This is a genomic window from Candidatus Eisenbacteria bacterium, assembly GCA_035712145.1.
In the GTDB taxonomy this organism is placed as follows: domain Bacteria; phylum Eisenbacteria; class RBG-16-71-46; order RBG-16-71-46; family RBG-16-71-46; genus DASTBI01.
The window spans coordinates 57,672-99,174 of the sequence record DASTBI010000221.1 but is presented as its reverse complement, the minus strand read 5'-3'; the positions used below and the strand labels follow the sequence as shown (position 1 = coordinate 99,174).

Sequence of the window (41,503 nt, the reverse complement as noted above, 5' to 3'; positions counted from 1 at the left end):
TTGATGCGGATCATCTTGCCCTCGAGCCGCCCGAGTTGCTGCGGATAGTCGGTGGCCAGGCCGTTCTCGCCGTCGGTGGCGTAGAGGTAGCCATCCGGGGACGCCCGGAGACCCCCGGCGACGTGGTACCCGTTCCCGCAGGGCAAGGTCGAGTGGAGCACCAGCTCGCTGCCGAGCGTGTTGTTGGCAAGGTTGAACGTGAAGCGGGAGATGCGCTGGAAGCCGCCCCTCTGTGGATTGCTGCCCGGCGTGTAGAGCACGTACACGTAGGGCTGCGTGGGAAAGTTGGGATGGAGCGCCAGCCCCAGCAAGCCCTGCTCTTCGAAGTTCTGCACCGACAGCGTGAGCGCGGTGGTCAGCGGCAGCGCGCCCGTCCAGACCTTGATCCGTCCGCCGATCTCGCCAATGAAGAGCCGGCTGCCATCCCTGGACCAGGCCAGCGCGACCGGACTCGAGAGAACGCCGGTGCCACCGATGAACTGCGTGTCGGTGAAGTTCGCGGGATAGGCGCGGGCCTTCGCCGGGAATCCTGCGAGCGGGGCGCCGAGGGTGAGGATGAGGATCAGGAGCTTGGTGGTGTTCGCGACGGCAGCCAGGCGGGGAGTCATACGTCGCTTCCTCTTCGGGTCCGTGTAATCGACTTTTGCTCTCGGGAGTGCGTGACCGACGTGAGGGAGCTGCGGCAGGAGCCGCAGGGAACGGGTCTCGCTTCAAGCAAGCTACACCCCGGCCGATCAGCGGGTCACGGGGTTTCCGCTCGAATCACTGCGCAGGTGTTCAACAATCCGAGACGTTCAAGCCTCGACCCACGGCGATTCCCGATCAGGACCAGCCTTCGTCGGCGGTGGGTCCGTAGATCGACGGCAGCGGAACGTCCACCAGCCGCAGGTACACGCTGAGCTGGCCGCGATGATGGACGAGGTGATTGATGGTCTGGCGAACCACCACACCTCGCGGCAGCGTGAAGAACACGCGATCGCCCGAAGCCAGCGACCACGTCACCGAGTAATCCTCTTCACTCGCTCGCTCGAGCGCCATGCGCGCCTCGCGCACGTGACGATCGAATTCCGCCAGCAGCGTGGGGGTGCTCTCGAGGCTGTAGGGCGCCGCCGCGATCAAGTCGAGCCGGGTCTCCTTCATGATCTGCGTGATCCATCCCGGCATGCGTGAGATGAGCTGCGCGAGGTGGCCCATGGAGAACGACTTGGGGTGCGGCTTCCACGTTCCTCGATCCGACGGCACGCGCTCGAGAAGGCGGCGAGTGGTCGACATCTCCTGATCGAACTCGGGAAGCAGCGCGGCGGACAGGTTCATGGGAGCCTTTCGCGGGACCGCCTCCGGCGTCGCCGCAATGGACAGGTCGGAAGGAACGGCGAGCACCCTACGAGCGTTTCAAATGTTCGTCAACGATCACGGCTTCCTTGTAGCTTCTTCACTGTCTCGGCACCTCCTACCTGCATGGATCGCGGCCTCCAGACCCGCGCGGCGCTCCAACTTCCTTTCTGGATTGGCCATAGAACGTCCCCCAATTCCTGGCACCGGTCTCGCATTGGAAGCGCCGTGATGCGCGGCGGCCGCTGAACCCGATTCCGCGCGCACGTCCGGAGTGTTTCAGGAGGTTTTTCACATGGCCAGGAAGCGGCAATCGAAGAACGTCATGGCGGAAGCCAGACAGAACGTCGTCGGCGCGCTGGAGGGCGCGGGAGACGTGGCCGGCGCGGTGGTGGAAGGCGTGAGCGGAACGCTGGCGCAGACGCTCAGGACCGCGCGTGCGGCGCAGGAGGAAGTCTCGGGTCTCGTGGTCGAGACCGTGGCCGGAGCCGTGCACGGCGTCGCGGAAGTGGGCGTGGAAGTCGGGGACGCGGCGAAGTCGATCATGATGGGCGCCATTCGCGGCTCGCAGCAGGTGGGCCAGGCGACACTGGACACCGTGACCGGCAGCGCCGGCGCCGTGGTGCGCGGCGTGCACGATCTCGGCGGCGACATCGGCTATGCCGCCAAGGGGACGGTCGAGGGCGCGATCGAAGCGGCGCGCGACCTCGGCATGGAAGTCGAGGAGACGGCCTCGGCGGCGGCCTCGGGCGCGATCCGCGCCGCGGGTGAAGTCGGCGCCGAAGCGGTCGAGCAGGTCCAGAGAGTCGTCACCGGAACGATCGACGGCGTGAACGTGGTGCTGAAGGACCCCAAGCGCAAGGAACCGCGCGAGCGCGTCCAACGAGCGAGGCATTGACCGCCTCTCGAACGAAGGGAGCGATCATGATCAAGACTCGAATGGTGAAGCGCTGGACGGCCATCGCGCTGATGCTGGGCTTTGCGGTCGCCATGGCGCCGCAGGCTGGCGCGGCGACGTATTACGGATTCACGGTGGGCGTGAACAACGCGCCGCCTGCGCCCCGCGTCGTGCTGGGCACGCGGCCGGATCTCGTCGCGATTCCCGGGACGCTGGTCTACGCGGTCGACAACACGGACTACGACGTCTTCCGCTACAACGGCAGGTACTACCTGTACAACGACGGCTACTGGTACCGCTCGTCGAGGACCAGCGGGCCGTACATGGTGGTCGACGTGCGCTCGGTCCCGCAGCCGATCCTGCGCGTGCCGTCGAAGTCGTGGAAGAGCCACCCGCACGGCGGGCCTCCGGGACAGATGAAGAAGAAGGGCCGCCACTAGAGAAACTCGAAGGCGGTCCGGGCGGCCGGGGAGAACAATCCCCGGCCGTTGCTGTTGTATGCTCCTGCCATGTTCCGCGCCTCGATCCTGCTGACCGTCCTGCTCCTCCCCGCGGCGCTTCACGCCGCGAATGCGCCGGCGAAAGCTCCGTCCACCTCGCCGAGGATGAAGGTGATCTCGACCGCGACCGAGCATGCCTATTTCGCCATGGGCTGCTTCTGGTGCGGGGAGAACGACTTCGAGGGAAGGCCCGGGATCAAATCCGTCGTTTCCGGCTATACCGGTGGCCGCGAGAAGCATCCGACCTACGAGCAGGTCTCGTCGCACAGGACGGGACATTTCGAGGCCATCGACATCGCCTACGATCCCGCCCAGATCTCGTACGCGAAGCTGCTCGACATCTTCTGGCACAGCATCGATCCCACCCAGGGCGACGGCCAGTTCTGCGACATCGGAAAGCACTACCGCTCCGCGATCTTCTATCGTGACTCCACCGAGGCCAACGCCGCGTACGCGTCGAAGCGGGCGCTCGAGAAGTCCGGCGTGCTCAAGAAACCGATCGTCACGATCATCCAGCCGGCCGGCGTCTTCTGGCCCGCCGAGGACTATCACCAGAACTACTGCCAGGTGAATCCCGAGCGCTACAAGAGCTATCGCGAGGGATGCGGCCGCGACCGGCGGCTCGCGGAGATCTGGGGAAAGTCGGCGGCCAAGCCGACTGCCCATTAGCGTCGGGTCTGCCTCGTCGCGCTTCGCGGATGACGCCAGCGCCCGCCCGCGGCGAGAGGCTCGCCATCCCGACCCGGAATGACGGCCCCGCCGCGGGCGTCGCGTCTACAGCGGACAGATCACGAAGATACAGTTGTTGTTGACGATGCTCTTGCAGCCTTTGACGCCGGTCCCGGTCCCGCAGAACTTGACGCCGTTCGCGCTCAGGCAAGCGCGCTGGCACGCCGGATCGGGTCTCGGCTTCGGCGGAATCACTTCGTCGTCCTGTGCGAAGGCGACGCTGGTCCCGAGCGCGGTGCCATAACGCGAAGGTTGCGACGTCGGAGCCATGGTCAGACCGAGGGCCACGACCGTGGCCACCAGCGCCAGGAGAATGAACGTACGCATGGAGGTTTCCTCCTCCGGCCCGAAGCTTTCGCGGAGCGAAGGGCCGGGCTCGCGCCGCGCACGTGGAGGAGTTCCCCACGCGTCATTCTCTCGTCAGCGCCGCGCGCCCTGAGTTTCCTCCGCAGCGCGCGATGCCGTGATCCCTCTCTTCCCGTGCGCCACGAGCGGAAGCCGGTCCTGGTAGACGAACGCGTCCGAGTGCTCGGGCGTGTGACAGGACACGCAAACCCGTTCCGGGACCTCGCGGGCGATCCGGCCGCGAATCGGGTCGCGCGCGTGCGCCGCCCCCGGTCCATGGCAGGCCTCGCACTGCACGTCCGCCAGCTCTCGCGAATCGGAGCGATAGCCGTCGGGGGTCCCGAACCCAACGACGTGGCAGGCCACGCACCGCGGCTGGTAGTGGCGGTGCGCGTCGAGCAGCGTCTTGAAGGCGTCCGCGTGCGCCGTGGTCTCCCACTGGGCGGTCTCCGACGGATGACAGGACGCGCAGGCCTGCCTCCCGGCGTACCCGCCCCGTCGCTCGGGATCGGCCGCGTCCGGAATCTCGACATGGGCGGTCGTCATGGTCCGGGTGACGGTGGTGTAGAAGCGATCCAGCCTCGCGCGCACCACGGGGTCTTCGCGCACGTCGTCACCGAGATCGAACGGCTCGACCCGCGCGTCGACGACGCGACCGTCCATGCCGAGACCGAGATCGAGGGTCTCGATCCCGTACTCGCCGAGGTCCGCGTAGAGGACGAACGCGCGATCGAGAAAACCCGATGACGGGCTCAGGCTCGAGCCCGCGCCGTTCGCCGTCAGCTCGCCACGGATGCGGTCGGGGCTGGTGACGATGACATCCACCTCGGGGCAGGTCCGGGCGATCTCGCGGACCGCGCGATAGGAAAGCTCCCCGAGAACAATGCAGAGATCGGACGAGGGCGCGCCGGCCAGCGCGGCCCGCACAGCCGCCACCGGGTCCTCGATCTCCAGCGAGTCGAGGCTCGCGTCGAGGCGCGAAGGCCGCTGCAGCGGGAGGGCGGGCTCGAAGACGCCGACGATCCGCGCGCGCACACCGTCGCGCTCGACGACGCGCGCGGGAGGAGCGAGGGACTTGCGCGAGTGACGAAGGTTGGCGGTGGTATAGGGAAGAGCCGACCCGGTTCCGAGCGTCGCGAACAAGGAAGGGCCACGAGCGAGATCGGACCATCCCGGCGCGAGCGCGTCGTAGCCCATCGACCGCATCGTGCCGAGATAGAGGTGGAGCTCCGCGCGCGCGAGCTCGTCGAGCATCGGCATCTGGCCCGGATCGCCGAACGACGATCCCGCGTCGACCAGTAACAGTCCCGGAAAGCGCGCGCGCAGCTCGGCGACGCGGCGGGCGCGCTTGGCGACGCCGCCGGCCTGGTTGACGCGGCACCCGCATGGCTCGAGATAGCCGAGCGTATGGCCCGTCGCCGCGAGGCGCACGCGTTGCACCGGCACACCCGTGATCGGGGAGACCGTCTGCATCTCGGCAGGATCCCGGTCGGCGGAGACGTCGAGCAGCTCGCGGCCTCTCACGTACCGGGCTCGAAATGCCGCGACGCGCTCGCGGTCTTCGGGATCGAACGCGGACCAGAAGGAGCGGACGTGATCGTGGCGAGCGGCGCGCGCCAGCGCCGCGGCGAGCCGCGAGCGCCCAGGATCGTCTCCGGCCAGATCTCGATCGAGACGCGCGAGCACGTAGGGGCCGGCCTCCTCGACCGCCGCGACCTGGCCCTCGGCCGTCGGGAACGGAGTGCGAACCCGCTCGAGGTCGAGATCCTCGCGCATCGTCTCGGGAAGCATCGCGTAGCGATAGGCGAGCACGCGATCGAGGTCGGCCCGCGACACGCCGCGGGCGCGGGCCACGGCTCTCTCGGCCAAGAGATTGCGAAGGGCAGGCGCGAGCCAGCTCTCGTCCAACGCGTCGAGCTCGAATCGATGCGGCCGTGACAGGACGTAGGCATCCGCCAGAGAGAGCGCGATCCCTCGGAGCCGCGTGGTCGTGAGCGGCGAGGCGCCGCCGCCCTGGCCACTCCCCCAGGCCGCGCCGGTCGGCGTTCCGAGGTCGTCGAGCGTGGGGGTCGCGATCACCGTGTAGGTCGCGCCCAGAGGCCGCCGCACCTGGTCCGCGAGGTCGGTGGCCACGGCGCGGGCCTGTGCGACGATTCGCGTCCTTTCCGAGCCCGGGATCGACGCCTCGCTCCACACTCGGTAGCGCGTGGCGCCGACCGCGAAGGAGTCCAAGGCGAAGCGGCCGAATGCGAGCGGCGTAGCCAGCAGCTCCTCGAGTCCTCCGGCGACACGCTGGGGAGCCGTGCCTCGCCCGGGCTCGAGCCACGGTGCGATCGCGCGTTGCTCAGCGGGCGCGTCGAGGCGGATCATGACGGCCTTCACCCGCTCGAAGGACGACGGCACCAGGAACAGGTCGCGGCCCGCCAGGAGCGACCACGACGGTCCTATCGCCGAGCTCTGCGCCTCGGGTTTCATCGAGCCTTCGGCCCGCGGCGCGGCGGTCACGCGGTACCGCACGCGCGCGACGCCGGAAGCGGGGGCCACGACGCGCCAGCGAGGTGATGAGCCGGCCGGCATCTCCTGGACGACGGAAAGGCTTCGGCCTTGCCGATCGAGAGCGCTGACCTCGTCGATGCCTGGCCCCCCCGCGAGACGCAGTCTCGAAAACGTGGGGGTGTCGCCGGGGCCGGCGCCGCGCCACCGCATCTCGACCTCCATCCCGGTGGGCGAATGCGTCACCGTGTACTCGAGCCGCGTTCCAGGGCGCGAGGCTTTCCACGCGAGAGTCGATGGAAGGATCAGGAGCAGTGCGCCGAGGAGGAATCGCGCGGGACGTTTCGAGCGGGACAAAGCCATGGCGTGAAGAAGACGGGCCGGAGCCTCGTCGAGATACCAGTCGTGTCGAACACGAGGCGCGCGTTCCCGCTAAGATGGGCGGCCATGACGGAACGTGAGGGGCTCCTGGCGCGCGCCGTGGCGGGCGAAGAGTCCGCATGGCGCGATCTGGTCGCCCGTTATCAGGCCCTGGTCCATTCGGTGATCCGCGCGCACCGGATCGCGGCCAGCGACGGAGAGGACCTCTTCCAGGAGACCTTTCTCAGGCTCCATCGCCACGCGGGCCGCATCGAGGATCCGCGCGCGCTCACGCGCTGGCTCATGGTGACCGCGCGGCACCTGTGTCTCGACCATCTCGCGCGACGGCGGCGGGAATCCCTCACGGCCGAGCCTCCTGACCTTCCGGATCCCGGTCCTGAGCTGGAAGCCGTGCTCGAGCGCATGGAACGGGCCCAGGAAGTGCGCGAAGCGCTCGCGACCCTCTCACCACGTTGCCGGGAATTGCTGCGGGCGCTCTACTACGAGCGTGAAGAGCCGGACTACCGGCAGGTCGCCGGCCAGCTCGGGATGCCGGTGGGAAGCGTCGGACCGACGCGCATGCGATGCCTCGAGCGGCTGCTCGAAGCGCTCGACTCCAGGCGGCGGAAGGGGCGCTCGGCATGACGCGTGTATCCGGCAAGGCGCTCTCGTCGTCCGTATCCAGGAGCGGTGACCGATGACCGACCGTGATCACCTGACCTGGGGCGAGCTTCTGGACATGCTCGACGATGCGGATTCCAAGGGCCGACCTCGGAGCCATCTCGAGGATTGCGAGCCATGCCGCGGGCGGCTCGAGAAGCTGCGCGGTTGGATGGAGGCGCTGCCGGAAGCCCTCGATCCCGGAGCGCCGGACGTGTGGCGTCACCGGGCGGAGCAGCGCGCGGTGCCCCGCGGTTTCCTGCGCCCGATGTCCGGCACCTATGTGGCTCACGTCGTGTTCGACAGCGCGGAGGACGTGCGCTCGGGAATCCGCTCGACGGGCTCGGGGCCAAGGCAGTGGCTGCTGGCCACCGAGCGGCTGGAGATCGAGGTCGCGCTGAGCCACGAAAGCGAGCCGGCCCCCTTCGGCGTCAGCGGCCAGATCTTCTCGGTGGCCGGTGAGCCGCCGCCGCTCGGCGGCTGCCTGGTTCGACTCGAGGTCAGTGGCCGGACGCGGGACGAGACTCGGAGCGAGCCCCACGGGGAGTTCAATCTTCGCGAGCGTCCAAGCTCGCCCTTTCACCTCGTCGTGGTCGGGGATGGCTGGGAAGTGTCGACTCCGGAATTGACGCCATGACTCTTTCCGTTGCCTCATGGCGCCATGGGCCACGCGGAATCGCCCCCCGACGCGCCGCCACTTGACGCGCACCACGCCGCCGATTTCTCCAAGCCTCTCGACCTCGCGCAGGCGCTGGCCCTCGGCGACAGGCTGAGCGAGATCGGCCGCGCCGACCGGAAACGGGCGCTGCGGCTGGCGCGACGCTTCGCGGCCGCCGCGGGGCGCTTCCGCGATGATGCGGTTCTGGGTGTGGCGCGCCGGGCCCGAGCCCACGCGCTGCGCGGACTCCATCGCTATGGGCCGGCCCTGCGCGATTACCAGGCGGCCCTGAGCGCCTTCGAGCGAGCGCGCAAGCCGCTGGAGCGCGCGCGCACGGCGATCGGAATGATCGACGTGCTCACCCACCTGGGACGAGACGAGGAAGCCATCGGACTGGCCGCGGACGCTCGGCGCGTGTTCCTGCGGATGGGTGAGGAGCGGCGCGCGTCACGCCTCGACGTGAACCTCGCGAACCTGCACCTGAGACGCGACCGCCCGGTGCGCGCCATGGCGCGCTACCGCGCCGCCGAGCGCGTATTCGCCCGCCGCGGGGACACGATGGATCTGGCGCTCACCCGATTCAACATGGCGAACCTCCTCACGGAGATCGGGCGCCTGCGAGACGCCCTGCCGCACTTCGAATCGAGCGCCGCGCTATGGGCGACGCGGGGATCGGAGAGCGCCAAGGCGCAGTGCCGGCTCGCGCACGGCGCCGCGCTGGCGCGGCTCGGCCGCTACGACGAGGCGAGCCGGCTGCTCGAAGCGGCGCAGCGTGAGGCGGACGCGCTCGAGGAGCCCATGCTCCAGGGGATGGCCGCGGTCGCACGCGGCCGGATCGCGCTCGACCTCGGACGGTGGGTCGCCGCGGGCCCCCTGTTCGACCGGGCGATCGAGCGCTTCGAGCGCGCGGCCCCGCTGTGGGAGCAAGCCGAGGCGCACGTTCTGCGCGCGCGCTGGCACGGCCGCGCCGCTCGGACCGACGCGGCCATGGCGGACCTCGAAGAGGCGGCGCGGCGCTTCGAGCGGATCGGCCAGCGGTCACTCGCGGCGTGGACGCGTCTCGAGAGACTCCGCCTGCTGCACCTCCCGCCGCTGGCCACGGACGTGCGCGCCCGAGCGCGCGCCGCGGTGCGCCACTTCGACAAGGCGGGGCAGAGAGTGTTCGAGGCCGAGGCCCGCCTGTGGCTGGCCGAGGACGCGGCGGCTCGCGGCGACGCGAGCGTCTCTCGGCAGCTGGATCGGGTGCGGGCGATCCTGAGGCGTCACCCCGATCCCTGGCTCGAGCAGCGCTGGGCGCTGGTCTCCGCACGCGCCGCACGAGACGAGCAAGTGGCGATGGAGCGTCTCGAGCGGGCGGCGGCGATCGCCGACCTGTTGCGCGCGCGCATCCCGACCGAGACCTTGCGGGCCAGCTTCTCGGTCGACCAGGCCGAAGTCGCCGAACAGGCGATCGAGCGGCTCTCCGCCTCGGACGCTTCGGCGGAGCGCGCGTTCCTGTGGTCGGAGCGCGCGCACGTGCCGCGCCTGCGGGTCGCCGCCGCACCCGACCCGCGCGTGGCACGTCTCGAGTCCGCCCTCGAGCTGAGGGTGGAGCTCGACCGGCTCGACGCCCGGCCGGCGCGCGATCCCGGGCGGCGCTCGGCGGTGGTGGCGCGGCTCCAGCAGATCTACGAGCGCCTGCAGATCGAGACGTCGCGGCAGGCGAGGCAATCGCGGCTGGGGCCGGCCGAGGTCGCGAGACTCAGGCGCGCGCTCGCCGCGGACGAAACCCTGATCGAATACTTCGTGGGGCGGCGCGCGATCCACGTTTTCGTGATGGGTGGAAAGCGGCTCTCCCACCGGCGCCTCGACGCCGCTCCCGAGACGCTCCACCAATGCGTGTTCAGGCTCCGGCGCCTCTGGGACCGCTACGCCCTCGAAGGCGAAGCTGGCACCGAGCGCCGCGACGCGCTGCGCGCCACCGAGGACGAGCTGCTCGCCACGCTCTCACGCGCGCTGCTCGAGCCGGCCCTCGCGCTCCACCCCTCGGAAGGTCCGCTGACCGTGGTCCCTCACGGCTGGCTGCGCGACCTTCCGTTCCACGCCCTGCCGGCCTCCGGCCGGCCGCTCGGCGAGCGGCGAGAAACGACGTATCTGCTGAGCGCCCGCGACCGTCTCTACGGGGAGATGGTCCAGCCTCCCGCATCCGGTGCGGCTTTGGTGGCCGGCATTGCCTCGGCGGAGGCGCCGACCGCCGAGCGCGAGGCCCGCGAGGTGGCCGAGTGCCTCCCGCATGCGTGGCTCTTGTGCGGGGCAGAGGCGAGACGGAAGGTCTTCCGGGACCGGTGGGGTGGCGCGCGACTGATCCACGTGGCGTCGCACGGAGTGCGGGACGTCGAAGAGCCGAGGCTCTCCGGCATCGGCCTCTCCGACGGGCGATGGACGGCGTTCGATGTCCTCGAAGCCGGAACTCGGGCGCGTCTGGTGGTGTTGAGCGGTTGCCGGACCGGGGACGCCGTGGTTTGGGGAGGAGACGAGGCGTTCGGTCTCCTGCCCGCGTTGGTGCAATCGGGCGCACGCGCGGTGCTCGTCAGCCTGTGGTCGGTGGGGGACGAAGCGGCGCGCTCATGGATGCGATTGTTCTACGAAGCGCTGGCTTCGGGTCGCTCCCCGATGCGAGCATGGATGCACGCGTCAGGACGGATCCGGGCCGAGCGAGGTTCGGCCTACACCTGGGCTCCGTTCGCCCTCTATGGGCGGCCCTCTCCGAGCGAGGCACTCTCATGATTGGCCAGGCTCCTCTTCGCGTCGCGGCGGCCGTGTGTGCGGTCGCCGTTCTCTCGTCCTGCGGCTCCATGCAGCGTCCGACGGATCCTTCGGGCACGTCATCCTTCGCCCGTGGGATGGCCTCGCTCCACCGCATCCAGCCGGGAGGCGTGGTCGAGGGTCAGGCGATCGTGACCCTGAAGTTGGGGGCGATGTTCTCGGACTTCCTGGCCCGGCACGACCTGGTCGAGGTCGAGCGCGTGGACCTCGAGGGAACCCTCTATTACCTCGTCGCAAGCACCAGCCAGCCGGCCGTCGAATTGGTCGAGGCTCTCCAGAACGACAAGGACGTCGAAGAGGCGGACTTCAACCGTTACCTCCAGGCGCCCGAATACGAAGGCACTCCGATGTCCTTCGACGACGAGGATGGCAAGCTCACCGAGGCTCACTACGCCTCTCAACCCCAGCTCACACGCATCCATTTGCAGGAGGCGCTGGCGACCTCGCAGGGCGACGGCGCCCACGTGGCGGTGCTCGACACCGGCATCGACAGGTTCCACCCCGCTTGGGGAGCCACTCCGATCGTCATGGGAAAGGACTGGTCGGTGCATCCGCATGGTCCTTCCGCGGACGAGACCGCTGACGACAAGGATTTCGACGATGACGGCGATCCGCACGAGGCGTACGGCCACGGCACGCACGTGACCGGGATCGTCCACCTCACTGCGCCGCACGCGACGCTGATCGCCGTGCGCGTCCTGAACGACGACGGCTGGGGCACGGCGTTCGGCCTTGCCGCCGGGATCAATGACGCGCTGGAGCTGGACGCGCAGGTCATCAACATGAGCCTCGGCCTCACCCACGACGTCGGGGTCGTGCGTCGCGCGGTCCAGGTCGCCACCAACCAGGGCGTGGCGCTCATCGCCTCCGCCGGCAACCAGTCGTCGAGCGATGGCCAGTACCCTGCGGCCTATCCGGACGTGTACGCGGTGGCCGCGGTCGATCCCGGCGACAAGCTGGCCACGTTCTCGAACTACGGCACGCACATCGACGTGTCGGCGCCGGGCGTGGGCATCGTGAGCCTCTATGCGCGGGCTCCTGGTCGCGGGCTCTACGCCTCCGGCGGCGGCACCTCGATGGCGGCGCCCTTCCTGGCCGGCGCGGCGGCGCTGCTCATCGCGGCCGACCCCGGAGCGGATGGCCGCCACGCGACCGAAGCCGTGAAGATGAACGCTCCTTCGGTCGACGGATTGAACCCCCTGTTCGCGGGCATCATGGGGCGCGGCCGCGTCGATCTGTACGCGGCGCTTCCGCACAACGAGATCTCGCCGCCGCCCGGGGACGAGCCCACGCCGGTCGCGCCCGCGCCGGGGGGGCCGGTCAAGCCCGCCTTGCAACCCCGCTCGCGTTAGGTGATCGCCGCGCTTGTCGCGGGAGTCCCGGCGTTGTAGGACTCCCGCGTGAGCGATCTCCCTGAAACCGCCGAGCACGTGCGCCGGACGCTGCGCGAGCGCGGTCTCGATCTCGACGACGTGGCGGAGCCGATCGCGCCCGGGGTCGACAGCCTGCGCGCCAGGATACGCGCCGTGGCCGACCGGCTCGGCGTGGACGACGCGCCGCGCCCGCCCCGCGCGCGCGCGCGGCGGTCTTGAGCGCCGCCTTCCTCCCGGCGGCCGAGCTGGCCGACCGCTATGCGCGCCGCTCGCTCTCGCCGGTCGAGGTGACTCGCGAGCTGCTCGAGCGAATCGATCGACTCGATCCGCAGCTGCGCGCGTGGATCACCCTCACGCCCGAGCGAGCGATGGACCAGGCCCGCGCCGCCGAGGCCGCGATCGGTCGGGGCGAAGCGCCGAGCCCCTTGTGCGGCGTCCCGGTCGGGATCAAGGACTTGATCGACGTCGCGGGAGTGCGCTGCACGTCCGGCTCCCGGGTGCGCGCCGATCACGTGCCGAAGCGCGACGCGTTCGTCGTCGAGCGACTCGCCCGGGCGGGCGCCGTGTGCCTGGGAAAGCAGAACCTCCACGAGTTCGCGTACGGGGTCACGAGCACGAACGAGGCGTTCGGCGTCTGTCGCAATCCCTGGAGCATGGACCGCGTGCCGGGCGGGTCCAGCGGTGGCGCGGGCGTCGCGCTCGCCGCCGGCATGACGCCGCTGGCGATCGGCACCGACACCGGCGGCTCGATCCGCATCCCGGCCGCGGCGTGCGGCGTGGTGGGGCTCAAGCCGACCTTCGGCCTCGTCAGCCGTCGTGGGGTGTTCCCGCTCGCGTGGTCGCTGGATCACGTCGGACCCATGGCGCGCACCGTGGCCGACGCGGCGGCCCTGCTCGCCGCGATCGCCGTGCACGATCCTGAAGACCCGTGGTGCGCGGAGGCGCCGACCGAGGGATTCGCCGGCGCGACCGATCTGCGCGGGCGTCGATTCGGACTGCTCGGCGCCCCGCTCTTCGCGGATGCGGAGCCCGTCGTGGCGTCCGCGGTCGAAGAGGCGGCGGGAACGCTCGAGAGCCTCGGCGCGCTTCGGGTCGACCTCGACACCGCATCGCTTCAGCATGCGTACACGGCCTTCCACGCCATGCTCGCCACGGAGGCGAGCGCGATCCACGAGCGCACGCTTCGAGAGAGGCCTCGAGAGTACTCGGCGCTCACTCGCCAGGCGTTGGCGCGCGGCTTCATGGTCTCCGCCGTGGATTACGTTCACGCGCGCCGCGAGCAAGCCCGTGTCCAACGCTCGCTCGAGCGGATGCTCGAAGAGGCCGAGGTGCTGATCGCTCCCAGCCTGCCCCGCACGGCGCCGCCCATCGGCGAGCCGATGTCGCGCGAGCCGGCGGAGGCATGGAACCGATGGATGCCGCCCTTCAACCTCTCGGGGCATCCGGCGTTGTCGCTGCCCTGCGGCTTCGATCGCGAGGGCCTCCCGATCGGACTGCAGATCGTTGGCCGGGCCTTCGAGGACGGCCGTGTGCTCGGCTGGGGAGCCGCCTACGAGCGTGAGACGGACTGGAACCAGCGGCGGCCTGCGGGGTTCGAGAGAGAGCAGACGCGAGCGGTTGACCTTTGATGCACCCCGTCTTAGCTTGCGCGCACATGCATTCCATCCTTCCTCGGCTCTCGCTGTGCGCTCTCCTCCTCGTCGGAACCGGCTGCTCGCTCAAGCGCATGGCGGTGAATGGCGTCGCCAACTCGCTCTCCGAAGGAGGCGACGTCTTCGCGCGTGACGACGATCCCGAGCTGGTGCGTGACGCGCTTCCCTTCGGCCTGAAGACCATGGAGTCGCTGCTCGAGACGGTGCCGAAGCACCGCGGCCTCCTGCTCAGCGCGTGTCAGGGCTACACGCAGTACGCCTACGGCTTCATCCAGCTCGAGGCGGAGCGCATCGAGCCCACCCATTATGAAGAAGCCCAGCGGCTCCAGGGTCGCGCGCTCCGTCTGTTCCTGCGCGCGCGGGACTTCGGCGTGCGCGGCCTCGAGGTTCCGCACAAAGGCCTCGCGAGCCGGCTCTCGGTGCGCCCGGACTCGGTGGTCCGCGTGCTGAAGAAGCAGGACGTGCCATGGATCTACTGGACCGCCGCCTCCTGGGGATCGGCCATCAACCTGGGCAAGGACCGGCCGGAGCTGACCGCCGACATCGAAGTCGTGAAGGCGCTCATCCAGCGCGGGCTCGAGCTGGACGAGACGTACGAGGAGGGGGCGCTCCACGAGGCGATGATCCTGATGGAAGCGCTGCCGCCGGCGATGGGAGGCTCTCCCGAGCGCGCACAGCGGCACTTCGTGCGCGCGGTGGACCTCTCGCGCGGCCAGCGCTCGAGCCCGTACGTGACGTTCGCGCAGAGCGTGTCCGTGGCCTCACAGAACCGCAAGGAATTCCGTCAGCTTCTCGAGAAGGCGCTGGACATCGATCCGGACAAGAACCCGAAGCGCCGGCTCGAGACGCTGATCCTCCAAAGCAAGGCTCGTACTCTGCTGGCGCGCCAGGACGAGCTCTTCCTCGAATCCGACACCACCTCCGCGGAGGAATCCCGATGAGACTCGTCGCCGCGCTGTTTGTCGTGGCCCTCGCTGTGCTGCCGGCGCAGGCCGATGCGCAGGCTTCCGGAAACGTCGTGAAGCTCGCGACTCTGGTTCCCGACGGCTCGGTGTGGGACAAGGCGCTGAAGAGCATGGGCGCCGAATGGACGTCCGCCACTCAGGGCCGGGTCTCGCTACGCATCTATCCCGGCGGGGTCACCGGAGACGAGCCCGACGTGGTGCGCAAGATGCGCATCGGCCAGATCCAGGCGGCCGCGCTCACGCTCACCGGACTCACGGACATCGACGAGTCGTTCCGCGTGTTCGGGATCCCGATGTTCTTCCAGAGCTATCCCGAGCTGTTCCAGGTCATCGATCGCATGGAGCCGGAGTTCAAGAAGCGCCTCGAGGCGAAGGGCTTCGTGCTGCTCAATTGGGGCCATGGCGGATGGGTGCACTTCTTCACGCGCACGCCGGTCAAGACCATCGAGCAGCTCAAGAAGCTCAAGATCTTCGTGTGGGCCGGCGACGATCTCTCGGTGCAGATGTGGAAGGCGAATGGGTTCAACCCCGTGGCGCTGGCGGCGACCGACATCCTGCCCGCGCTCCAGACCGGGATGATCGACGCGCTGCCTTCGCCTCCCCTGGCCGCCAATCTGCTCCAGTGGTATCGCAAGGCGCCCTACATGGCCGACATCGGGCTCGGTCCGCTCGCCGGTGCCTTGGTCATCACCAAGTCGGCATGGAACAAGATCTCTCCCGCGGATCGCGCGGCGATCCTCGCGGCCTGCGAGAAGACGGAGACGCGCCTCGAGCGCGAGATTCCAGGCCAGGACTCGACCTCGGTGGTCGAGATGGGCAAGCGCGGCCTCACCGTCGTCCGCATCGCTCCGGCCGAGGCCAAGGTGTGGCGCGCCACCGCCGAGTCGTTCGCCACCCAGCTCCGCGAGAAAGCGGTGCCCAAGGACATCCTCGACCTCGCCGTGCGCGAGCGGGACATCGTGCGCAAGGCCGGACGCTAGACGCGTCGTGAGCGAAGCCGCCCACCAGGCTCTCCACGCCGAAGATCGGCCTCGGCCTGGCCGGCTTTCGTCCGCGCTCCACACGATCGAGAGCGGCGCGCTCATCGTCGCGTTCCTCGTCTCGATGCTGCTGCCGCTCATCGACGCCATCGGGCGTCCGCTCGGCAACTTCGCGATCCCGGGCTCCCAGTCCTACCGAGGCCAGCTCGTGCTGTGGCTCGCCTTCGTGGGCGGTCTTCTGGCGACTCGCCACGGGAGCCACCTCACGCTCTCGAGCGCCGAGGCGATCGGCAAGTGGCACCTGCGCAACGCCGCTCGCCAATTCTCCTACTCGGTGGCGGCGGCGGTGTGCGCGGTGCTGGCCTTCTCCGCCTGGGGCGTGGTGAATGCCGACCGCCAACAGGGGCAGAAGCTGACGATCGGCCTTCCCGTCTGGGTGAGCGAGTGCGTGATGCCGGTGTGTCTGGGTCTCATCGCGCTTCGCCTGGCCTGGAACGCGTCGAATCGCTGGCCCGGGCGCCTCCTGGCGTTCGGCAGCATCGCCGCGGCATTCGGGCTCGGTCTGGTCCCCGCGGCGGGACCTTCCGTGTACGTGCCGCTGCTCGCGGTCATTCTGCTGGCCGCGCTGGTCGGAGCTCCCGTCTTCGTCGCGATGGGAGGCATCGCCCTGCTGCTGTTCTTCAAGGATGCCGTGCCGGTCTCGGCCGTGGTCGCCGACGTCTATCGCCTCATGGTGTCTCCCACGCTTCCGGCGATTCCTCTGCTGACGGTGTGCGGCTACGTGCTGGCCGAGTCGAAAGCCGCCGATCGGCTGGTGCGGTTCTTCCGCGCGTTCTTCGGGTGGATGCCCGGCGGCGTGGCGGTCCTGGTCGCGGCGGTGTGCGCTTTGTTCACGACGTTCACCGGCGGCTCCGGCGTCACGATCATGGCGCTGGGCGGGCTCCTCTATCAGATCCTGCGCAGCGCCGGGTACTCGGAGCGGTTCACGCTCGGCATCGTGACCGCGGCCGGCAGCCTGGGGCTGCTGTTCCCGCCGAGCCTGCCCGTCATCCTCTACTCGGTCGTGGCCAACGTCCCGCCCGATTCCCTGTACATCGCCGGGTTCGTCCCCGGATTTCTCCTGGTGGTGATCGTGGCGCTGTACGGGATCCAGGTGGGCTGGAAGGTCGAGACGAATCGTCAGCCGTTCTCGCTGCGGGAGGCGTGGCAGGCCACCTGGGGCGCCAAGTGGGAGCTGTCGGTGCCGGTCGTGGTGACCGCGCTCTTCGCCACCGGGCTCGCCACCATGGTCGAGGCGGCGGCGGTCGCCTTCGCCTACGCCGTCGCGATCGAGTGCTTCATCACCCGGGACATCCATCCGCTGCGCGATCTGCCGAGGGTGCTGGTCCACGCCGGCATCCTGTGCGGATCCGTGCTCATCCTGCTCGCCAGCGCCCTCGGCCTCACCGGGTGGCTGGTCGATGCCCAGATCCCCGATGCGCTGCTGGCGACGGTGCAGGCGCACATCACCTCACCCCACGTCTTCCTGCTCGTTCTCAATATCGTGCTGCTCGTCCTGGGCAGCGTGCTGGAGATCTACTCGGCGATCATCATCCTGGCGCCGCTGGTGGCGCCGATCGGGGCCGCCTTCGGAATCCACCCCGTCCATCTGGGCGTGGTCTTCCTCGCCAACCTCGAGCTGGGCTTCCTGTTCCCGCCGGCGGGGCTCAACCTCTTCCTTGCCTCTTCACGCTTCAACAAGCCGCTGCCTCAGCTCTATCGTGACGTGCTGCCGTTCCTGCTCATCCTCGGGATCGGAGTGCTGGTGATCACGTACGTGCCGCAGATGACGACGGGAGTGCTGAAGCTGCTCGGCAAGGAGTGAAGAGGACGTTTTCCGCGGATCGGTCAGCGCGTGACCGGGTTGTCCACCGCCAGGGCCAGGCGCCACTTCCCCTTCTCCCGGCGCCAGACATCGAGGAACACACTGGTGTCGGGCCGAGCACTCGCGCGAATTCGCTCGCGCACACCGTACGCGTAGCCCAGATCGCCTGACCGCGACGCGCCCACGCCGCCTGGCGTCCAACGCGCGCGGCCATCGCCCAGCAGCACGCCGCTGGACGCGTCGATCCCTTGCACCGGGGCCTTCCCTTCGCGGGTGAGCCGCACGTCCTTGGCGGCCACGGCCGCGAAGGCCTTCTCGAGGCCGTCCCGCTCGGCGGACTTGGAGAACCGCCTCTCCGCTTCGAGGATCTCGCGCTCTGCGGCCTCGTGCCGATCACCCTTCGAGCCCGGCTCGTGCACGGGGCCGGCCTGGAACGCCCCGCTGCCCACACCCGGCTCCATCTTGTCGTGCGAGCCGCCGATGTCGACCGCCACTCTCCATCCGCCGGACGTGAGGCGCCACACCGAGTGGAAGTGGCCGTGGACGGTCGGACGGTCGGCCTCGGGAGGCGCGCGCAGCTCGAAGGGTCCCGTCGTGTAACCCATATCCCCCGCGGCCGAGACCTCGGCGAACGCCGGCTCCCAGATCAGCGTGGCGGTGGGCTTGGGACTCGGCGACCACACCGACTTCCCGTTCACCGGCAGCGGCTGGAAGACGATGCCATCGTCGGCGAGGTTGGCGAGGAATGCGTCGCGCATTCCTTGCTCCACCGACATCCTGGAGAACGCCACCTCGGCCTCGACCATCGAGCGCAAAGCGTCGGAGCCTTCCGACACGGTGACGGCGGCGAGCACCACGACTGGGAAGAGCGGAACGAGCACAGGACCTCCTCGCGCACGCGGCCGGGAAGGAGTCCACTCTAGCCGAAACCGCCCCGCGGCGTGACTGGACCCCGGAAGGCTTTGCGTTAGACTTCCGGGACGTTCCCAACGAGGAGGTTCCATGCGTGGCTCACGCTACTTCTGGCTTACGGTCGCGGCCCTGGGGCTGGCATCCGCCGCTCCGGCGAAGCATGCGTCCGTCCTGCCTTTCATCCATGACGACTACCCCCGGGCGCTGAAGGAGGCGCGGGCCCGCAAGCTGCCCATCTTCATCGAGACATCGGCGCCCTGGTGACACTCGTGTCGCTCGATGAAGGCGTTCGTCTTCACCGACGCCTCGCTCGGGCGACATGCCGGACGGTTCGTCTGGCTCGGCATCGATGGTGAGAAGGCGAAGAACGCCGCCATCGTCCGCAAGCTGAAGATCGCCGCGTATCCGACCCTCTACGTGATCGACTCGAAGAACGAGAAGGTCGCGCTTCGCTGGATCGGCGGCGCCACGCTGCCCCAGCTCCACAAGCTGCTCGATGACGGCCATCTCGCCGTGGCCGCTCCGCGCACGGAGCTGGACGCCGTGCTGGCCCGCGCCGACAGTCTGTACGCCGCCGGAGCCGATTCGCTCGCGGCATCGGCTTACCAGCAGGCCCTGGCGGCCGCGCCCAAGGACTGGCCGCAGTATCCGCGCGTCGTGGACGCCACGCTCTTCGCGCTCAGCCAGAGCGGTGACCCGGCGCGCTGCACCGAGCTCGCGAACGAAGCCATGGCCCTGCAGGTGGGAACCACTTTCGGCGCCAGCGCCGCGGTGACCGGGCTCAATTGCGCGCTCCAGCTCCCCGCGGAACATCCGAAGCGCAAGGAGATGATCGCGGCGTTCGAGGCTCGATGCCTCGAGGACGTGAAGAATTCCGCCATCCCGCTCTCGACCGACGATCGCTCGGGCATCTACCTGTCGATCGCCGATGCGCGAGAGGACGCCAAGGACGAGGAAGGCCGGCAGAAGATCCTGGCCGAGTGCTCCGCTCTGCTCGAGAAGGCCGCGGAGACGGCGAAGACGCCGGAGCAGCGCACGGTCTTCGACTCTCACCGGCTCGCCGTCTATCGGGAGCTCAAGCAGCCCGAGCGCGCGATCCCGATGCTGCAGCAGTCGGAGCGGGATTTCCCGAACGACTACAACCCCCCGGCGCGGCTCGCCATCGCCTATCTGGACATGAAGAAGTACGACGAGGCGCTGGCGGCTTCAGGCAGGGCGCTGTCGCTGGCCTACGGGCCCCGCAAGCTGGGCTTCTACACCACGCGCGCCAACATCCATGTGGCGCGCGGCGACAGTGTCGCGGCGCGGGGAACGCTGGAGCAGGGCATCAAGGAAGGCGAAACGCTGCCCGATGGCCAGCGCCCCAACCGCGCCATCGCGAACATGAAGAAGCGCCTCGCCGACATGGGAGGGGGCGGAGGCACGGCTTCGAACTGAGCTCGACCGATGGAGATCCCCTAGCGCGGCGCGATGCGCCGATAGGTGGTCTCCATCACCAGCTCTTCGGCGCCGTTGCGGATCCCGTAGATGGAGACGACGTGCCGGCCGTCGTCGATCCAGCGGGTGACGACCTTGAGCTCCGCGTCCTTGCCATCCGGCCCCTTGCCCTTGCCCTGCATCGTGATCTCGTGGGCCGCGGTGTCCACGGTTCCTTCGAAGGTCTCGATCACCTTTGCGTGATCGTCGGCCCACAACGTGACGTACGCGGTTTTCTTGCTGTCGTACCCGGTCAAGCCGTACCTCTCGATCGGCTGATTCATGAGCACGCCGCGGGTGCGCTGCTCGAGGAATCGGCCGTTGGAGACGAGCTTGTTCTCGGAGGTTCCTTCGGTGATGGTGGGCTGGCCAGGCTCGAGCCAGGTCTTCTGCACCGTCCTCCAGGATCCTTCCAGCGGCTTGAGCGCTTCACGAGCCCCTCCCGCGGCGGCGCCCTTCATCATTTCCGCCATCTGCTCTTCGAGGGATGAGCTCCAGGTCTTCTTCGCCGGCGCCGCGCCGAGGCCGCCGCCGCAGCCTGAAATCCAGGCCACGGCCGTGAATGCCGCGATGGCGAAAGTGACCATCGGAGTTCGGATCGAGATCTTCATGGAGGAGCTCCTGGACGAGTGGATGCCGCACGATGTGCCGAGAGCCTAGCACTCATGGCCTGGTGCCGGGGATCGGGGCCGGAAGCGGGATCGAGGAGTGTCCGACGTGGCAACCCAGACAGCGGCTCACCGAGCCTGGAGCGCCGGCGTTGAAGCCGGCGACGTGCGCCGGTCCGTGGGCGGAGATCATCACCTGGCCATGGCGGTCGACGAGCTGCTCGAAGAGCGGCACGTCGGCCGGCAGTCCTCGCGCTTCGATCGATCCATCGGCCGCGAGTGGAGTCTCGCGAATCAGGATCGCGCTGTCGGCGTCACCGTCCGCGCCGATGAGAGGCGCCGCGTAGAAACGCAGCTTCGCCCCGCTCACTCGGGGAGGCGCGCCGGGCACGTGGCGCGTCTCGCGGAAGACGCCGAGCGACTTGTAGGTGAACGTGCCGCGCGGCGAACCGCCGATGACCGCCGGCTGCGCGCTCAGGCGCTCGCTCGGAACGCCGCGCAGCCAGGGAGCGGGCCGGGCCACGACCGGCGCGGGGTCGAGCTCGAGCGTTCCGGGAAGATCCACCAGCACCCAGGGCGCGAAGAGTCCTTCGTCGTCGACCACGTAGATTCCGAAATCACCACGCGCTCCCGGGCTGTAGGCGAATACCACACGGCCATCCGGCAGCCCCGCGGGCGAGCAAGCCGAAGGCGCCGCGAGGCCGACCGCGTCGCCGTACGAATGGCGCGCGGAGTCGGCGATCGCCGCCCCCGCCAGGCGCTCGGCATGTCCGACGCGGCCTGGAAAGCGCTGGAGGCCGAGTGGCCCGGAGCTCGGCCACAAGCCGAGATTGAGCGCGTAGACGCCGACCGGCGTCTGGTCCGCAAGGAACGCCGGCTGGTACGCCATGGTCGCCCGGCGTGACCCGAGTCCGCCAAAGGCGAGGCGGAGTCCGTCGACCCCGATCGCGACGGCTTCCCACAGATTGACGCTGTCGCGCGGCAGCGCTTCGGTCGCGATGCTCGCGAGCCCGGCGGGCCCGGCCTGGAAGCGGTTGAACCACCAGCGCGCGAACACGATCTCCCCGCGCTGCGGATCGAGCGTGGGCTCCTCGGCGCCGTTTCGCTCGGACGTGATGCGGCGCGGAACCCCGAGCGCGCTCCCCTTGCGTGGGAGATCGAGCACGTAGAGATTGCTCACCGGCACCTGGGAGTACTGAGCCATGAGCGGATACCGGGTGCTGGCGAAGCAGATGCTGCGCTCGCCGATCCAGCACGGATCGAAGTCGTCGTACCGCTCGAAGCGCGAGGGTCGCTCGAGACCAGGCTCGGTGCGGGTCAGCGCGCGGAGCCCCTGGCCGTCGATGCCGATCTGATAGATGCGCCAGCCGCGGTCGCCCTGGCGCAGTCCGGCAAAGGCGACCCGTCGGCCATCGAACGAGACGGCGGGATCGGCGACGTCGAACAGCGCCCCTTCCGGCAACAGCTCGCGGATCTTTCCATTGGCTTCGCGCACCATCAGACGGCCGCCGGGCGCGACCGTCCGGCCGATGGGGCCGAGCCCGGGGACGAGCCTCGGATTTCCGGGAACGGGGTTGCGCGACACGAAGACGATCGCGGGAATGGGACGCGGCCCGTAGCCGAACATCGGACCGTAGCCCGGCAGCCTCGCGAGCGAGCGCCCGGAGCCCGCCGAAGCGGCGCCGAGTGCCGTGATCGCGACGAGCGCGGCCACGCCCCACGCCGAACATCGGTTCATGGCGGGATGCTACACTCGCCGGCCGCATCGCCCCAGAGCGCCGGCCCCGAGTGTTCCCATGACCGAAGCATTGATCGTCTTCACCACATTCGCCTCCGAAGAGGACGCCGCCCGCGTGGCTCGCGTCCTGGTCGAGGAGCGGCTCGCGGCCTGCGCCAACCTGCTTCCTTCCGCACGCTCGATCTATCGCTGGAAGGGCGAGGTCAAGGACGAGCGCGAGGTCGTCGTCCTGCTCAAGACCCGCAAGCAGGACTGGGTGGCGCTGATGTCGCGGCTCCACGAGCTGCACGGCTACGACACACCGGAATGCGTCGCGGTGCGGATCGCCGCGGGCGCGCCGCGCTACATGGCTTGGCTCGAAGAGACGCTGGCGGGAGAAGCCGGGTGAGCGCATCGGATCTCGTCCTTTCGATCGAGACCTCGTGTGACGACACCTCGGTCGCCGTGCTCGAGCAAGGCCGGCGTCTGCGCGCGCATCTCATCGCCTCGCAGGACCTCCATCGCCTCTATGGCGGCGTGGTCCCCGAGCTGGCGGCACGCGCCCACCTCGAGCTGCTCCCGCAGCTCACGGCGCGAGCGCTCGCGGAAGCGGAGCTCGAGCCGGCCGACCTGACGGCCGTGGCGGTGACGCGCGCACCGGGACTGGTGGGCTCGCTGGTCGTGGGCGTTGCCTTCGCCAAGGCCTACGGCTACGCGCTCGGCATCCCGGTCGTCGGCGTCAACCACATCGAGGCGCACCTCCACGCGGCATCGCTGGAGCACGGCGAGGCTCCGTTGCCGGCGATTGCGCTGGTGGTCTCCGGAGGTCACACGGAGCTGGTGGAGATGCGCGGGTTCGGGCGCTATCGCTGGCTGGGGAGCACGCGCGACGACGCGGTGGGTGAGGCCTATGACAAGGTGGCGAAGCGGCTCGGCCTTCCGTTCCCGGGCGGGCCGCACGTGGACTCGCTGGCGGCCGAAGGCGATCCCGGGCGCTTCGACTTCCCACGGCCGATGCTCGATCGCAACGACTTCGAATTCTCGTTCTCGGGTCTCAAGACCGCGGTCGCGCTCGAGGCGGAGTCGCTGGGCGAGCCTCCGTACGACCGGGCTCGCGTCGCCGACCTGTGCGCCTCGTTCCAGGCGGCGGTGGTCGACACCTTGGTGGGAAAGGCCATGCGGGCGGTCCGCGCGACCTCTGCCCGCTCGCTCACCCTGGGTGGGGGCGTGGCGTGCAATCGCGCGCTGCGAGCGCGTCTCGCCGCGGAATGCGAGGCTGCGGGGGTGGCGTTGCGGATCCCGAGCCCCCGGCTCTGCGCCGATAACGCCGCCATGGTGGCGCTCGTGGGCGCGTGGTCTCTGGACGCCGGCCCGGTGTCCGAAGAGGGGCTCGAGGTGGTGGCGTCCCTGGAGGAGACCGGCCTCACGGAGAGCATCGTCTAGACCGCCTCCCCCATCCATGGCTGCGGCCGTCTGCGGACGGTCCTTCACCGCGACCGGCCGCTTCAGGCGACCCGGCGGTCCAGGTCCTCGCCCCGCTTCGAAGTCCTGAAGCCGCAAGCCCCTCCCGCCGATAACCCCGGTGGATCGGAATCCGCTCATCCGGCGGCGGGTCGTCACCCGCCGTGCTCTCTCACGTCAAACCCTCTCGACACCGTGACCAAACCCAAGATCCTGATCGCCGAGGACGAGATGAACTTGCGCGAGGTCCTGCGCTTCCAGCTCACGACGGCCGGCTACGACGTGGTGGAAGCCGAGGACGGCCAGCAGGCGATCGAGCGAGCCCGGGAAGTCATGCCCGACCTCCTGCTGCTCGACGTGATGATGCCCCACGTCGACGGCTTCCAGGTGGTGCGCGAGCTGCGCAAATCGTTCCTCACCCGGCACATCCCCATCATCATGCTGACCGCCAAGGCCGAGCTCGAAGACCGGCTGCACGGCTTCGACGACGGGGCGAACGATTACATCGTCAAGCCGTGGGACTACCGCGAGCTCAAGGCCCGGGTGCGGAACGCTCTCGCCTGGAGCCAGCAGCAACGCGCCGCCAGCCCGCTGACCGGCCTGCCCGGCAACCTGTCGATCGAGGAAGAGCTGCGTCACCGCCTCGAAACCGGGACCCCCTTCGCCCTGCTCGTGATCGACATCGATTACTTCAAGTCGTTCAACGACCACTACGGGTACGCGCGGGGCGACGACGCCATTCGCACCGTCGCCCGCATCCTCGTCGACCAGGCGCAGCGTCACGGCGGCTCCGAAGATTTCGTGGGGCATATCGGTGGAGACGACTTCGTGGTGCTCACCAAGCCGGTGCGCGCCGAGGCGCTGGCCGAGGACATCGTCCAGGACTTCGACGCCACGGTCGGGTCGTTCTATCACGAGGTCGACCGTGCCCGCGGCTTCGTGGAGGTCGCCAACCGGCGTCACGTGATCGAGCGCTTTCCGCTGATGAGCATCACGATCGCTCTCGTCAACACCGAGCGCATTCCCGTCACCCACCGTGCCGAGCTCGGCGACATCGCGCAGGAGCTGAAGGCGCACGGCAAGGGCATCCCGGGCAGCGTGGTGGTCGGCGAGCGGCGCGCGCGTGATTCCGGAGACGATGGCGCCCGGCAGGACGTGGCCTGACGAGGTCTGAGCGCATGGACGCCAGAACAGGGCATCAACCGGACGCGCACGGCATCGAGCAGCTCGCTCAGGCGATGCTGGCTCTGCGCAGCACCGCCGACGTCGGCACGGCGTGCACCATCGCCGCGGGCTGCGCCGGCCGCGCGCTGGACGCCACCGATTATCGGCTGCTGCGTCTCGATCGGCGCAGCGGCGCCATGCGCCTGCTCGACCCCGCCGGGGTCGAGACTCCCTATCTCGCCGAGGAGGGCGGTCCGGTCGAGTGGGTGGTGCGCCACGAGCGGGCCTGGTTCGACGAAGGCGCCGTTGGCGCGAGCCGGGAGACGCTGTTGTGGAACGAGTCTCCCGGCTCGCTGGCGGCTCTGCCGCTGGTCGCCTCGGGCGCTCTGCTCGGCTGCCTGCTGCTCGGTTTCAAGGGGCGCCGCGGGTTCTCGCAGCGCGACCGTCAGCTCGCCCAGGCCCTGGCCGATGCGCTCGCGCTCACGCTCGAGCGCGCGGAGCTCCATCGGCTGGTGGAGGAGGAGCGCGGGCGGCGGTCGGAGATGGAGCGGCGCGTGCACTCGGACGAGGAGTCCTCGGCGAGCCTGATGTCGCTCGTCGCCCACGAGATCCGCACCCCGCTCACGGCGATCAAGGCCTACACCGAGACGCTCATCGACACGCTGTCGAATCCGCACACCCCGCGTGAGCGATTCCTGGGCATCATCAACGAGGAGTGCGACCGGCTCTCGCGCCTGGTGACCGACATCCTCGATCTCTCGCGGCTCGAGGCCGGTCAGAAGCCGCTGCGGGTGGCGCGCACCGATCTGAGTGGACTGACGCGCGACGTGGTCGAGAGCCTCCAGCCCGTGGCCGCGCTGCGCCAGGTCGAGCTCCAGGTGTCGGCCGACGCCGGGATCGAGGTGCAGGCCGACCCTGACCTTCTGCGGCGTCTGTTCGTCAACCTGATCTCCAACGCCATCAAGTTCGCTCCCGTCGGCGGCCACGTGCGCCTGCACGCTCGCGTCGACGGCGAGAATTGGTCGGCGATGGTCCAGGACGACGGGCCGGGCATCCCGGCCGCCGATCTCCCGCGCGTCTTCGAGCGGTTCTTCCGCGGCCAGCGGGAGGGCGAGCAGCCGGTCGACGGAACCGGACTCGGGCTGGCGATCGCGCGCGGCATCACCGAGCTCCACGGCGGCCGTCTGTGGGCGGAGTCCCCGCCCGAAGGCGGCACCCAATTCTGCCTCACCATGCCGCGGCAGCAGATGGCGTCCGCGCGCGCGCGGCGCATCGCGCGCCTGCTCGTGGGCCGGAAGGACCTGCGCGAGCTGTTCGAAGCCACGGTGGAGATGGTGGCGGCCACGATGGATGCCGAGATCGTGTCGCTGATGATGGTCGATCCCGAGCGCGGCGACCTGTTCATCGTCGCCTCGCGCGGGCTCGACAGCGGCAAGCTCGACCGGCGCCGCATCGGCATGCGCTCCGGCGTGGCGGGATCGGTGGCGGCCTGGGGCCGGCCAATCCTGGTCGACAACATCGAGACCGACCGGCGCTTCCGCCGCCTCAACCATCCCCAGTACAACACCAAGTCGCTGCTCTCCATTCCGATCCAGGTCGAAGGTGAAGTGCTGGGCGTGGTGAACGTCAACAACAAGACGTCACGCACCGCGTTCGACGACAACGACCTGGCGCTGCTCGGCGCGCTGGTGGAGCGGATCGGCAGCGCGGTCGAGCGCGCCTACGCCTACCCCGACATCGGCCGCGTGGTCGAGGAAGCGACCGAGGCCATTCGCAGCATCACGCGACTCAAGCACGACGGTCTGCTCGGCGGCCGCGACGCGGTCGGCATGGCCCGCGCCGTCGCCCGGGCGCTCGACATGGGAACGTCCGACGTGGACGCGGTGGGTTACGTGGCGGCGATTCGCGATCTCGGCATGGCGCCGCTGCGCGACCGGCTGGCGCATGCCTCCCCGCTCGACGACGACGAGCGCCATGCGCTCATGCAGCACCCCGAAGCCGGCGTCGAGATGATCCGGCCGCTCGAATATCTGGGCTCCACCCGCGAGCTGATCCTTTCTCACCACGAGCGCTGGGACGGCACCGGCTATCCGCGGCGCCTGCAGGGCCAGCAGATTCCGCTCGGCGCGCGCATCCTGGCGGTGATCGACGCCTGGGAGAGCATGACCTCGGGCCGGCCTTATCGCGCGGCGCGCCGGCCCGACGAAGCGATGGCCGAGCTGCGCCGCGAGGCCGGCCGGCAGTTCGATCCCGAGGTCGTCGAAGCTTTCGCCCGAATCCAGGGCGGCCAGAAGGCGGCCGCATGAGCTCGCGTCGGCGCAAGGGCCCTTCCGCGCTGGAGCTCAAGCTCCAGACCGATCTGCTGCGCGCGCGCCGCGAGATCGACCACCTGAGGAAGGACGGTGGCGGAGAGGGAACGGAGGATCATCCCCTCGCGCGCCGCGTCCAGGAGCTCGAGCGCATCAAGGAGCGCCTGAGCCGCCTCTATTTCACCCAGCTCCACGAGAACCAGGAGCGCGCCGCGCGGCTGCAGGAGATCCTGCAGGCGCTGAGCGAGATCAACGCCGAACGCGAGCTCGAGACATTGCTCGACCGCATCGCGAGCACGATCCAGGACATCCTCGAGTTCCGCATCGTGCTGGTCCGCCTGCGCGACGCCCGCGACGAGCGCTTCCGCGCGGTGGCGTTCGCCGGACTCGGAGCCGTCGCTCAGTCCGCCCTCGAACGGGAGGAGATCGAGCTGGATGACGTGCTGTCGTGGCTCCGTCCGGACTTCAAGGTCAGCCACTCGTACTTCATCGGCCACAAGGACCCCTTCAACCGCTTGCTGCCGCCAGGCTACGTCCCCGACCTCGGAAGCCGCGAGCCGTGGGAGTGGCACGCGGAGGACGTGCTGCTGGTGCCGCTGGTCGACGGACGCGGCGAGATGATCGGCTACTTCTCGGTCGACGACCCGGCCGACCGCCTGGTGCCTTCGAAGGAAACCATCGAGCTGCTCGAAGTGTTCGCCACACACGCGGTGGTCGCGATCGAGAACGCGCGGCTCAACCGGCAGATCGCGCTCCGCACCCGTGAGCTCGAGGCGGCGGACATGCGCATGAAGGAAATGGACGAGCTGAAGAGCCGGTTCGTCGCCACGCTGTCCCACGAGCTGCGCTCGCCGCTCACCGCGATCCGCGCTTACACCGACACGCTGCGCTCCGCGGACGCCGAATCGCTGGCCCCGGGCAAGCTCGAGGAGCTCCTCCATGTGGTCGACGAGGAGGCGCAGCGGCTCACTCGCCTGACCGAGTCGGTGCTCGACCTCGAGCGGTTCGACTCCGTGGAGCACCGCGCCCGCCGCGAGCCCACCGACCTCGGCGATCTGGTCGAGGAAGTGGCCGGAATTCTGCGCCAGGCCGCCGAGCCCAGAAACGTGGAACTCAAGGTGGTGAGAGGACTTGCCGATACCGTCCTGGAAGCGGACCAGGACCAGCTGAGGCAGCTGGTCCTTCATCTGGGAAGCAATGCGGTGAAGTTCACTCCCTCGGGCGGGCGGGTGACGCTGAGGACGGGAGGCCGCTCGGACATGGTCAGGCTCGAGGTCGAGGACACAGGCGCCGGCATCCCGGAGGAAGCCATCGGGCCGCTCTTCGACCGCTTCGAATCCGCGGGCGGGGGACATTCGCGTCGTCCTGGAAGGAGCGGTCTCGGACTCGCGACATGCAGGTCGATCGCCGAGTGGCACGGCGGGCGGATCAGCGCGCGCAGCACGCCGGGCGAAGGCTCGTGTTTCACCGTACAGCTCCCGCGACAGCGCGGGCCGCGCGTCGTCCTGCGTCCCGACTCCGGTCTATCGGAATCGGCTCGCGACGTGCTGCGGCTCGGCGTGGAGATGGTGGCCGAAGTCATGGATGCCGCCACGGTCTCGTTCATGTCGGTGGAGCCGGATCAGAGCCTGGTCATCCAGGCGGCGATCGGCCTGGACGTCCAGGTGGTGCGCGAAGCCCGCGTGCGCCGCGGCGCCGGAGTGGCGGGCTGGGTCGTGGAGCAGCGCCGACCGGTGTGCACCTCGGGAAGCGAGGACACGAACGTGCGGGGCTCGGGGCGCTCGAGCTACCAGACCGGAACGTTCCTCTCGGTGCCGATCGAAGCCGGCGGCGAGCTGCTGGGCGTGCTCAACGTCACCGAGCCCGATACCGGAAACCCGTTCCAGATCGAAGACTGTCATCTGCTGCTCGAGCTGGCCGAGACGATCGCGCACGCGTGGCGCAAGGCGCTCGCCACCGACGCGCGCCAGGCCGAAGTCGCGACCACGAAGCAGGCGCTGCGCACCGTGGTGGATCACGTGCGCCAGAGCCGCCGGCGCGCGCCGGGACGGATCGCGCTGGCGCGAGCGGTCGCCCTCGAGCTCGGGCTGAACGCGGCGGAAGCTTCGGCCGTGGCGTTCGCCGCCACGCTCCACGATCTCGGCATGACGATGATCGATCCCGAGATCCTCGACGGTCACGACCCGCTCACGCCCGCGCAGAAGCACGAGATCGAGCGCCACGTGGAGCTGGGCGATCGGGTGCTCGAGCACCTCGCGACCATGGGTGCTCCGGGCGTCGAGCTGCTGGAGACGCTGCAGGACGTGCGCGAGGTGGTGATGTCGCACCACGAATGGTGGGATGGCACCGGATACCCGCGCGGACTGAGGGGCACGGCGATCCCGGTGGGCGCGCGCGTGCTCGCCGCCGTGGATGCCTTCGAGAGCCTGGTCACGGGCCGGCCGCATCGCGAGCCAGAGCCCATCGATGCCGCGATCGCGGTCCTCATCGGACTGCGTGATCGCCAGTTCGACCCAGACGTGGTCGATGCGCTCGTGCGGGCGGTTGCTCGCGGTGCATGGACTCAGCGCGGCCCGGTCAGTCACAACGCGGCCGAAGCAGGGAGGTGATTCGGATGGCGAAGGGGAAGATCCTGGTCGTCGACGACGAGATCTACATCGTGCACATCCTCGATTTCAGCCTGGGGATGGAGGGCTACGAGGTCGTCACCGCGCTGGACGGGGAACAGGCGATCGAGCAGGCGCGTGCCGAGAAGCCGGACCTCATCGTGCTCGACATCATGATGCCGAAGCTGGACGGTTACGAGACCTGCAAGATTCTCAAGGCCGAGAAGGAGACACGAGACATTCCCGTGATCCTCCTGTCGGCGAAGGGACGCAACGTGGATCAGAAGATCGGCTTCGAGGTCGGAGCCGACGACTACATCACCAAGCCCTTCAGCCCCCGCAAGCTGGTCGAGCGGATCAACTCGATCCTGGGCCAGACCAACCCGCAGCGCATGCAGGCCTAGCCTCCGAAGCTCATCACGGCGCTTCGCGAGGCAGGCCAGCCGGCGTGCGTCTCGATGAGGCCGTGTCGTCCGCCCCGGGGGTTCCCCGCCCCTCTAGAGCTTCAGGCCGCGGTCCCGGAACTCGATGACATCGTCGATGCTGAGCGTGCCCTTGATGCGCGCACGGACCTTGCGCACGTAGTGCGCGTCGACCCCATGGTCGCGAGCGCGGCGCAAGTCCTGCCACGCCAAGTTGGGGAATCCCGCTTCGGCCATCGAGCGAGCGTATTCCGGATCGACGCCGTGGTCTCTGAGCGTCACCAGCTCTTCGGGGTCGAGGTCCCGATAGCCGAGCTCGCGAAAGCCGGCGGCGAATTCGGCATCCACGCCGTGATCGCGAAGCCGGACCAGCTCGGACAGGGAGAGGCCCTTGAGCTGCGAGCCGAAGGCCTCGATGAAATCGGCATCGACGCCATGGTCGCGCGCATGGACGAGCTTCTCGGGATCGAGGTCGCGGTAACCGAGCTTCGCGAGTCCAGCGATGTAATCGGGATCCACGCCGTGGTCGCGCATCCGGATCAGCAGCTCGGGATCCTGGACCCGGTAGCCGAGCTTGTTCATCCCGCGCAGATACCCGAGGTCGACTCCGTGGTTGGCCATCGTGACCAGGGTGCGCGTCTCCGGCCTCCGGTAACCCTGCGACTTCAACTCGTCGACGAAGGCCAGGCCGATGTCCATGAACGCGAGCGAGAACTGCTGCGACTCGGTGGGGCGCTCGTAACCGCGGCGCACCAGCTGATCGTCGAACGTGGGATCGGGCTCGAAGGTCCACTCGCCGCGGCCCTTGCCGCTCGAGGTCCGGCCTTCGAGCTGGAACGTGCCCGCGTCGCGAATCAGCGAGAAACGGACGTCGGACGTCGAGGTCTCGAGCCAGCGAGGATCGAAACCCTGGAGGGTGCGGAGCGGCACGTCGTCACCCCCCTGCCAGTGGCGCGACATGCCGTCCGTGTACCGCATCGTGAAATGGACGACATCGGCCGACTTGCCGCGCTCGATGGTCCAGTCGCCGGCGCGACCCGCGACCGACGTGGAAGGAAGAAGGGCGAAGCCCAGAGCCAGAAGGAGGACTCGGCGGTTCATGGCAGACTCCTGAGAGGGCAGACGAATCGGATCCAGTTCACGAGCTTGGACGGAGCGTACGGCTGAAAGGTTGCCTGCGGCTACGCCTCACCCGCTCGCGGCCTGCGCTACATTGCGGCCATGTCCTTCGCCCAGGTGGCGCTGGCCCTTCCGCTGCGGCAGACCTTCGCCTACCACGTGCCCGATTCGCTCGCCGCGGAAGTCCGCCCCGGGGTCCAGGTCCAGGTGCCCTTCCGCGGCCGCGCCCGGCGCGGCATCGTGGTCTCACTGACCGGCGAGAACCCGCGTGACCACGTGCTCCAAGTGGCGGCGGCATTTCCCCCCGCCATGTTCGACCCTCATCTGCTCGCCTTCACGCGCTGGATCGCCGACTACTACCTCACCCCGTGGGGTGAAGTGCTGTCCAGAGCACTCCCCGGAGGCGGGGAAGGTCTGGCGAAGAGCCGGGCGCGCCGCGCCGCGGTCGAGGACCGCGTGCTGGCTGCGCCGTTGCCCGATCGCTTCACGCTGACCGCCGAGCAGCGCGCCGCGACCAAGGCCGTCGAGCAGGCGGCCAGCTCCGGCGGTTTCGCTCCGCTGCTCCTTCATGGAGTGACCGCCAGCGGCAAGACCGAGGTCTATCTGCGCGGCGCCGCGGCCGCCCGGGAGTCGGGAGGACAGACTCTGGTGCTGGTTCCCGAGGTGGCGCTGTCGTCGCAGCTCGTGCGCGAGTTCCGGCGCCGCTTCGGCACGCGCGTCGGCGTGCTGCACTCGTACCTTTCGGTGGCCGAGCGCCGGCGCAACTGGGAGCTGGCGCGGCGCGGCGCGCTCGACGTCGTCGTGGGGGCGCGCTCCGCGGTGTTCGCTCCGCTGCCGGCGCCGCGGCTGATCGTGATCGACGAGGAGCACGAGCCTGCCTACAAGCAAGGCGCTCCGCCTCGCTATCACGGCCGCGACGCGGCGGTGCGCCGCGCACAGATGCTCGGCATCCCCGTGGTGCTCGGATCGGCGACGCCTTCGCTCGAATCCCTGGCCAACGCCTCGCGCGGGAAGTACAGGCTGCTCTCGCTCAAGCACCGCGTGGACGGACGCGCGCTGCCCAAGGTGAACGTGGTCGATTCCCGTCGCGAGGACGTGGCCTCGACGATGTCGGCGCCGCTCCGTCACGCGCTGGCCGAGCGTCTCGGGCGCGGCGAGCAGGCGATCCTGTTCCTCAATCGCCGCGGTCACTCGCATCACACCCAGTGCCGCGCGTGCGGCTTCGTTCCGAGTTGTCCCCACTGCGACATCGCGCTCACGCTCCATCTCGTTCCACGCTCCTGGCGCTGCCACTATTGCGACCATCACGAGCCCGCGCGCGGCGAGTGTCCGAGCTGCGGGGGCAAGCTGTTGCGCTTCTCCGGCTCGGGCACCCAGCGCGCGGAGCGCGAGCTGGCGCGCGCATTTCCATCGGCCCGCGTGCTGCGCCTCGACACCGACGTGGCCCGCGATCGCGAGCGGCCCGAGGCCATCCTGTCGGCTTTCGCGCGCGGCGAAGCGGACGTGCTGGTCGGCACCCAGATGGTGGCCAAGGGGTTCGACTTCCCACGCGTCACGCTGGTCGGCGTGCTCGACGCCGACGTCGCGCTGCACCTTCCCGACTTCCGCGCCGCGGAGCGCACCCTTCAGCTGGTCACCCAGGTGGCGGGTCGCGCGGGACGCGGGCGCGATCCCGGCGAGGTGCTGGTGCAGACATGCTCGCCCGAGCATCCCGCCATCGTCGCCGCGACGACCGGAGACACCGAGCGTTTCGTCCGCGGCGAGCTTTCCGAACGCCGCGAGGCGGGCTATCCGCCGTTTCGCCGCCTGGCCACGCTGCTGCTCGACGGCCCCGACGAGTCGCAGGTCGAGGACGCCGCGGAGGCGTGCGCCACGGCGCTGCGTCCCACCGCCGATTCGCGGCGCGTCGAAGTGCTCGGACCTTCGCCCCATGCGTTCGCTCGCCTGCGCGGAAGGCATCGCTGGCACGTCCTGCTGAAGGGCGAGGGGGCGGCCGTGAGAGCCTGCGCCGCCGCGGGGCTCGACTGGGCGGAGACGCGGGCGCGGCCAGGCGCCGTGAGGGTGCAGGTCGACGTGGATCCGGTCGAGATCCTGTGAGGCCGGCCTAGCGGAAGGGCCGCGACAGCACGTGGCGGAACGACCACGGCCCGGAAACGGCGGCTCGGTCGCCCGGGCCGCTCCGGCTTGACGCGCCTCATCTTAGCGGACAAGATTCGAGCGCTTTCCACGACCCGTGGCCCCTGAGGCCCTGGCACTCTTTCCGCTCTAGTCCCTGCGTTCATGACGCCCGAGACCCCCAGCCCCACCACCATTCCAGCCGCCGGACCGGCCGTCCCTTCGACCGATGGGGACGCTCCGATCACCTTCGACCGGGTTCAGGACGATTCCCGGATCCGGGTCTATGTCCGCCATGCGGACGACTGCCTGGCGAAGATCGGCTACACCGAGCACGGCGAGCGGCACGTGGGGCTGGTGGCGCACATCGCGTTCAACATCCTCAAGCGCCTGGGCCATCCCGAGCGCGAGTCGGAGCTGGCTGCGATCGCCGGCTACATGCATGACATCGGGAACGGGGTGAATCGCGAGTACCACGCCCAGATCGGGGCGGTGATGGCCATGCAGATCCTGGTCCCGATGGGGATGTCCGACCCGGAGATCGCCAAGATCATGGGCGCGATCGGCAATCACCACGAGTCCGACGGCGATCCGGTGAGCGCGGTGGCCGCGGCTTTGATCCTGGCCGACAAGAGCGACGTCCATCGCACGCGGGTGCGCAATCCGGACTTCATCCGCTTCGACATCCACGATCGCGTGAACTATGCCGTCGAGAAGAGCTTCCTCAACGTGGACGAGGGCAAGAAGGTCGTGACGCTGGAATTGACGATCGACACCGCCATCTCGCAGGTCATGGAGTATTTCGAGATCTTCATGAGCCGGATGCTGGCGTGCCGTAAGGCGGCCGCGTTCCTGGGGTGCCAGTTCGGGCTCACGGTGAACGGGAATCGCCTCACCTAAGGAGGAGAAACGTGAAGCTGAGCACGATTGCGCGTGGCGGCGTTCTCGCCGCACTGATCGGGACGCTGCTCGCCGGGGCCGCGGACGCGCGCAACCCGCACTGCGCCGGTGGCATCCAGTACGTGACGCAGGCGATGAAGGACAAGGACAAGGGCAACCTCGAGGACTACAAGCGCGAGATCAACAAGGCGGTCCAGCAGCTCGAGCTGTGCTCGAAGGAGGATCCCGCGGACTTCGAGGGCGCCGGCTACCTGGGATGGGCCTATGCCGAGGTCGACAGCATGGCCAAGGCGGGCGCCGCCTTCGAGACCGCCGTCCAGGGATTGAAGAAGAAGGGTGACGTCAAGAAGGCCGAACAGTGGGTCAACAACCGCCAGGCCTTCTGGGTGCAGAACTACAACAACGGAATCTCCAAGATCAACGATGCTCAGGCGATGTATCCGGACTTCTGCAAGGAGGCGAGCGACGCCGAGAAGTCGACGCGGGCCGACGCCGAGAAGAACTACCAGCTCGCGATCGCCAGCCTGAACAAGGCGCTGGCCTTGAAGCCGGGTGACGCGCAGACCATGCGGACCATCGCCAAGGTGTACGCGACCACCTGTGATTACACGCGCGCCGAGCAGGCGCTGCGCGAAGGACTGAAGGCCGCTCCCGGCGACACGGCGATGACAGAGATGCTCAAGGGTGTGACCATGAACAACTGCGCCTTGCTCGGCAACTCCAAGAAGTACGACGAGGCGCTCGCGTGCTACGAGGGGATCGCCAAGTCGGATCCCAAGAACTCCGATGTGCACAGCGCCATGGGCGACATCCGGTTCAATCGCGCGCAGGCGCTCAAGGCCGATGCGCAGAAGGCGGAGTTCGCCGCCGGCGGCGCGCACTACGCCAAGGCTTTCGAGATCAAGCCCACCGATGCGGACCTGAGCTTCAACGCGGCGCTCAGCTATCAGAACGCGCAGATGTGGGACAAGGCGGAGCCGTTGTGGGCCAAGACCGCGCAGATTCGCCCCAACGACCCTGACGTGCATTCGGCCTGGGGCCTGGTGCTGGCCGAGCTCAAGCGCTGCTCCGACGCGATCTCTCATGCGCACAAGGCCGTCGAGCTGAAGGCGCAGGATCCGAATTTCCACCGCCAGCTCGGGACGACCTACACGCGCTGCGGCAACGCCACGAAGGGCACCGACGAGCTGGTGGTGTTCCTCGCGATGCGCGACGGCAAGCCGGTGACGGACGTGGCGGCTCAGGCCAAGAGCGCCAGGCAGGGGACCGAGGCCGCGAAGACCCTGGCCGTCGACGGAGTCCCCGAGGCGATCTATCTGTGGGAAACGGACGGCAAGAAGTACGAGACCTGGTTCTACTGGGGCAAGAAGCGCGCGCTCGCCTTCAGCGACGGCGCGCTGACCCGCAAGTCCGACTGGGCCGCGGCCGACACCAAGACCGCTTCGGGCAAGTAGTCCGGGCCGGAATGTGACCGCAGAGGCGCCGCGCGGTCGCGTCGCGATCCTGGGCTTCGGCAATCAAGGCGAAGCCCAGGCGCTGAATCTCAGGGATTCGGGCTGCGACGTGATCGTGGGGGCGCGCCCGGGCGAAGGCGCCACGCGTGCGCTCGCGGCGGGTTTCCAGGTTCTCGCGCTGCGCGAGGCCGCCGAGATCGCCGCCGTGGTGGCGGTGATGCTCCCCGATCAGGAAGTGCCGGGGCTGTGGCCCGAGCTCGCGGTGAGCCGCGCGCGACCGGTCACCATCGTCTTCGCGCATGGCTTCAACCTCCTCTACGGCGCGCTCGATCTGCCCGCGGAGGCGGACGTCGTGCTGGTCTCGCCCACTGGACCCGGCCGAATGCTGCGCGAGCGATTCGTCGCGGGCTCCGGTCTGCCGGCGTACCTCGCGGTCGCCCAGGACGCCAGCGGCAAAGCCTGGGAGACCGCCGAGTCGTACGCCGCCGGCATCGGCTCCGCGCGCGCGCGACTGTGGCGGACCACGGTCGCCGAAGAGACCGAGGTGGATCTCTTCGGCGAGCAGGTGGTGTTGTGCGGCGGCATGAATGCGCTGGTGACCGCGGCCTTCGAAACACTGACGGCGCGTGGCTACGCGCCCGAGATCGCGTATCTCGAATGTGTTCACCAGCTCAAGTACCTGGCCGATCTGCTCCACGAGCGCGGCGTCGCCGGCATGCGCCGGGGCATCAGCGGCACCGCGCTGTTCGGCGATCTCACCCGGGGATCGCGGGTGATCGGTCCGGAATCCCGCGAGCAGATGGCGGCGATCCTCGACGAGATCCGCTCCGGAGCCTTCGCTCGGGAGTGGCAGAGCGAGCAGGCCCGGGGCAGCGTCCGTCTGAAGGAGATGGTCGATGCGTCGGCTCGCCACCCGATCGAGGAGGCCCGCCGGCGAGCCCTCGGAGAGGCGCCGGGCTGAGGAGAGGGCCAGAATCGCGCAACGCCTTGTCCAAAAACTGATTGACAGGTTTTTCAGTGGATTGTTAGCCTGCGAATGGTCGCTTGGACCTGAGCCCCCGTGGGGCCCACAAGTCCCGGCAGGAGGTGGAGATGACCAAAGCCGACATTGTGGATCAGATTGCGGAGCGGACCGGTCTCACCAAGAAGGACGTCGCCGAGACCGTCGACTCGTTTCTGAACGCCGTCGCCCGCGCCCTTTCCAATGGCCACCACATCGAGATTCGTGGGTTCGGGACTTTCCGAGTGAAGGATCGCAAGTCACGAATCGCTCGTAACCCGCGCACCGGCGAAGCCGTTCCCGTCCCGCCCCGCAAAGTGCCGGTGTTCAAGGTGTCGAAAGAGTTGAAGGACATGGTCTCGCAGGGCTGAAGCCCTCGAGCTCGACTTCGATCACCTGCTGCGCGAGCGCCTAGCGCGCCTTCCCTGACTAGTCCCGGCTGTTCCTCAGCATGATCAGCCGCAGAAGCTGGATCGCCGCCATGCCGGCCGCCGCCACATAGGTGAGGGCCGCCGCATCGAGGACCTTCTTCGCCTGGCCGATCTCTTCGGGCATCACCGATCCCGAGGAGGTGAGCTGCGCCAGCGCACGCTTGCTGGCGTCGAACTCCACCGGCAGGGTCACCAGAGAGAACAGCACCGCGCCGGTGAACAGGAAGATGCCGATGTCCATCAACGTGCCCGAGATCCCGGGAATGTTGAAGAACAGCCCGACCAGGAACAGCGGAAACGCCAGCATGCTGCCGAAACCCGCGACCGGGGCCAGCAGGGTGCGGAACTGGAGCGGGGCATAACCCTGGGCGTGCTGCAGCACGTGACCGACTTCGTGCGCCGCGACCGCGATCGAGGCGATCGAAGAGTCGCGATAGTTGTGCGAGGAGAGCCGCACCTTCTTGACGCGCGGGTCGTAATGGTCGCTCAGGATGCCCCCGACTTCCTCGACCGCCACGTCCGTGACGCCGTTGCGCGCCATGATCCCGAGCGCGATCTCGCGGCCCGTCCGGCCGTTGCTCGCCTGGACTTTGGAGAAACGCTGGTAGGTGGACTGGACCTTCCACTGCGCCCAGAACGCGAAGATCATCGCCGGGATCAGCAGGAAGAAGGTGGGGTCGTAGAACATCGGTGAAGCCTCCTCTAGGACCGGCGCGCCACGGGCCGGCTCGGTCTGACGCGCCTTGAGATGCGCCGCGCGGCTCCTGGAATCGCCGCGTTTCAGGCCAGCGCGAGTGAGCCGATACTTCGCGGATTGCACCGTGGTTTTGTCAGGATTGTGTCAGACTGGACGCCCGAGCCGCGAACCATCGACGGCTCTTGTCCCTTACACTGCGCCCGCGCGACGACATTCCATGGAGTGTGTCCCTTGAATCCCACGGTGGACCTGCGCAGCGACACCGTCACCCGGCCGACGCCCGCGATGCGGCGCGCGATCGCGGAGGCGATCGTCGGCGACGACGTGATCGGCGACGATCCCACGGTGCTCGAGCTCGAGCGGCGGGTGGCGGATCTCACCGGCAAGGAAGCCGCCGTGTTCGTGCCGAGCGGCACGATGGGCAATCAGCTCGGCATCGCGGTGCACACCGAGCCCGGCGATCAGGTCCTGATCGAGCGCGAGTCCCACATCTTCCACTACGAGCAGGGCGGGCTCGCCGCCAACAGCGGTTGCCTCGCGAGCCTCGCCGACACGAAGCGCGGCGCGATCACGCCCGAGATGCTCGACGCGGCGATCGAGGACCATCGCGACGATCACGTCGCGCGACTCGCGCTGGTGTGCGCCGAGAACACCCACAACCGCCACGGCGGCGCCGTGGTTCCGCTCGAGGCGCTGCGCGCCCTCGCGGCCGCGGCGCGCGAGCGGGGTGTCCGCGTGCACCTCGACGGGGCCCGGCTGTGGAACGCCAGCGTCGCCACCGGGATCCCGATGCGCGAGTGGGCCGCGACGGCGGATAGCGTGATGATGTGCTTCTCCAAAGGGCTCGGCGCGCCGGTCGGATCGATCCTCGTCGGCGAGGCCGGCGCCATCCGCAAGGCACGGCGGGTGCGCAAGCGCTGGGGAGGGGGCATGCGTCAGGTGGGCATTCTCGCGGCGGCCTGTCTCCATGCGCTCGACCATCACCTCGACCGGCTGGCCGACGACCATCGCCGGGCGCGCGACCTGGCTGCGCTCATCGCGTCATTGCCCGGCATCCGGGTGAGCGAGCCCGAGACCAACATCGTCTTCGTGGATTTCGAGCATCCGGCCCTCGACCTCACGAGCGTCTACGAGCGACTCGAACGGCGGGGCATCCAGACGCTTCCCTACGGCAAGCGCCGCCTGCGGCTGACCACGCACCTGGACGTCGACGACACGGGCATCGCGCGCGCCGCCGATGCGCTTCAGGCGGTGGTCGAGGAAGCGCTCGCCCCGTCGCGGGCGTGACGGTGGACGGAGCCCAGGGTGCGTGCTAGCTTCCGCCGTCCTTTACGCCGTCGAACCGCACCACCCGCGCGGACTCAGGAGGCTTCGGCCCCACGCGTCCATCCTGCCCCGGGTGAGGGGATTCTCTACCTGGTGGCCACGCCGATCGGAAACCTCGAGGACATCACGCAGCGCGCGCTGCGCACCCTGGGCGAGGTGCAGGCCGTGGCCGCCGAGGATACGCGGCGAACGCGCCGGCTGCTCGACCACTTTGGGCTGTCGGCGCCGGTCGTGAGCCTGTTCGAGCACAACGAGCAGCGCCGGGTGCCCGCGCTGATCGAGCGCCTCACGGCGGGCGACTCGGTCGCGGTGGTGACCGACGCCGGGTCTCCCGGCGTGGCCGATCCGGGCTACCGGCTGGTGCGCGCAGCGATCGAGTCGGGCATCGAGGTGCGGAGCGTTCCCGGCGCGAGCGCCGTGATCACCGCGCTGCAGGTCAGCGGACTGCCGACCGACGCGTTCACGTTCGCCGGGTTCCTGCCGGTCAAGCCGGGCGCGCGGAGGCGGCGCCTCGAAGAGCTCGCGACCCGGCGTGAGACGGTCGTGGCGTTCGAAGCGCCGCATCGCATCGACAAGACCCTCGAAGATCTCGAGTCGATCTGGGGCGACCGGATGATCGCGCTGGCCCGCGAGCTGACGAAGACCTTCGAGGAAGTGATCCGCGGCGCGGCGACCGAGGTGCGGGCGCGGCTCACGTCCGAGAAGCGGCGCGGTGAAATGGTGCTGGTGCTGTCGGGACGGGGCCGCCACGGCGAGCGAGAACAGGACACCGAGTGACTCCTGGCCCGCAGGGACCCGGAACCCCGGTCGCCGCCGACGAAGCGCCGCCTTTGAAGGAGCGGCTCAAGCAGCTCGTCCACCTGGCGCTCGAGCCGCTCACCGGCTTGCTGGCGCGTATCGGTGTGGGCGCGGATGGCATGACGGTCATGGGCCTGCTGGCGAGCCTGGTGGCCGCCCTCGCCTTCTTCGAGGGCTACTTCCGCTTCGGCGCCGTGATGGTGGCGGTTTCCGGACTGTGCGACATCCTGGACGGGGAGCTGGCCCGGCGCTCGGGGCGCCGCTCGCGCTTCGGCGCTTTCCTCGACTCCACGCTCGACCGGCTCTCGGACGGCATCGTGCTGGCGGGCATTTCCGGCTTCTATCTCGTCCACCTGACCGAGCTGGCCATGGACCCCTCTCAGGCCGTGGCCGAGATCACCCGGGGCCTCGAGCCTCGCACCTGGGCCGTGGTGTCGCTCACCGCGGTGCTGGCCATGCTGGGGTCGTTCATGGTGTCCTACACCCGGGCGCGCGCCGAGGGGCTCGGCCTCGAATGCCGGGTTGGCTGGTTCGAACGCCCCGAGCGCATGGTGCTGCTGATCGTGGCCGGCGCCTTCGGGATCGGACGGGTGATGTCGGCGGCGCTGATCCTGCTCGCGCTGCTATCGTTCGCCACCGCAATTCAGCGCGTGGTCTATATCTGGAAGAACACCCGCGGAGCGGGTCTCGATTCATGAGGAGGTCGGAAGGCATGGCGAAGGCCAAAGGCAAGGTGCGTGTGGCGATCATCGGCGTCGGGAACTGCGCCTCGTCGTTCGTCCAGGGTCTCCATTACTACCGCAATGCCAAGGAAGGCGATCGCATTCCCGGCCTGATGCACGTCAATCTGGGCGGCTACCACATCCGCGACGTGGAGATCGTCGCCGCCATCGACATCGACAAGAACAAAGTCGGCAAGGATCTTTCCGAGGCGATCGTCACCTGGCCGAACAACACCTTCGTGTTCGCCAAGACGCCGCGCTCCGGAATCACCGTGCAGCGCGGGATGACGCACGACGGGCTGGGCAAGTACCTGTCGAAGATCATCCAGAAGGCGCCCGGATCGACGGTCGACATCGTCCGCCTGCTCCGCGAGACCAAGACCGACGTGGTGGTGAACTACCTGCCGGTGGGCTCGGAAGAGGCCACGAAGTGGTACGTCGAGCAGGTGCTCGAGGCGGGCTGCGCCTTCGTCAATTGCATTCCCGTGTTCATCGCCCGTGAGAAGTACTGGCAGCAGCGCTTCGAGAAGCGCGGGCTCCCTGTGATCGGTGACGACATCAAGTCGCAGGTCGGCGCCACCATCACGCACCGGGTGCTGTCGCGGCTCTTCGTGGATCGCGGCGTGCGCATCGACCGCACCTACCAGATCAA

Annotated in this window: 38 protein-coding genes (1 of these 38 running past the window's edge); 29 read left to right on the top strand and 9 right to left on the bottom strand. The window is 69.0% G+C overall.

What is annotated here, in order from left to right:
- Positions 1-608 (bottom strand): PQQ-dependent sugar dehydrogenase (locus VFQ05_15920; GenBank protein HET9328255.1); only part of this gene is annotated, 608 nt, incomplete at its 3' end.
- A 214-nt stretch (positions 609-822) separates the two neighbouring features.
- Positions 823-1,314 carry a DinB family protein gene (locus tag VFQ05_15915; protein ID HET9328254.1) on the bottom strand — a complete coding sequence of 164 codons (492 nt, stop codon included), beginning with the start codon at positions 1,312-1,314 and terminating at the stop codon, positions 823-825.
- 313 nt (positions 1,315-1,627) lie between these two features.
- Here VFQ05_15915 and VFQ05_15910 point away from each other — a divergent pair, with 313 nt between their 5' ends.
- The 3 genes from VFQ05_15910 (at position 1,628) to msrA (ending at position 3,399) form a co-directional block, all read left to right on the top strand.
- Positions 1,628-2,230 carry a hypothetical protein gene (locus tag VFQ05_15910; protein ID HET9328253.1) on the top strand — a complete coding sequence of 201 codons (603 nt, stop codon included), beginning with the start codon at positions 1,628-1,630 and terminating at the stop codon, positions 2,228-2,230.
- 26 nt (positions 2,231-2,256) lie between these two features.
- The gene (locus VFQ05_15905) at positions 2,257-2,670 is read left to right on the top strand and encodes a hypothetical protein (GenBank protein ID HET9328252.1); all 414 of its coding nucleotides are present in this window, start codon (positions 2,257-2,259) and stop codon (positions 2,668-2,670) included.
- A gap of 69 nt (positions 2,671-2,739) precedes the next feature.
- Complete coding sequence (gene msrA, locus VFQ05_15900) at positions 2,740-3,399, top strand: peptide-methionine (S)-S-oxide reductase MsrA (GenBank protein ID HET9328251.1); 660 nt, start codon at positions 2,740-2,742, stop codon at positions 3,397-3,399.
- Between the two features lie 105 nt (positions 3,400-3,504).
- Here msrA and VFQ05_15895 read toward each other — a convergent pair whose 3' ends face one another.
- Positions 3,505-3,786: a hypothetical protein gene (locus VFQ05_15895; protein ID HET9328250.1), complete on the bottom strand. Its 282-nt coding sequence runs from the start codon at positions 3,784-3,786 to the stop codon at positions 3,505-3,507.
- 93 nt (positions 3,787-3,879) lie between these two features.
- The gene (locus VFQ05_15890) at positions 3,880-6,543 is read right to left on the bottom strand and encodes a multiheme c-type cytochrome (protein ID HET9328249.1); all 2,664 of its coding nucleotides are present in this window, start codon (positions 6,541-6,543) and stop codon (positions 3,880-3,882) included.
- Positions 6,544-6,744: 201 nt separating this feature from the next.
- Here VFQ05_15890 and VFQ05_15885 point away from each other — a divergent pair, with 201 nt between their 5' ends.
- The 9 genes from VFQ05_15885 to VFQ05_15845 all read left to right on the top strand — a co-directional run bounded on the left by VFQ05_15885 (position 6,745) and on the right by VFQ05_15845 (position 17,614).
- On the top strand, positions 6,745-7,302 hold the full coding sequence (locus VFQ05_15885; protein ID HET9328248.1) for a sigma-70 family RNA polymerase sigma factor: 558 nt from the start codon (positions 6,745-6,747) through the stop codon (positions 7,300-7,302).
- A 52-nt stretch (positions 7,303-7,354) separates the two neighbouring features.
- Positions 7,355-7,954, top strand: a complete 600-nt coding sequence (locus tag VFQ05_15880; protein HET9328247.1) for a hypothetical protein — start codon at positions 7,355-7,357, stop codon at positions 7,952-7,954.
- A gap of 24 nt (positions 7,955-7,978) precedes the next feature.
- Positions 7,979-10,741: a CHAT domain-containing protein gene (locus tag VFQ05_15875; GenBank protein HET9328246.1), complete on the top strand. Its 2,763-nt coding sequence runs from the start codon at positions 7,979-7,981 to the stop codon at positions 10,739-10,741.
- Between the two features lie 68 nt (positions 10,742-10,809).
- On the top strand, positions 10,810-12,132 hold the full coding sequence (locus tag VFQ05_15870; GenBank protein ID HET9328245.1) for a S8 family serine peptidase: 1,323 nt from the start codon (positions 10,810-10,812) through the stop codon (positions 12,130-12,132).
- Between the two features lie 48 nt (positions 12,133-12,180).
- The gene (locus VFQ05_15865; protein HET9328244.1) at positions 12,181-12,372 is read left to right on the top strand and encodes a hypothetical protein; all 192 of its coding nucleotides are present in this window, start codon (positions 12,181-12,183) and stop codon (positions 12,370-12,372) included.
- Positions 12,369-13,781 (top strand): amidase, encoded by a 1,413-nt coding sequence (locus VFQ05_15860; GenBank protein HET9328243.1) that lies wholly within the window; start codon positions 12,369-12,371, stop codon positions 13,779-13,781. The genes VFQ05_15865 and VFQ05_15860 overlap by 4 nt, the downstream gene beginning before the upstream one ends.
- A gap of 26 nt (positions 13,782-13,807) precedes the next feature.
- On the top strand, positions 13,808-14,746 hold the full coding sequence (locus VFQ05_15855; GenBank protein ID HET9328242.1) for a TRAP transporter TatT component family protein: 939 nt from the start codon (positions 13,808-13,810) through the stop codon (positions 14,744-14,746).
- On the top strand, positions 14,743-15,750 hold the full coding sequence (gene dctP / locus VFQ05_15850) for a TRAP transporter substrate-binding protein DctP (protein ID HET9328241.1): 1,008 nt from the start codon (positions 14,743-14,745) through the stop codon (positions 15,748-15,750). The genes VFQ05_15855 and dctP overlap by 4 nt, the downstream gene beginning before the upstream one ends.
- A gap of 7 nt (positions 15,751-15,757) precedes the next feature.
- Positions 15,758-17,614, top strand: coding sequence for a TRAP transporter large permease subunit (locus VFQ05_15845; GenBank protein HET9328240.1), 1,857 nt, complete (start codon positions 15,758-15,760; stop codon positions 17,612-17,614).
- Positions 17,615-17,637: 23 nt separating this feature from the next.
- On the opposite strand, the gene VFQ05_15840 is transcribed toward VFQ05_15845, so the two are convergent.
- Positions 17,638-18,495 carry a nuclear transport factor 2 family protein gene (locus VFQ05_15840; protein ID HET9328239.1) on the bottom strand — a complete coding sequence of 286 codons (858 nt, stop codon included), beginning with the start codon at positions 18,493-18,495 and terminating at the stop codon, positions 17,638-17,640.
- 121 nt (positions 18,496-18,616) lie between these two features.
- Between VFQ05_15840 and VFQ05_15835 the strand changes: the two genes are divergently transcribed.
- On the top strand, positions 18,617-18,790 hold the full coding sequence (locus VFQ05_15835; protein HET9328238.1) for a hypothetical protein: 174 nt from the start codon (positions 18,617-18,619) through the stop codon (positions 18,788-18,790).
- A 15-nt stretch (positions 18,791-18,805) separates the two neighbouring features.
- Positions 18,806-19,963: a hypothetical protein gene (locus tag VFQ05_15830; protein ID HET9328237.1), complete on the top strand. Its 1,158-nt coding sequence runs from the start codon at positions 18,806-18,808 to the stop codon at positions 19,961-19,963.
- 20 nt (positions 19,964-19,983) lie between these two features.
- On the opposite strand, the gene VFQ05_15825 is transcribed toward VFQ05_15830, so the two are convergent.
- Both VFQ05_15825 and VFQ05_15820 read right to left on the bottom strand, forming a co-directional pair.
- Positions 19,984-20,613 carry a DUF1579 family protein gene (locus VFQ05_15825; protein ID HET9328236.1) on the bottom strand — a complete coding sequence of 210 codons (630 nt, stop codon included), beginning with the start codon at positions 20,611-20,613 and terminating at the stop codon, positions 19,984-19,986.
- Between the two features lie 52 nt (positions 20,614-20,665).
- Positions 20,666-22,348 (bottom strand): hypothetical protein, encoded by a 1,683-nt coding sequence (locus VFQ05_15820; protein ID HET9328235.1) that lies wholly within the window; start codon positions 22,346-22,348, stop codon positions 20,666-20,668.
- A 58-nt stretch (positions 22,349-22,406) separates the two neighbouring features.
- Here VFQ05_15820 and cutA point away from each other — a divergent pair, with 58 nt between their 5' ends.
- The 6 genes from cutA to VFQ05_15790 all read left to right on the top strand — a co-directional run bounded on the left by cutA (position 22,407) and on the right by VFQ05_15790 (position 30,271).
- Complete coding sequence (gene cutA / locus VFQ05_15815) at positions 22,407-22,736, top strand: divalent-cation tolerance protein CutA (GenBank protein HET9328234.1); 330 nt, start codon at positions 22,407-22,409, stop codon at positions 22,734-22,736.
- The gene (gene tsaD, locus VFQ05_15810; GenBank protein ID HET9328233.1) at positions 22,733-23,770 is read left to right on the top strand and encodes a tRNA (adenosine(37)-N6)-threonylcarbamoyltransferase complex transferase subunit TsaD; all 1,038 of its coding nucleotides are present in this window, start codon (positions 22,733-22,735) and stop codon (positions 23,768-23,770) included. Before cutA ends, tsaD begins: the two co-directional genes overlap by 4 nt.
- 213 nt (positions 23,771-23,983) lie before the next feature.
- Entirely contained in the window at positions 23,984-24,952 is a 969-nt protein-coding gene (locus VFQ05_15805) for a response regulator (protein HET9328232.1), read from the top strand.
- Positions 24,953-24,966: 14 nt separating this feature from the next.
- Positions 24,967-27,258 carry an HD domain-containing phosphohydrolase gene (locus VFQ05_15800; GenBank protein HET9328231.1) on the top strand — a complete coding sequence of 764 codons (2,292 nt, stop codon included), beginning with the start codon at positions 24,967-24,969 and terminating at the stop codon, positions 27,256-27,258.
- The gene (locus tag VFQ05_15795) at positions 27,255-29,870 is read left to right on the top strand and encodes an HD domain-containing phosphohydrolase (protein HET9328230.1); all 2,616 of its coding nucleotides are present in this window, start codon (positions 27,255-27,257) and stop codon (positions 29,868-29,870) included. The genes VFQ05_15800 and VFQ05_15795 overlap by 4 nt, the downstream gene beginning before the upstream one ends.
- Positions 29,871-29,875: 5 nt before the next feature.
- On the top strand, positions 29,876-30,271 hold the full coding sequence (locus tag VFQ05_15790; GenBank protein ID HET9328229.1) for a response regulator: 396 nt from the start codon (positions 29,876-29,878) through the stop codon (positions 30,269-30,271).
- A gap of 93 nt (positions 30,272-30,364) precedes the next feature.
- Here VFQ05_15790 and VFQ05_15785 read toward each other — a convergent pair whose 3' ends face one another.
- Positions 30,365-31,390: a hypothetical protein gene (locus VFQ05_15785; protein ID HET9328228.1), complete on the bottom strand. Its 1,026-nt coding sequence runs from the start codon at positions 31,388-31,390 to the stop codon at positions 30,365-30,367.
- 120 nt (positions 31,391-31,510) lie between these two features.
- Between VFQ05_15785 and priA the strand changes: the two genes are divergently transcribed.
- The 5 genes from priA (at position 31,511) to VFQ05_15760 (ending at position 37,248) form a co-directional block, all read left to right on the top strand.
- The gene (gene priA, locus VFQ05_15780; protein ID HET9328227.1) at positions 31,511-33,505 is read left to right on the top strand and encodes a primosomal protein N'; all 1,995 of its coding nucleotides are present in this window, start codon (positions 31,511-31,513) and stop codon (positions 33,503-33,505) included.
- Between the two features lie 183 nt (positions 33,506-33,688).
- Entirely contained in the window at positions 33,689-34,423 is a 735-nt protein-coding gene (locus tag VFQ05_15775; GenBank protein HET9328226.1) for an HD domain-containing protein, read from the top strand.
- A gap of 11 nt (positions 34,424-34,434) precedes the next feature.
- A complete protein-coding gene (locus VFQ05_15770) occupies positions 34,435-35,877 on the top strand; it encodes a tetratricopeptide repeat protein (GenBank protein HET9328225.1) in 1,443 nt (480 codons plus the stop codon).
- Between the two features lie 13 nt (positions 35,878-35,890).
- Complete coding sequence (ilvC, locus tag VFQ05_15765) at positions 35,891-36,838, top strand: ketol-acid reductoisomerase (GenBank protein HET9328224.1); 948 nt, start codon at positions 35,891-35,893, stop codon at positions 36,836-36,838.
- Positions 36,839-36,969: 131 nt separating this feature from the next.
- A complete protein-coding gene (locus tag VFQ05_15760; GenBank protein ID HET9328223.1) occupies positions 36,970-37,248 on the top strand; it encodes an HU family DNA-binding protein in 279 nt (92 codons plus the stop codon).
- Positions 37,249-37,306: 58 nt separating this feature from the next.
- On the opposite strand, the gene VFQ05_15755 is transcribed toward VFQ05_15760, so the two are convergent.
- Positions 37,307-37,996 carry a zinc metallopeptidase gene (locus VFQ05_15755; protein HET9328222.1) on the bottom strand — a complete coding sequence of 230 codons (690 nt, stop codon included), beginning with the start codon at positions 37,994-37,996 and terminating at the stop codon, positions 37,307-37,309.
- Positions 37,997-38,236: 240 nt separating this feature from the next.
- Between VFQ05_15755 and VFQ05_15750 the strand changes: the two genes are divergently transcribed.
- The 4 genes from VFQ05_15750 to VFQ05_15735 all read left to right on the top strand — a co-directional run.
- Positions 38,237-39,292, top strand: coding sequence for a GntG family PLP-dependent aldolase (locus VFQ05_15750; protein ID HET9328221.1), 1,056 nt, complete (start codon positions 38,237-38,239; stop codon positions 39,290-39,292).
- A gap of 132 nt (positions 39,293-39,424) precedes the next feature.
- A complete protein-coding gene (rsmI, locus tag VFQ05_15745) occupies positions 39,425-40,108 on the top strand; it encodes a 16S rRNA (cytidine(1402)-2'-O)-methyltransferase (protein ID HET9328220.1) in 684 nt (227 codons plus the stop codon).
- Positions 40,105-40,827 carry a CDP-alcohol phosphatidyltransferase family protein gene (locus VFQ05_15740; protein ID HET9328219.1) on the top strand — a complete coding sequence of 241 codons (723 nt, stop codon included), beginning with the start codon at positions 40,105-40,107 and terminating at the stop codon, positions 40,825-40,827. The genes rsmI and VFQ05_15740 overlap by 4 nt, the downstream gene beginning before the upstream one ends.
- A 14-nt stretch (positions 40,828-40,841) precedes the next feature.
- Positions 40,842-41,503, top strand: partial view of an inositol-3-phosphate synthase gene (locus tag VFQ05_15735; protein HET9328218.1) — the 5' portion only. 595 nt of this gene lie beyond the right edge of the window; 662 of the gene's 1,257 nt are visible here — the first part of the coding sequence; it begins with the start codon at positions 40,842-40,844; the stop codon falls past the right edge of the window.

What these genes read in the sequence shown, in the direction of transcription:
- VFQ05_15830 (HET9328237.1), top strand. Translation starts at nt 18,806, where the DNA reads ATGAAGGCGTTCGTCTTCACCGACGCCTCGCTCGGGCGACATGCCGGA.
- VFQ05_15910 (HET9328253.1), top strand. Translation starts at nt 1,628, where the DNA reads ATGGCCAGGAAGCGGCAATCGAAGAACGTCATGGCGGAAGCCAGACAG.
- VFQ05_15905 (HET9328252.1), top strand. Translation starts at nt 2,257, where the DNA reads ATGATCAAGACTCGAATGGTGAAGCGCTGGACGGCCATCGCGCTGATG.
- VFQ05_15795 (HET9328230.1), top strand. Translation starts at nt 27,255, where the DNA reads ATGAGCTCGCGTCGGCGCAAGGGCCCTTCCGCGCTGGAGCTCAAGCTC.
- VFQ05_15775 (HET9328226.1), top strand. Translation starts at nt 33,689, where the DNA reads ATGACGCCCGAGACCCCCAGCCCCACCACCATTCCAGCCGCCGGACCG.
- msrA (HET9328251.1), top strand. Translation starts at nt 2,740, where the DNA reads ATGTTCCGCGCCTCGATCCTGCTGACCGTCCTGCTCCTCCCCGCGGCG.
- priA (HET9328227.1), top strand. Translation starts at nt 31,511, where the DNA reads ATGTCCTTCGCCCAGGTGGCGCTGGCCCTTCCGCTGCGGCAGACCTTC.
- VFQ05_15855 (HET9328242.1), top strand. Translation starts at nt 13,808, where the DNA reads ATGCATTCCATCCTTCCTCGGCTCTCGCTGTGCGCTCTCCTCCTCGTC.
- VFQ05_15915 (HET9328254.1), bottom strand. Translation starts at nt 1,314, where the DNA reads ATGAACCTGTCCGCCGCGCTGCTTCCCGAGTTCGATCAGGAGATGTCG.
- VFQ05_15760 (HET9328223.1), top strand. Translation starts at nt 36,970, where the DNA reads ATGACCAAAGCCGACATTGTGGATCAGATTGCGGAGCGGACCGGTCTC.
- VFQ05_15835 (HET9328238.1), top strand. Translation starts at nt 18,617, where the DNA reads ATGCGTGGCTCACGCTACTTCTGGCTTACGGTCGCGGCCCTGGGGCTG.
- VFQ05_15880 (HET9328247.1), top strand. Translation starts at nt 7,355, where the DNA reads ATGACCGACCGTGATCACCTGACCTGGGGCGAGCTTCTGGACATGCTC.
- VFQ05_15885 (HET9328248.1), top strand. Translation starts at nt 6,745, where the DNA reads ATGACGGAACGTGAGGGGCTCCTGGCGCGCGCCGTGGCGGGCGAAGAG.
- VFQ05_15820 (HET9328235.1), bottom strand. Translation starts at nt 22,348, where the DNA reads ATGAACCGATGTTCGGCGTGGGGCGTGGCCGCGCTCGTCGCGATCACG.
- VFQ05_15785 (HET9328228.1), bottom strand. Translation starts at nt 31,390, where the DNA reads ATGAACCGCCGAGTCCTCCTTCTGGCTCTGGGCTTCGCCCTTCTTCCT.
- VFQ05_15875 (HET9328246.1), top strand. Translation starts at nt 7,979, where the DNA reads ATGGGCCACGCGGAATCGCCCCCCGACGCGCCGCCACTTGACGCGCAC.
- dctP (HET9328241.1), top strand. Translation starts at nt 14,743, where the DNA reads ATGAGACTCGTCGCCGCGCTGTTTGTCGTGGCCCTCGCTGTGCTGCCG.
- VFQ05_15870 (HET9328245.1), top strand. Translation starts at nt 10,810, where the DNA reads ATGCAGCGTCCGACGGATCCTTCGGGCACGTCATCCTTCGCCCGTGGG.
- cutA (HET9328234.1), top strand. Translation starts at nt 22,407, where the DNA reads ATGACCGAAGCATTGATCGTCTTCACCACATTCGCCTCCGAAGAGGAC.
- VFQ05_15895 (HET9328250.1), bottom strand. Translation starts at nt 3,786, where the DNA reads ATGCGTACGTTCATTCTCCTGGCGCTGGTGGCCACGGTCGTGGCCCTC.
- VFQ05_15790 (HET9328229.1), top strand. Translation starts at nt 29,876, where the DNA reads ATGGCGAAGGGGAAGATCCTGGTCGTCGACGACGAGATCTACATCGTG.
- VFQ05_15825 (HET9328236.1), bottom strand. Translation starts at nt 20,613, where the DNA reads ATGAAGATCTCGATCCGAACTCCGATGGTCACTTTCGCCATCGCGGCA.
- VFQ05_15755 (HET9328222.1), bottom strand. Translation starts at nt 37,996, where the DNA reads ATGTTCTACGACCCCACCTTCTTCCTGCTGATCCCGGCGATGATCTTC.
- VFQ05_15800 (HET9328231.1), top strand. Translation starts at nt 24,967, where the DNA reads ATGGACGCCAGAACAGGGCATCAACCGGACGCGCACGGCATCGAGCAG.